Here is a 57,320-nt window from a genome sequence, read left to right on the forward strand (position 1 = left end):
GGCCGCCGTCACCGACGACCCCGCAACACTCGTTACCAGGCGGGCGCTACCCCTTACCTGGGCCGGACTTCCACCGGCCGGATCGCGCCAGCTTTCCTGACGCACCGCTCAGCGCGCCAACGCGGCCAAAATCACTTTTGGAAGAACAACTCGCGCGCGTTCACCCGATTGTCCCGCAACCCTCTTGCTGTGACCGGATTTTATTGAAACCGCTTCGCATCTTCGGTGATAAAGTCGCGCTTTATCGATCGACGATATGTGGAGAAGCCTCACCATGGGAGATATCCGGATCAAGGCCGGCCCCTACAGTTTCATCGCCAGCTTCGAAAGCGAGGCGGCACCCAAGACCGTGGCGAAATTCAAGAGCATGCTGCCCTACCGCGAACGGATCATCCATGTCCGCTGGAGCGGCCAGGGGTGCTGGATTCCGCTGGGCGACCTCGATCTGGGCCTCGGTTTCGAAAACGCCACCAGCTATCCGGCGCCCGGACAGATCATCCTCTATCCCGGTGGTGTCAGCGAGACCGAGATCCTGTTGGCTTACGGCAGCGTTTGCTTCGCCAGCCGGGCCGGACAGTTGGCCGGCAACCACTTCCTGTCGATTACCGAGGGGCTGGAAAATCTGATGGCCCTTGGCCAGTTGACCCTTTGGCACGGGGCTCAGGACATTTCCTTCGAATTGCTCTGAACCGCAATACCGGCGAGCCGCTGAAGTGGCTCGCCGGCTTTCATCCTTTCGCCGCCAGCCATCCCCGCCATCCGCCATGCCGGCTGATGTCCGGCGCGTACGTGGCCGCCGACGCCTCGCACAGGAAGCCCATGACCGAACGGCCGTCGGCCAATTGGATATGGCCGATGGAAAGCGGCGAGGGGACTTCGGCGACGAACCCTCCGAAGGCGATTTCGGGGATTTCCCACAATTCCACGGAAATGGCGGAGCCTCCCGACGTCTGGCGGACCAGTCCGGGGCGATGCGGCTCCATGTCGTCGAGCAGGTGCAGTCGATAGAGGGGGGCGGTCCGGGCTTCGCCGAGCAGGCGGCCCCGGCGGCTGACGATCTGGCCGTTGAGCGGCAGGCCGGCCATGTGGGCGCCGACCATCGCGCAGGTGACGAATCCCGGACGATTTTCCGGAAATTTCCCGCTATCCGGGGCTTGTCCGGGGGCGGGGAGGGCATGCCCGGTGGCCCCCATGGGAAGGGCCGCCGCCCGATGCAGGGCGTCCCCGATGGCCAGAAGCTCCGCATCGCTTCCCGCGGGCGCGGACAGAGTAACGCCGAAGGGCAGCCCGTCGCGGCCGAAGCCGGCGGGGACGGCGATGCCCGCCAAATCGAGTAAATTCATGAAGTTGGTGTAAAGGCCCAACTTGCTGTTCAGCGCGATGGGATCGGCCTCGACCGCGTCCACCGTGAAGGTGCCTCCGGCCGTCGGCGTCAGCAGGACGTCGGCGTCGTTCCAGATTTCCGCGCCGGCGCGCCGCAAGCCTTCCAGCCGGTACATGGCCTGGAAGGCGGCATGGGCCGGGATGTCCCGGCCGCCTTCGATGATCCGGCGGACGGTGGGATGACCGGCTTGCGGATGCGCTTCCAGGAACGCGCCGACCGCGGCGTAGCGTTCGGCGACCCAGGGTCCGTCATAGAGCAGCCGCGCCGTTTCGATGAAGGGTGAGAAGTCGATTTCGACGGGATCGCCACCCAGGGCGATCAGCCGTTCGACCGTTTTGGCAAACAGCTCCGGCCAGTCGCCGCCGTCGAAAAACTCCAGCTGCCCGGCCCTGGGAACGGCGAAGCGAAGGCGGCCATGAAACGGCTTCAGGATGGGCGGGGGCAAGGGCAGGGTGTCTCGCGAATAGGCGTCGAGAGGGTCGAAGCCGCCGGCAACCGCCAGGACTTGTGCCGCATCGCCGGCGGTCAGCGCGAAAATGGAGGGGCAGTCCAGCGAGCGGCAGGCCGGAACGACGCCCGCGGCGCTGAGCAGGCCCCGGCTGGGCTTCATGCCAATCAGATTGTTGAAGGCGGCCGGGACCCGTCCCGATCCCGCCGTGTCGGTTCCCAACGCGAACGAAACCAGGGAGGACGCGACGGCCACCGCCGATCCGGAACTCGATCCGCCGGAGATGTAACGGGCATCGAAGGCGCTGCGCGGGGCGCCATAGGGAGAACGGACTCCGACCAGTCCGGTGGCGAATTGATCGAGATTGGTTTTGCCGATCAATAGCGCGCCGGCGTCCTGGAGGCGTCGCACCGCCGTCGCCGTGCGGTCGGCCACATAGGCGAATTCCGGACAGGCGGCGGTGGTCGTCATCCCCGCCACATCGATGTTGTCCTTGACCGCGAAGGGAATGCCGAACAGGGGCAGTTCCTCCGGTTTTCGCCGGTCCAGCGCTTCCGCCTCCGCTTGGAGTTCTCCCGGATCTCGCAAGCTGATCCAAACAGCTTTGTCCGCTCCGGCCTCGATCCTGGCGCGGATCAGTTCGGCCATCTCTCCCGCCTTGAGGCGCCCGTTTCCGTAGGCGGCCCGCAGGGAGGCGATGTCGAGGCTTGTCTTCGGATCCATCATCATCCGCGTTTCCTTATTCGTTTTTCATCTGCGTTTGGCCCGAGGTCTGATGGCCGACATATTCGGCCGAGGCGGCGCTGACCGTCATCACATGTCCGCGCATGGCCAGGGCGGCCGCGTCGGCGTCGCCACGCAGGATCGCCTGGACCACCTGGTCGTGTTCGCCGTGCGAGGAGGTCAGCCGGCCCAGCAAGTTGAACTGCGCGCGCCGGAACGGATTGAGCCTTTTGCGCGTGGCGACCAGCAATTCCTCCAGATAGCTGTTGTGGCTGCCGGCATAGAGCGTGGAATGGAATTCGGAATTATGCTGGGCGTAGGCCTCGCGATCGCCGCGCCGGACCAAGTCCCGCGATGCCAGATGCAGGAGCTCAAGCCCGCGTCGCTCGGCCGGGGTCATCTGCAACGCGGCCAGCCGTGCCGCCGACGCCTCCAACTCGGCCATCACCACGAACATGTCGGCGAGCCGGTCGGCGGCGATGCGGCTGACCACCACGCCCCGGTAGGCCACGCGTTCGGCCAGTCCCATGGCGCATAACTGGCCCAGGGCTTCGCGCACCGGCGTGCGGGAGGTCCCGAAGCGCCGGGCCACCTCGACCTCGTCGAGCTTGACGCCCGGACTGAGGCGGCCGTGGATGATGTCGTCGGCGATCTGACGGGTCACTTCCTCGCCACGGGTCACGCGCCGTTCTTCCTTGGCGGGCGCCTTTGCCGGTCTGTCTTGTTCCGTGACCAAATCCATCCTCTGTCCTCTGCCCTGCTATGGAACGATTGTATGCAATATTACCGGCGGCGCCAGCTTTTCCATGTCTTACAAAAATCGGGCCAAAAACAATAAGTTCGCTATTTTTAAGAGCTTTTATGAGCGTCGTCTGAGAGATGATTCGGTTGGCTGCTCATTCATTATGCATAAAATTTCAACAAAGATTAAAATATATGCATATGTGTCAGGTGTGAATTTTTGAGGAACCCTCGTTCATGCCATAAAATCGTTTTTTAACATAAACTTAATTAATATTTTCGTGATTTGGCACGCGCCTTGCCAGTGTATACATGGCAATGCCATGGGGCATGTTTCCTCCGATCTCCGAACGAGGGGCGGGGAGGGTCGATAGAGGCGGAAGGCAGAATCGCGATGAGCCACGATTTCCAATTATCCCGACGTTCGTTGTTGATGGGCATGGTGGCCGGATCGGCCGGAATGCTGGCCCAGTCGGTACCGTTCGGCCGGGCTTTGGCCGCGTCCGGTCTGACGGTCGGTTTCATCTATGTGGGGCCGCGCGACGATTACGGCTACAACCAGGCCCACGCCCAGGGGGCCGCGGCCCTCAAGTCGCTGCCGGGCATCAAGGTGACCGAGGAAGAGAACGTCGCCGAGACCATTGCCGTCGAAAAGACCATGGAAAGCATGATCAATCTCGATGGGGCGAAACTGATCTTTCCGACCTCCTTCGGCTATTTCGATCCTTTCGTGCTGAAGATGGCCCGGAAATATCCGGATGTGACCTTCATGCATTGTGGTGGCCTCTGGAAGCCGGGGTTGCCGGCCAACGCCCACAGTTATTTCGGTTACATCGACGAGGCTGAATATCTCTCGGGCATCGTCGCCGCCCATGTGTCGAAGAAAAAGAAGCTGGGTTTCGTTGCCGCCAAGCCGATTCCCCAGGTGTTGCGCAATATCAACTCCTTCACCCTGGGGGCACGGTCCGTCGATCCCGCCATCACCACCCAGGTGATCTTTACCGGCGACTGGTCGCTGCCGGTCAAGGAGGCCGAGGCGACCAACAGCCTCGCCGATCAGGGGGTCGATGTCTTCACCTGCCATGTCGACAGCCCGAAGGTGGTGATCGAGACGGCCGAACATCGAGGAGCCTTCACCTGCGGATATCACGCGAGCCAGGCCACGCTGGCGCCGAAGGGTTACCTGACCGGGGCCGAATGGAACTGGGAAAAGGTCTATGCGGGGTTCATCGCCGATATCCTGGCCGGTAAGACCCTGCCCGGCCTGATCCGGGGCGGTCTCAAGGAAGGTACGGTGCGCACCTCGCCCTACGGCGCGGCGGTGCCCGCCGCCGCCCGGTCGCAGGCCGACGCCGTCAAGGCCAAGTTCGAACCGGGCGACTTCGTCATCTACAAGGGGCCGATCAAGGACAACAAGGGGCAGACCGTCATTGCCGGCGGAGTGTCCCAGGGACAGACCGATATCGCGCTCGAAAGCATGAACTATCTGGTCGAAGGCGTCGTCGGCAGCGTGGCTTGAACAGCAAGGCCTCAATGTTGTTCCGTCATTGCCGGGCTTGACCCGGCAATCCATTGGCCCCGGATCGGCTCCGGGGGTGACGGAGGATGGTGGAAGCGTTCGAGTTGGAGGACAGATCGATGGTCGAGGCGGGCGGACGGCGGTTCGAGGCGATGATCGAGGCTTTCCTGCCGCCGGTCTTCGCCGTTTTTTTCAGCATGGCGTTGTTCGGCGCCTTCGTCGCCCTGGCCGGGGTGGACCCGATCGAGGTCTATCGTCTGATGGCCACCGGTGCCTTCGGGTCGTGGTTTTCGGTGCAGAACACCTTGCAGCGGGCGGCGCCATTGCTGCTCACCGCGTTATGCACGGCTCTGCCGGCCCAGATGGGAATGGTGGTGATCGGCGGCGAGGGGGCCCTGGTGGCGGGCGGGCTGGCCGCGGTGGCCTCAGGTCTGGCGCTTTCCGGCCTCGGCCTGCCGGTCCTTCTCGTCCAATTCGCCATGGCCCTGGCCGCCATGGCGGCCGGTGGCGCGGTGATCTGTTTCGCCGGCATGTTGCGCCAGATGAGGGGCGTCAACGAAACCATTTCCAGCCTGCTGCTGACCTATATCGTCATCGCCGTCTTCAAGCAGATCGTCGAAGGCGTCATGCGTGATCCGGCCAGCCTGAACAAACCGGCGACGCGGGCGCTTCCCGACAGCCTGATGCTGGGCATGCTGCCCGGAACCGACGTGCATGTCGGCCTGTTGTTCGGCCTGCTGTTCTGCCTGTTCGGTTATGTGCTGATCTATCACACCACCTTCGGATTCGCCGCCCGCGTCGTCGGGGGCAATCCCCGCGCGGCGCGTCTGGCCGGCCTGCCCGTCGGCCGGCTGGTGCTGATCGTCACCGCCCTGGGGGGCGCGGCCGGAGGCCTGGCCGGAATGGTCGAGGTCGCGGCAATCCAGGGACGGGCCAGCGCCGCCCTGATCGCCGGTTACGGGTTCTCAGGGATTCTGGTCGCGTTCCTGGCCCGGCAGAACCCGTTGGCGGTGATCCCGGTGGCCTTCCTGCTGGGTGGCATCGCGGCCAGCGGAGGGCTTTTGCAGCGCCGGCTCGGCTTGCCCGACGCGACCGTTCTGGTGTTGCAGGGCATCCTGTTCGTCACCCTGCTGGCCAGCGAGACGCTCACCGGGCGCTTCCACCTGCGCCGGCCCACGGCCGAAGTGAAGGAGGCCTGAGATCATGGAAAGCGACGCCCTGGGCTGGTGGGGAGTGCCGCTGGCGGTCATCGCCGGAGCCATTCGCGTCTCCACGCCCTTCTTCTTCGTCAGTCTCGGTGAATGCGTCACTGAACGTAGCGGCCGCATCAACCTCGGATTGGAAGGCACGCTGGTGATGGGGGCGATGAGCGGTTACGGCACCGCCTGCCTCAGCGGCTCGCCATGGCTGGGCATCCTGGCCGCCGGCTGTGCCGGGGGCCTCTTCGGCATCCTTCACGCGTTGTTGTGCAGTCTGCCCCGGGTCAACGACATTGCGCTCGGCATAGCCTTGATGCTGTTCGGCACCGGCCTCGCCTTTTTTCTGGGCAAACCCTTCATCCAGCCGAAGGCGCCCGGCCTTCCCTCCATCGATCTCGGCTGGTGGTCCTCCTTGCCGCAGGTGCGCAGCGCGCTCGAAGTCAATGTGCTGTTTCTCGCAGGCATCGCGGCGGCGCCGCTGCTCGCCTGGGGGTTCCGGAACAGCCGCTGGGGGATGATCGTCCGCATGGTCGGCGATTCCTCCGACGCGGCGCGGGCCATGGGCTATTCGCCAGACCGGGTGCGGCTGCTGGCCACGGCCTTCGGCGGTTTCATGGCCGGCGTCGGCGGCTCGTTCCTGTCGCTTTATTATCCGGGGGCCTGGAGCGAGAGCCTGTCGTCCGGGCAGGGCATTACCGCCGTCGCCCTGGTCATTTTCGCCCGCTGGAATCCCTTGGGGTGCTTCTGGGCCTCGCTCCTGTTCGGCGGTGCCGGCGCCCTGGGGCCGGCGCTGCAGTCGGTGGGCGTCACCGAGGGCTACTATCTGTTCAATGCCGCCCCCTACATGCTGACCCTGCTCATCCTGATCCTGTCCTCGTCGTCCCGCCGCCGTCTGGCCGGCGCGCCGGCCGAACTCAGCGTGACGCGATGAGGCGGCGGGGCCTGCGAATTTCCGAGATCCGAGCTTGCGGGAGACCTTGCCGATGACCGAACATTTCATTGCCGCCGATCCCTACCCCTGGCCGTTCGACGGCGCCTTGCGGCCGGACAACACGACCCTCGTCGTGATCGACATGCAGACCGATTTCTGCGGTGTCGGCGGTTACGTCGACAAGATGGGCTATGACCTTTCCCTGACGCGGGCTCCCATCGGGCCGATCAAGTCCGTCCTCGCCGCCATGCGGGCCAAGGGCTACCACATCATCCATACCCGCGAGGGACATCGTCCGGATCTGTCCGATCTGCCGGCGAACAAGCGCTGGCGCTCGCGGCGCATCGGAGCGGGAATCGGCGATCCCGGTCCCTGCGGACGCATCCTGGTCCGCGGCGAACCGGGATGGGAAATCATCGAGGAGTTGGCCCCCCTTCCCGGCGAGCCGATCATCGACAAGCCCGGCAAGGGATCCTTCTGCGCGACCGACCTCGAACTGATCCTGCGGTGCCGGGGAATCCGCAATATCGTTCTCGCCGGCATCACCACCGACGTCTGCGTGCACACCACCATGCGCGAGGCCAACGATCGCGGCTTTGAATGCCTGCTGCTGGCCGATTGCTGCGGCGCCACCGATCCCGCCAATCACGAACACGCCCTCAAGATGATCAAGATGCAGGGCGGCGTTTTTGGCGCGGTCGCCGGTTCTCGGGCCTTTATCGAGGACTTGCCATGAAAGCCGAACCGGAACCGGCCCCCGCCGTAGCCATGGTCAGCCGGCCCGGCGCGCCCGCGTCCGACTTGGAGGTCGTTGGCCTGACCAAGCGTTTCGGCGCCTTTACCGCCCTCGATTCGGTCGATCTCAGAGTCAGGGCCGGGACGGTGCATGCCCTGCTGGGGGAAAACGGCGCCGGAAAATCCACCCTGGTCAAATGCGTCATGGGCTTTTACCGGGCCGACGAGGGGGCCGTGCTGATCGGTGGCCGCGAGCGGACGATCGACAATCCGCGCGCGGCTCATGCCTTGGGTATCGGCATGGTCTATCAGCATTTCACCCTGGTCCCCTCGATGACCGTTCTGGAAAATCTGGTCATGGGCCGCGCCCACGTTCCGCCGGTCATCGACTGGCAGGCCGAGCGCCGTGCCGTTTCGGCCTTCATGGCCGGGATGCCCTTCACCCTGCCGCTCGATGTGCCGACCGCCTCGCTGGCCGCCGGCGAGAAGCAGAAAGCGGAAATCATCAAGCAGCTCTACCTATCCTGCCGTTTCCTGATTCTCGACGAGCCGACGTCGGTCCTCACCCCGGAGGAGGCCGACGAAATTCTGGGGCTTTTGCGCCGGATGGTGGAGGCGGGGCAACTCAGCGTGCTGATCATCACGCATAAGTTCCGCGAGGTGCTGGCCTTCGCCGACTCCGTCACCGTGCTGCGCCGGGGCCGCGCGGTGGGTGGGGGACGGGTTGCGGATCTGTCCGTCGACGATATGGCCCGTCTGATGATCGGTGATCGCGAGATCGCCGCGCCGGCCGCGCGCAAGGCTCAGGCGCCGGGAGAGGCGCGATTGGAAATCGACGCGCTGACCGCCGATGACGATCATGGCGAACCGGCGGTCAGGGGTGTCTCGCTGCGTGTGGCCTCCGGCGAGATTCTCGGCATCGCCGGCGTGTCGGGGAATGGCCAGAGCGTCTTGGTCGAGGTGCTGGCCGGCCAACGGCGGCCGACAGGGGGGAGCATGCGTCTCGGCGGCGAGGATTATCAGGCCCGGCGGAGCCAGATGCTGCGGCACGGCCTGTCGCTGTTGCCCGAGGAGCCGCTGCGCAATGCTTGCGTCGGGCGGATGAGCGTCGCCGAGAACATGGCTTTCCGGGCCTTCGATCGGCCGCCCATGGCCCGCGCCGGCTGGTGGCTCCGTCAGGCCGGAATCCGGCGGGCGGCGCGCGATCTGATCGCCCGCTATCGGGTGAAAACCTCTTCGCCGGACGCGCCGATCGCCACCTTGTCGGGCGGCAATGTGCAGCGGGCGGTGCTGGCGCGGGAATTGTCGGGTCGGGTCGATGTGCTGGTGGCGGCCAATCCGGTCTTCGGGCTCGATTTCGCCGCCGTCGCCGATATTCATGCCCAGATCGTCGAAGCCCGAAACCGTGGCTGCGCCGTTCTTCTGGTCAGCGAGGACCTGGACGAGCTTCTGGAACTGGCCGATCGCATCCTGGTGATGTTCGACGGCCGCGTCGTCCTCGAAACGCCAGCCTCCCGGGCCGACCGCACCACCATCGGCCGCGCCATGGCGGGGCATCAGGCTCCCGTGATTTGAGAAGGCTTCAGGACATGCCGATCATCGCCGCCCGTCCCTATGATTTCACCTTTCCCGCCCATGGCCTCGGCTTGATCGTCATCGATATGCAGCGCGACTTCCTGGAACCCGGCGGCTTCGGCGAGGCCCTGGGCAATGATGTCGGCCATCTGGCCGCCGCCATCGGCCCGACCGCCCGCCTGCTCGCCGCCTTCCGGGCACGTGGGTTGCCGGTGATCCATACCCGCGAGGCCCATTCGCCCGACCTGTCCGATTGTCCGCCGGCCAAGCTCCGTCGCGGCAGGGGCGCGCTCCATATCGGCGATCCGGGGCCGATGGGACGGATCCTGATCGATGGCGAGGAGGGCAGCGCCATCGTCTCCGAACTGGCTCCGCTGCCGGGCGAAAAGGTCGTCCGCAAACCGGGGAAGGGTGCCTTTCACGCCACCGCCTTGGGCCAGCTTCTGCCGCAATTGGGCATCAGCCATCTGATATTTGCCGGCGTCACCACCGAGGTCTGCGTGCAGACCACCATGCGCGAGGCCAACGACCGGGGTTATGAGTGTCTGCTGGCCGAAGACGCCACCGCCAGCTATTTCCCCGCCTTCAAGCGGGCGACCATCGACATGCTGGTGGCGCAGGATGGCATCGTCGGCTGGGCCGCGTCCGTCCAAGCCATCGAAACCGCTTTGGGAGAACTGTGATGTCACCGCAGCCGATCGTGCTGGCCCAACTCTTCGACAATCCCGCCGCGTGGGAGGGACTGGACTGGACACCCTTCCGCGAGGGGATCGAAGCCGCCTGGCTGCATCGAAGCGAGGACGGCGGTCCGGCGTCGGCCCTGCTGCGCTATCGGCCGGGGGCCGCCGCGCCGCGCCATCGGCATGTCGGCTGGGAACATATCATCATCCTTTCCGGCAGCCAGGGCGATCACCGGGGCACCTACGGGGTGGGGAGCCTCATCGCCAATCCACCGGGAAGCGAACACGACGTCCACAGCCGGGACGGCTGCATCGCCCTGCTGATCTGGGAGAAAACGCCGCAATTCCTGTGATGGGGGGCGCCTTAAGGTTTCTCCCGTTGCCTCTGGTTCCCCAATGGCATGAAAGGATCCCCCTGATATTTTGAACCACCAAGACACCAAGTCACCAAGGCGTCTTTCGGATCCGTTGGCGGCAGCCAATCTGCGCCGCAGGCATTCGCCCGACAAGCCGATGGCAGGACGGGAAAAGGCCAGTGGCACACTCCGCCCCCTTGGTGCCTTGGTGTCTTGGTGGTTCATCAAAAGCCGGAGCGTACCGGAACGATCAAGAGGACGAACGACATCCGGCCAATCGCCAATTGTCCACCGGCCCCAGCATAAGCCCTCGCCCCTTGCGGGAGAGGGCTTATGCTGGGGCCGGTGCCACTTTTCATTCATTCTCAAGTCCCGGCGCGCTCTCCGGGGACGACATCGAAGACGCGAATCCGCCCGGCTCTCAGCGCCTCGACGGCGAGGTTTCTGCCGATGCGTTCGCCGTCGAGCAGACGGATCAGGTCGTCGGCCGCGGCGACGCGCCGGCCGTCCAGGGCGACGATGATATCGCCGGCCAGCAGGCCGCCTTCGGCGGCCGGACTGCCGGTCTCGATGCTGCCCACCATCACGCCGCTCGCCTGTTCGATGCCGGCGGCCAACTGGATCCGCCGGGGGATGGACGCCTGCTGGGCGGCGATGCCGATCGAGGCTCGCCGGACGCGGCCGTGCTGAATGAGCTGCCCCATCACATAGCTGGCAGTGTTCGACGCCACGGCGAAGCAGATGCCCTGGGCGCCCAGGATCATCGCCGTATTGATGCCGATGACTTCTCCGGCCGAGGAAACCAGCGCGCCACCGGAATTGCCGGGATTGAGGGCGGCGTCGGTCTGGATCACATCGTCGATCAGCCGTCCGCTCCTGGCGCGCAGCGAGCGTCCGAGGGCGGAAACCACGCCGGCGGTGACGGTGGTTTCGAAACCCAGCGGATTGCCGATGGCGATGGCGATCTGTCCGCGCCGCAATGTGGCGCTGTCGCCCAGGCGGGCCGCCGGCAGCGTGACCGATTCCTCGACATGGACCAGGGCGAGATCGGTATCGGGGTCGTCGCCGATCAGGCGCGCGGTGACATGCTGGCCGTCCGCCGTCTGCACGGCGAGGCGGGGCGTGCCCTGGGCCACGTGGCTGTTGGTCAGGATCAGTCCGTCCGGCGACAGGATGACGCCGGAACCGGAGCCGGCCGCCCGCCCATCCTTGCGGACGTCGATCTTGACCACCGAGGCGCCGACATGTTCGGCGACGTCGCTGACCACCATCGAATAGGCGTCGAGCAGGCGGGTGTCATTCGGCGCGGCCGGAGCGCCCGCCCGGGAAGAGGGTGAAAATTTCTCGTCCAGAAGAAAGGAAAGGGTGGTGTCGAGCATCGAGCCGCCTCCATAGGCCAAGGAGCAGGACTAAAAAATAGGTCGAAGCGGGGCCGGCGAAAAGGGGGGCTCCAAGGGCCTGGGACGGAATTACCGAACCAGGCCCTTGGAGCCCGAGCGGCGCCTCTCGCCCGCCGACAGCGGAGCGGAGGCGTCAGATCAAACCTTAGGGCGTGGTGCGATTATTTCGCGCCACGCCCTAAGGATGGGGCGCCAGCGCCTCGATGATGCGGCATTCGGCGATGGTGCCGCAGCCGCACTGGCCGATGATCGACGACAACTCGCGACGCAGCGCGGTCAGATCGGCGATCTTCCGGTCGATGTCGGCCAAATGGCCCCGCGCGATGGCATCCACCGCCTCGCAAGAGCGATCCCTCTGGTCCGCCAGCCCGAGGAGATCGCGCACCTGTTCCAGCGAGAATCCGAGGTTGCGGGCCCGTCTGATGAAGCTCAGGCGGCCCAGATGCCAATCATCGTAGCTTCGGTAATTGCCGGCGGTTCGTGCCGGTATCGGCAGAAGACCGATGCGTTCGTAGTAGCGGATGGTTTCCACTTTCGTCTCGGTCGCCCGGCCGAGATCGCCGATCGTCAACTGTCCCAACATGCGCTTGACCCTATAGTGACTACAGGGTGCATATAAGCCGACAACGACCCGATCGCCAGCAGGAAAGGAACATGCCGATGGCCGGTTGTTGCCAACATTGCGCCGGACCGGACGAAAGCGGTGGCCGGGTTTGGCGCCGTGTCCTGTGGATCGCGCTCGTCGTCAACGCTGGCATGTTCGCAGCCGAGATCGTCGCCGGCGTCGCGGCCGGATCGGCGGCCCTGCAGGCCGACGCGCTCGATTTCCTGGGCGATTCCCTGAACTACGCCATCAGTCTGGCGGTGGCCGGTCTTGGACTGACATGGCGGGCTCGCGCGGCGCTGGTCAAGGGGTGGGGGCTGTTGCTGCTGGGCGGTTGGGTCATTCTTTCGACCGTGTGGCATGCCGTCACGGGCTCTTTGCCCGAGGCCGAGGTCATGGGGATCGTCGGCATGCTGGCCTTGGTTGCCAACGGAGCCGTCGCGGTGCTCCTGTTCCGCTTCCGGAGCGGCGACGCGAACATGCGGTCTGTGTGGATTTGCTCGCGTAACGACGCCATCGGCAATATTGCCGTCATGGCCGCCGCCGCCGGCGTGTTCGGTACCGGAACCGGATGGCCGGATGTCGTCGTGGCGGCGATCATGGCGGGCCTGGGCGTCAGTGGCGGCTTTCAGATCGTCCGTCAGGCCCGGGAAGAACTTCGCCGGACGCGAAATGGGGCGATGGAGCCCGTTCTCGCCGAATAGGAGCCTATTCGGACAGCGTCGCGCTCGATATTTCGCCGGCGCTGACCTGCCCGTCGTTGTTGGTGTCCAGACGACCGCTGGCCACGGCGACCAGGGGTGAAACAGCGGCGATCTCGGATTTCGACAGGGTGCCGTTGTGGTTGCTGTCCAAGGCATGGACGGTGTCCAAGGCCAGGATATCGGCGGCGGCGATCTGGTTGGCCGATGGCGCGGATGCACCGGAAGTTACAGAGCCCGTGCTATCGGCCGTCTGATTGGCGATCAGGGTGCTTTGGACCGACGATGAAAGCAGGGGGGCGACAACGCTGCCCGGTTTCGCATCCTGCGCGGAGCCCGTCGCGGCATCTTGCGCCTCGGCCGGGCTTTGATCGGGCCCGTCCGTTTTCTGCGTCCTGGTCAGAATCCGGCTCGAAAGTGATCCGCTCGTGTCGTATCCACGAATGGTTGTCATCAGCCGCTCCCGCGCTTTGATCCTTATCGACATTATACGTCGGCGAGAAAAAATCCGGGCGGTGATTGACCGGGAACGGGCAAGGCGCTTTCCGCCGTACGGGGCCCTTAAGTCACCTGATCGTAAATGTCGTAAAGTTCCGTTTCTTCGCGTTCGAGGCGATGATGGAGCGCCGTCAAGATGGCGTTGGTTTCCTCGATAAATTGTTTGGGCTGGAGCGAAATGGCCGTGGAGCCGGCCCAGCGCATCCTGAAATCGTCAAACGAGGTTTTGAGGCTTCCCATCTCCTGTTTGAACCGCATCGCGGTACTGCGAATCCGGATGTCGCTCAGCGCGATGAGGCGAGGATAGAGAGCGCTATCCTCGATGGCCAAATGAACAGAAATTTTTCCGCCCAATTCTCGCATGATCGTCGCCACCGGTTCGGCATCGGCCTCGATGCGGGATACCATCAACATCTGTTCAATTTTTTTCAGAATCTCGCCAATTTCCTTATGTTGCTTCCTGTAATTTTCGGTCTTGGCAGCCATCGTCACATCTCCATTTCATGGGAGAGGATATCTAGGCCAAAAGTCGTTGTTAGACTTTGACGTTCATCAACTATCGCACTCCCGGCGGAAGGCCATCGGCGCCGCCAGTGCTCGCCTCGGCCACGAAGCAGGCAGGGTTTGCCGAGGGGGTAAATCCTGCTTGAGTGGGGGGCGGAATTGCCGCTCCTACAGTCCTCCCGATCTTGCCGCCGTCATTTATCCAACCCATTGGGACGCAAGGGATTATCCCGTATTTCCCTCGGATAGACCCTTTGCTTTGCAGGTTAAAATGGCAGTGGAATGAATTTTGCTCGGAAAAGACGATTTTCGCGCCGGCGCTTTTGGGCAAAGCGGTATCGCGGAATGTGAATGCAGATAGGCAGGTGGGCAATGTCGATTGCAGGAATGTCCGGGCTGGTCCCGGGCCTGAGCCATGCGGGGGTGACTGGGGCGCAGTCTTCCTCTTCGGGCCGGAATTCATCCGTGGGCGACGTCTTTTCATCCTTTATGAGTGGTCAAACCACCGCCGGCAGCGATTCCCCGTCGGCCGTGGAGTCAACCTCGGCGGTCAGTCCGGCATCTTCCGTGCTTGCCATGGATCCCGGATTCATTGTCGTCACCCCGGAGGACCGGCAGAAATTCGCCGGCGACGTGACACGAGCTCTTCAGGCGGCGGGTGTCGATACCCGCGAGCCGATATCCCTCACCGTCGATAGCGCGGGGGCCGTCAAGGCCGAGGCCGGGACGCCGCAAGCCGAAAAGATCGATGCCGTCTTCGCGCAGAATCCCGCTCTCGGGAACACCTACCAGAAGATCTGCAATTATGATCTGTCCTGCGCCATAGCGCGGTGTTCGATCGCCGAAGGCGAAGCCATGGAGAGGGCCGGCAGTCCCTCGGCGAAAGCATCGGTGTGGAGTCGTTTCAGCGGCGTCGTCAGTGTTCTGAAAGGGGAGGGGGAACAAGAGACGCTGGCCGACGGGCAACTGACGTCGAGCGCCCTTTCCTCCGTCGACGGCCTGCTTGCCTCGGTGGAAGCCGCCGTTCAGCCCAGCGGTTCCCCGTCCAGCGAGATCAGCCGGTGGTGATCGGCATCGACCAGGCCGTGGTCGGTGATCTTCAGATGCGGGATCATCGATAGCGGCAGGAAGGCCAATTGGACGAAAGGCTCTTCGAGCATGCAGCCCATGGAGCGCAGGACGTCGCGCAAGGCGCGCAGGCGCTGTTCGACCTCCTCCGCCGGGCGGTCGCTCATCAGGCCGGCGATCGGCAGGGCCAATTCCTCCAGAACCTCGCCGTCGCGCGCCGCGACGAAACCGCCTTGCAGTTCGATCAGCCGGTTGACCGCCACCGCCATGTCGGCGTCGTTGCTGCCCACCGTGATGATGTTGTGGGCGTCGTGGCCGATGGAGGAGGCGATGGCGCCGTGCCGGATGCCGAAGCCCTTGACGAAACCCCGGCCGACGTTGCCGTTGCGGCCATGACGCTCCAGCACCGCCAGCTTCAGGACGTCGGCGGCCGGATCCGCGTGGCGCAGGCCCTCGCCGTAGGGCAGGTCGAGGGTCAGGTGCTCGGTGATGATCTGATGTTCGATCAGGCCGATTACCGGTCCGCGCGGGCCCTTGCAGGGCGTGCGAAACAGATCCGCGTCGACCGGGGCGCGCTTGATCGAATGGAATCCGACGGGGGGGATGAGCTGGCGCCTGGCGAAGGTTTCGGTATCGACCTGCCGGCCCAGGCGGATGACGCTGTCCACCCGGCAATGCTCAAGATCCGTCAGGAGCACGATGTCGGCCAGGTAGCCGGGCGCCAGCAGGCCACGGTCGGTGAAGCCGAAGCCGCGGGCGGCCGACCATGTGGCGGCGCGGTAGACCGCCTCCAGGGGCGCGCTCTTGGCGATGGCGGTGCGGATCAGGTGGTCGATGTGACCATCCTCGGCGATATGCAAGGGCGTCCGGTCATCGGTGCAGAAGGCCAGGAACGGCGCCCGCGTCATGTCGATCAAACCGGCCAGGGCCTCGACGTCGCGGGTCACGCTGCCGTCGCGGATCAGCACCTGCATGCCCTTGCGGACCTTTTCCAGGGCTTCGTCCGGATGGGTGGCCTCATGGCAGTTGCGCACGCCGCAGGACAGGTAGGCGTTCAGCGGCTTGCCGCCGAGAAGCGGCGAATGGCCGTCGATATGCCAGCCGTCGAAAGCGGCCAGTTTGTCGAGAACGGCATCGTCCTTGGCCAAAACGCCGGGGAAATTCATGAATTCGGCGAGGCCGATGACTTTCGGATGATCGCGGAGCGCCACCAGATCGTCGGCCTCCAGCCGCGCGCCGCTGGTCTCCAGCGCGCCAGCCGGCACGCAGGACGAGAGATTGATCCGCAAATCCATGGCCAGGTGCGGCGCCTGGTCGAGAAAATAACGCAAGCCGGCGACGCCCAGCACATTGGTGATCTCATGGGGGTCGGCGATGGCGGTGGTGGTGCCGCGCGACAGCGCCAGACGGTCGAATTCGTAGGGCTGAACCAGGGTCGATTCGGGATGGACGTGGGTATCGATGAAACCGGGAACGGCATAAAGGTCACTGCCGTCGATCTCCTGGCGTCCCCGGTAATCGAGGTCGTAGGTGCCGACGATCCGGTCGTCGCAGATGGCGATGTCGGTGCGGACGACTTCTCCCGTCGCGATATTCAGCATTCGGACGTTCTTGATCACCAGATCGGCCTCGGCGCGGCCCAACGCCTGATCGATCCGCCGGCCCAATCCCGCCTTGATGTCGGTTCTGCTTTTCGTCACGACGTCTGTTCCACTCTCTGATGCTGGCATTTGCCTTGTATATAGGTTGCCCGCACCGCGCGGTCGTCTCCCATCGTCATCAATATGAACAGTTCCTCCTCCAGATCGCCGTTGCAGGCCTCGTGACGGTGGCGCATGGCCGGGGTGGCCTTGACGTCGAGAATGGTCAGATCGGCCGTGCGGCCCACCTCCAGACTGCCGATTTCGCCTTCCATTCCAAGAGCTTCCGCATTGCCGCGGGTCGCCTGGTGAAAGGCTGTGAGGGCCGGCAGCGACTGGCATTGAAGCTGCAAGACCTTGTAGGCCTCTCCCATGGTGCGCAGCAACGAATAGCTGGTGCCGCCTCCGACGTCGGTGGCCAGCGAAAGGCGGACGGGGCGGCGCGGATCGGCGAGCTTGGCCCAATCGAACAGCCCGCTGCCGATAAAAAGGTTCGATGTCGGGCAGAAAGCCGCGACCGAGCCGCTTTCGGACAGCCGTTGAATCTCGCCTTCGTTCAGATGAAGGCAATGTCCGAACAGCGAGCGCGGGCCCAGCAGTCCGAAACGGTCGTAGACGTCGGTATAGGAGCGGCTTCCCGGAAACAGGCGGCGAACTTCGGCGATCTCGGCGAGGTTTTCCGACAAATGGGTCTGTAAGTAAACATCGGGATAGTCGTTCAGCAGGCTGCCGGCGGCTTGCAGCTGGGCCTCGCTCGAGGTGATGGCGAAGCGCGGCGTGACGGCGTAGCGCTGGCGGCTTTTGCCATGCCAGCGCTCGATCAGCGCCTTGCTGTCCCGGTAACTGCTGTTCGCCGTGTCGCGCAGGGCGACGGGCGCGTTGCGGTCCATCATGGCCTTGCCGGCGATCATCGCCGTGCCCCGGCGCGCCGATTCGGCGAAAATCGCTTCCACCGACTGGGGATGCACCGAGCCGTAGATCATTGCGGTCGTCGTTCCGTTGCGCAGCAGCTCATCGAAAAAGAAGCGCGCATTGATTTCCGCCAGTCCCGCATCGGCATATTTCTGCTCGGCGACGAAAGTGTATTTCTCAAGCCAGTCGAGAAGTTGCGCACCGTAGGAGGCGATGACCTGGGTCTGCGGAAAGTGGATATGGGTATCGATGAATCCGGGCAGGATCAAACCGTCCGGATAATGTTCGACGGTGGTGTCGGGCGGCAGGCGCGGCATCACCTCATCGGCGGGACCGACGGCGGCGATGCGGCCGTCGCGGATCAGCAGCAACCCGTCGTCCAGGTAACGATAACTGTCCCGGTCGCCGAGCCCGGCGGGGGTCTTGGTGAAGGTGAGCAGTCGGCCCCGGATGGCGGTGACGGACGGGGCTGTGAAGAAATTGGCCATCGGGACCTTGACTCTCCTGGCTGGGAGCGAAGACAGCGGCGCCGGCCTTCGTGCCGGCGCCGCTCAAGCAGATATGGTGGTAAAGGGGCGGCGTCGGAACGCCGCCCCGTTCGTCGGACTCAGCTCTCGACGCCCTGGACGTACCAGTTCATCTTCAGCATGTCTTCATCGCTGGCCTTCTTGCCATCGGCGTAGACCACCTCGCCCTTCTGGTTCTTGATCGGACCGGTGAAGGGATGGACCGCGCCGCTGGTGATGTCGGCCTTCAGCTTGTCGGCGGAGGCCTTCACGTCGGCCGGCATGGCGGCGTTGTAGGGGGCCAGCCCGACCAGGCCTTCCTTGAAGCCCCACCAGATGTCGGTGGAGGTCCATTTGCCGTCCAAGGCCTTCTGCACGCGGTCGATGTAATAGCCTTCCCACTGGTCGACCACGGCGGTCAGATGGGCCTTCGGCGCATAGGCCGACATGTCCTGCGCCTGTCCGAAGGCGTAGACGCCGCGGCTTTCGGCGACCTGCAGCGGGGCTGCGCTGTCGGTGTGCTGGCAGAGAATGTCGGCGCCCTTGTCGATCAGGGCCTTGGCCGCGTCGCTCTCCTTGCCGGGATCGTACCAGGTGTTGGCCCAGATGACCTTGGTCTTGAAGTTCGGGTTGTGCTTCTGGGCGGCCAGGGTGAAGGCGTTGATGCCCATGACCACTTCCGGGATCGGGAAGGAGGCGACATAACCGGCGACGCCGGCCTTGCTCATCCGGCCGGCGATATCGCCCAGCACGGCGCGGCCCTCGTAGAAGCGGGCGTTGTAGATGGCCAGGTTGTCGGCCCGCTTGAAGCCGGTCGCATGTTCGAACTTGAGCTTGGGGAACTGCTTGGCGACCTTGAGCGTCGCTTCCATGAAGCCGAAGGAGGTCGAGAAGATCAACTGATTGCCCGACGTCGCCAACTGGCGGATGACGCGCTCACAGTCCGGGCCTTCGGGAACGTTTTCGACGAAGGTCACCTTGACCTTGTCGCCGAAATGGGCCTCCACCGCGCGGCGGCCGACGTCATGGGCGAAGGTGTAGCCGTGATCGCCGATCGGGCCGGTATAGACGAAGGCGACGGCCAGCGGATCGGCGGCCAGGGCGCGGCCCGGGCGGCCCAGAACGGCCGTTCCGGCGGCGGCGGCGGAACCGGCCAGGAATGTGCGGCGGGTAACGGTAATCGTCATGAAGATCCCCTTTTATCAGTCAGTGAAGGTCGAAGCGCTCTTGGTGTCACACAGACGGGCGGAATGGTTTTCCGAGATCCGCCGGTGCGTTGAAACGGCCCCGCCAGGGCCCCGCCGAGATGATGGTCAAAACGGCGATGGTCGCGAGATAGGGGGCCATGGAAAAGACTTGCGCCGGTAAATGGAAGGCGCCTTGGGCGTGCAATTGCAGGATGGTCACGCCGCCGAACAGATAGGCGCCGGCGAGAACCCGCCACGGACGCCAGGATCCGAAGACGACCAGGGCGAGCGCGATCCAGCCGCGCCCCGAGGTCATCCCCTCCATCCACATGGGCGTGTAGGACAGCGACAGGAAGGCGCCGCCCAGGCCGGCGGCGGCTCCGCCGAACAAAGTGGCCAGATAGCGAACACGGATCACCGGCAGGCCCAGGGAATGGGCCGACGCCGCCGATTCGCCGATGGCGCGCAGCATCATGCCGGGGCGGGTGCGCTTGAGAAACCAGGCGACGCCCCCCGTCAGGATCACCGACAGATAGACCAGGGCATCCTGGCCGAACAGCACCGGCCCGATGACCGGCAGTTCGGAAAGACCGGCCAGGTGAAGCTTGGGCAGGGCGGGAACCGGCTGTCCGACGAAGCCCGATCCCAAAAGGGCCGACAGGCCGATGCCGAAAATGGTGAGGGCCAGTCCCGTGGCCACCTGATTGGCCATCAGGGTCAGGGTGAGAACGGCGAAGGCCAGCGCCATGACAGCGCCAGCCGCCGCCGCCGCGACAATGCCGAGGATCGGACTGCCGGTGGTCAGGGTGACGGCGAAGCCGGCCACCGCTCCCATCAGCATCATGCCTTCGACCCCCAGGTTGAGCACACCCGAGCGTTCGACCACCAGCTCGCCGGCCGCGACGAACAGCAGGGGGGTCGACGCGCTGATGACGGCGGCGGAAATATTGACGATGGACTCGGCGATCATGACGGGCTCGCCTCCCGGCGGGTCGCGGCCAGGCGGATACGATAGCGTGACAGGAAGTCGCAAGCCAATAGGTAGAACAATAACATTCCCTGGAAAACTCCGGTTGCCGCCTGCGGCAGGCGATCCTCGACCTGGGCGATTTCTCCTCCGTTGTAGGAGATCGCCATCAGGAAACCCGACGCGATGATGCCCAGGGGATGCAGCCGGCCCAGAAAGGCGACGATGATGGCGGTGAACCCATAGCCGGGGGTGAGATGCGGCACCAACTGACCGATCGGTCCGGCTATTTCGAAAGTGCCGGCCAGGCCGGCCAGGCCGCCGCTCAGGAGCAGCGAGAACCACACGGTGCGGTTTCGGCTGAATCCGGCGAAGCGGGCGGCGGCCGGGGCCAGCCCGACGACCTTGATCTGGAAGCCGATCACCGTGCGGGCCATCATCATCCAGGCGGCGACGGCGACGGCCAGGGTGACCAGGATGCCCAGATGCATGCGGGTCCCGTCCAGGATCAGCGGCAACAGGGCCGAATCGGAGAACATGCGGGTTTGCGGAAAATTGAAACCCATCGGATCGCGCCAGGGACCGTAGACCAGAATGCCCAGGGCCAGCGTCGCCACATAGGTCAGCATCAGGCTGGTCAGGATCTCGCTGACTTCGTAGCGGGTTTTGAGGAAGGCGGGAATGGCGGCGTAAAGCATGCCGCCCAGAATGCCGGCCAGACACATCAGCGGCAGGATCCACAGGCCGCTTTCACCCCAGAAGGCGAGCGCGACGCCACCGGCGCCGACGGCGCCCAGGGTCAACTGTCCTTCGGCGCCGATGTTCCAGACGTTGGCCCTGAAACCGATGGCCAAGCCGCTGGCGATGAGGACCAGCGGTCCGGCTTTGACGCAGAGTTCCGACCAGCCATAGAAGGTCAGCGTCGGCGAGATCAGGAAATGGTAAAGCGTCTTGGCCGGTGCCAGGCCGAGAAAAAGAAACAGGAAATAGCCGCTCAGCACCGTGAGGCCGACGGCCAGGACCGGTGTCGCGTAGATGACCCTGCGCGATGCTTCCTGGCGCGGTTCCACCTTAACCCACATGTTTTGAACTCCCGCGGTCGGCGGCTTCGCCTTCCATGCCGTGCAGGCCCCCCATCAGAAGGCCGATCTGTTCGACCGAGGCCTCGGCCGTGGCGATGGACGGCGACAGGGTCCCCAGGTTGATCACCGCCAGACGGTCGGTGACCACCAGCAATTCGTCGAGATCCTGCGAAACGACGACGATCGCCGTGCCGTTTTGCGCCAGCTTGAACAGCGCCTGGTGAATGGTCGCGGCGGCGCCGGCATCGACGCCCCAGGTCGGCTGGGCGATGATCAGAACCTCGGGGCTTTGCAGGACTTCGCGGCCGACGATGAACTTCTGCAGATTGCCGCCCGACAGGGTCGCTGCATTGGCCGACGGTCCCGCCGCCTTCACCGCGAATTCGTCGATGACGCGCTGGGCGTAGTCTTGGGCCTCCGTGGGCTGGATGAAGCCCTGGCGGGCCAGGCCCAGGCGGTTGCGGGCCGTCAGAAGGGTATTGGCGGCCAGGCTCATCTCGGGCACGGAAGCGTGCCCGCTTCGTTCCTCGGGGACCGAGCACAGGCCGTGCATGCGACGTTGTTCGGCACCTAGATGGCCGATGGCCTTGCCGTCGAGACGGATCGTCGACGGGCGGTGCAGGGTCGTTTCGCCGGCCAGCGCCTGGGTCAGTTCGTTCTGCCCGTTGCCGGCGACCCCGGCGATGCCGAAGATCTCGCCGGCCCCGACCTCGAAGGAGATCCCCTTGAGGTCGATCCCGAAGGCAAGGGTGCTGGGCACGGTAAGGTTTTCCACGATCAATCGTGGCTCGGCGCTGACGGATCCGGCCCGGCGGACCAGTTGCTTCAGCTCGGATCCGATCATCAACTGCGCCATGCCGCGCGCCGTTTCCACCGCCGGATCGCATTCGCCGACCACCCGGCCGCCCCGCAGGACCGTGGCGTGGTGACAGAGGTCTTTGATCTCCTGGAGCTTGTGCGAAATATAGAGGATCGAGCAGCCCTCGTCGGATAACTGGCGAAGCGTGACGAACAGCCGTTCGACCTCCTGCGGGGTCAACACCGACGTCGGTTCGTCCATGATCAGCAGCTTGGGATTTTGCAGCAGGCAGCGGACGATTTCGACGCGCTGGCGTTCACCCACCGAAAGCGTGTGAATCTCGCGGGACGGATCGAGCGGCAGGCCGTATTTGCGCGACACCGTGACGATGCGGTCGGCCAGTTCCTTGAGGTCGGGGGCGTTGTCGATGCCAAGCGCGATGTTTTCCAGCACCGTCATCGCCTCGAACAGCGAGAAATGCTGAAAGACCATCCCGATGCCCTGGCCGCGCGCCTGATGGGGGCTGTCGATGGTCACCGGGCGGCCGTCCCAGAGGATCTGGCCTTCGTCGGCCTGCAGCACGCCATAGATGATCTTGACCAGCGTGCTCTTGCCGGCGCCGTTTTCTCCCAGCAGGGCATGAACCTGCCCGGGAGCCACCGAAAAACTGATGTGGTCGTTGGCGACCACGCTTTGAAACCGCTTGCTGATGTCCCGAAGCGCGAGGCGAGGTGCCCGCTGTTCTTCATCCACGATGACCGCTCCTCAACAATTCCCCGCCTCTTTATTAATCTTCCGGCCGTATCGGGACCGTTTCCCAGGGGCGGCGGCTCTTCCGGACGATCGTCCGGCGGGGCCGCCGTCGCCCAAACGCGGTCGAAACGCCTGCGAATTTCATGCCAGAAACGACGCCGCGAACCGGGCCAGTCGCGCGGAGCCCAAAATTAGGCGATCAGTGACGGGCTCTGCCAGCAGAAAAAATAGGGAAATGTCGCCTTCGGCCATCGCCCGCCGAAGTTGGCCCCTCATAAGGCCCGTGCCAGGCGGGCGGCGTTGCGGCGGTGGCGTTCGAGCAGTTCCGCCAGATCGAGACCGGGAATCCGGCCCCCGGTCACGATCCAGCGTCCGGCGGCCATGACATGGTCGGCACGATGGGCACCGCAGAGCACCAGGGCGGCCAGAGGATCGCCACGGCCGGCGAAGCGCAGCTCGTCCAATTTGAAGAGGGCGATGTCGGCGGCTTTTCCGACGGCGAGGGTGCCGAGGTCGGGGCGCCCGATGCAGGCCGCCGATCCGGCCGTCGCGTAGCGCAGCGCGTCCTTGTGGCTGATGCGCTCGGCCCCGTTCGCCAGGCGTTGCAGCAGAAAAGCGGCGCGCACCTCCTGGATCAGGTTGGAGCTGTCGGCCGAGGCCGAGCCATCGACGCCGAGGCCGACCGGCGAGCCGGCCCGTTCCAGGGCGGGCGCCGGGCAGATGCCGGAAGCCAGGACCTGATTGCTGCTGGGACAATGGCAGATGCCGGTCCCCGCCTTGCCGAGGCGGGTGATTTCCGCCTCGGTGAAATGGATGCCATGGGCCAGCCAGACCTTGTCCGACAGCCAGCCGCAATCCTCCAGATAATCGAGAGGGCGACAGCCGAACGAGGCCAGGCAGAAGGCGTTCTCGTCCTCGGTCTCGGCCAGGTGGGTATGAAGGCGGACGCCGTGCTTTTCCGCCAGAATGGCGGTTTCCTTCATCAGCCGACCGGTCACCGAAAAGGGGGAGCAGGGGGCTAAGGCGATCTGGATCATGGCGCCGTCACCTGTTTGGTGATGGCGGCCGATCAGCCGTTCGCTGTCGGCCAGGATGGTGTCCTCGTCCTGTACGACGCTGTCGGGCGGCAGCCCGCCGTCCTTGACCGAGAGATTCATCGATCCCCGGGTGAATACGGCCCGCAGACCCAGTTTTTTCGCTTCCTCGACTTCGATATCGATGGCGTGGTCGAGGCCCTTCGGGAAGACGTAATGGTGATCGGCGGCCGTGGTGCATCCCGAAAGCATCAGTTCGGCCATCGCCACCTGCACGGCGGAGCGCAGGGCGGCCTCGTCCAGTCCCGCCCACACCGGATAGAGGGCTTCCAGCCAGGGAAACAGCTTCTTGTCCAGTGCTGCCGGGAAGGACCGGGTCAGGGTTTGGTAGAAATGATGATGGGTATTGATCAGGCCCGGCAGAACGACATGGCGATCGGCCGGGAAGACCTGGTCGATAACGCCTTCCGGCTCTTTTCCCGCGGCGACGAGGGCGCTGATCCGGCCATCCTCGATCACCAGACCACGTTCCGCGCCGTCCGCCAGGACCGCCAGCGGATCCTTGATCCAAAGTTTCATCCGTGCTCGTCCCGTCGTTTGTGTTTGGTCGCCTGGATTTATGACCTGTTGCGGAGGAAAGGTGAACCACCAAGACACCAAGGCGTTTCGGGAAATGTCGGGAGACTGTTTGCTTGTAAGCGCCGCGGGCATTCGCCTCCATGCCCATCACCGAAGCGATGCCGGAAAGGTCTAATGCCTGCGGCGCTCTCGTCCCCTTGGTGCCTTGGTGTCTTGGTGGTTCAAAATATCCAAGGGGGCCAAGCCCGGCAAACGGGACCGGGATTCAAATTTTTATGGGCGACGGTGCGCCGGTCACGTGATAATGGACCCGAAAATTTCGAAAGATGGAAGTTATGAACGCCAACGAACGCTACCCCAATCTGCATGTCCTGGGCCATCCGTTGATTCTGCACAAGCTCACCCACATGCGCGATCTGAACACCTCGACCAAGACTTTCCGCCAGCTTCTGCGGGAAATCTCGCTGCTCATGGGTTATGAGATCACCCGCAATCTGCCGCTGATCTATCAGCCGGTGCAGACGCCGTTGACCACGTTCGACGCGCCGGTGATTTCCGGCAAGAAGCTCGCCGTGGTGCCGATCCTGAGGGCCGGTGTCGGGATGGCCGAAGGTCTGCTCGAACTGCTGCCGTCGGCGCGGGTCGGTCATATCGGCGTCTATCGTGACCACGATACCCATCGTCCCGTCGAATATCTTGTGAAGTTGCCCGAACCCGAGGGACGCCTGTTCATTCTCACCGATCCCATGCTGGCCACCGGCTACAGCGCCGTTCACGCCGTCGATGTCCTGCTGCGGGCCGGCGTCACGGCCAACAATATCCATTTCCTCGCCCTGGTCGCCGCGCCCGAGGGTATCGATGTGTTCTTCCAGCATCATCCCGACGTTCCGGTCTATGTGGCGGCGGTCGATGATCATCTGAACGAGAACGCCTACATCGTTCCCGGCCTCGGCGACGCCGGCGATCGGCTGTTCGGCACGAAGTGAATTTGCTCAAGATTTGAGCATCTCTATTTGATGGTATTTATTAAAAAACAATAGGTTGCCGTGATTCCCCCCGGTTCCTGGCGTTGGGCCGGGGAGGTTGCCTTGCGAATGGGCATGATGCCGCCGCAAAAGTCGGCAATTTGGTCAAAAATTGTCCGATGAGTCAGCTTTTGACTTTTTGGACAATTTTTGAGTCAAGGCTTTCCGGCTCTGGCATGACCCTTGATAGACATTCTCTACGACTGCCCGTGATTTTTGGCTTCTTGTCGAGAAGGGTTTGCCGATGACAGCCGCCGCCCACAACGGCCCGCAAGGGCTGGACGACGATCTGGTGCCACCGTTGAACGCCTTGCAGGCGATGGCGGAAAGCAGCCGTTGCCTCTATTGTTACGACCCCGCCTGCGTCAATGCCTGTCCCACCGGGATCGATATCCCCGGCTTCATCCACCGTATCAATGACGGCAATGTCGTTGGCGCTGCCAAGACCATCCTGTCGGCCAACATCATGGGCGGAACCTGCGCGCGGGTCTGTCCCACCGAAATTCTTTGCGAACAGGCTTGCGTGCGCAATGCTGGCGAACAGCGCCCGGTATCCATCGGGCGCCTGCAGCGTTTCGCCACCGACGCGCTGATGGCGCGGGGGGGCGGGCATCCCTTCGCCCGCGCTCCGGGAAGCGGTAAGCGGGTGGCGGTGGTCGGCGCCGGTCCGTCGGGACTGGCCTGCGCGCATCGCCTGAGCATGCTGGGCCATGCCGTCAATATTTTCGAGGCCAAGGCCAAGCCCGGCGGGCTCAATGAGTATGGTCTCGCCGCCTACAAGATGACAGGCGACTTCGCCCAGCGCGAAGTCGCCTTTATTTTGGGTATCGGCGGGATCGACATCCATTACGGCAAACGTCTCGGCGACGACTTGCAACTCGGCGCGCTGTCTGGCGATTACGACGCCGTCTTTCTGGCGATCGGCCTTGCTGCTGGCCGGCCGTTGGGGGTCGAGGGAAGCGATCTCGCCGGTGTGATGGAGGCGCTGAGCTTCATCGAGGCTTTGCGTCAGGGAAGGGCGCCGGCGGTGGCCGGCCGGGTCGTGGTGATCGGTGGTGGCAACACCGCCGTCGATGCCGCCATCCAGTCCCACTGCCTTGGCGCGGAAGATGTGGTCATGGCCTATCGGCGCGGCATCGCCCAGATGGGCGCCACCACCTGGGAACAGCAATTGGCGCGGATCAGCGGCGTGGCTATCAAACCCTGGCTGGCGCCGAAACGCATTCTGGGGTCCGGCGGCAAGGTGACCGGCGTGGTCTTCGAGCGCACCCGCCTGGTCGACGGTCGCTTGCAGGGCACTGGAACGGACGTCGAGTTGTCGGCCGATCTGGTGCTGAGCGCCGTCGGGCAGGAACTGCGGGAAGGCGAACTGGCCGGGATTCCCGTGACGGAGGGGCGGATCGGCATCGATGCCGATTATCAGACCGCGCGTCCGGGCGTCTTCGCCGGTGGTGACTGCGTGAAAAGCGGGCTGGATCTGACCGTGCAGGCCGTCGAGGACGGCAAGCGGGCGGCTCTGGCCATCGACCGTTTCATCCGGAAGGGGGTAAGCCATGGCCGATCTGCGTAGCCGCATCGCGGGAATTTCCTCGCCGAACCCCTTCTGGCTGGCTTCGGCGCCGCCGACAGACAAGGCCTATAACGTCGTCCGCGCCTTCCAGGCCGGTTGGGGCGGCGTGGTCTGGAAGACCCTGGGGGAGGATCCTCCAGTCATCAACGTCAGTTCGCGCTACGGCGCGCTGTTGGACGGCAACCGCGAACTGCTGGGCTTCAACAATATCGAACTGATCACCGATCGTCCCCTGGCGCTCAATCTGCAAGAGATCACCCAGGTCAAGAAGGATTGGCCGGACCGTGCCCTGGTGGTCTCGCTGATGGCCAGGATGGAGGAGAGCGCCTGGGTCGGGCTGGTGAAGCGGATCGAGGAGACGGGGGCGGACGGTCTCGAACTCAATCTCGGCTGTCCGCATGGCATGTGCGAACGCGGCATGGGCTCGGCGATCGGGCAGGTGCCCGAGATGGTCGAGCAGGTGACCCGCTGGGTTCGCGCCTCCACCCGGATGCCCCTGATCGTCAAGTTGACCCCCAACGTCACCAATATCCTGTGGCCGGCCGAGGCCGCCCGGCGGGGCGGGGCCGACGCCGTGTCGCTGATCAATACCGTCAATTCCATCGCCAGCGTCGATCTCGACCTGATGGCGCCGACGCCCACCGTCGACGGCAAGGGCACGCACGGCGGCTATTGCGGTCCGGCGGTCAAGCCGATCGCGCTCAACATGGTGGCCGAGATCGGGCGCAACCATGTCACCGCCGATCTGCCGATTTCCGGCATCGGGGGAATCGGCAGCTGGCGCGATGCCGCCGAGTTCCTGGCCTTGGGCGCGGCCAATGTGCAGGTGTGCACCGCCGCGATGGTGCATGGATTCCGCATCGTTGGGCCGATGATCGACGGTCTGTCCCAATGGATGGACGACAAGGGCTACGGTCGCATCGACGATTTCGCCGGGGCGGCGCTGGGCAACGTGGTCGACTGGAATTCGCTCAACATGAATTTCTCGACCAAGGCGGTGATCGATCCGGACCTGTGCATCGACTGCGGACGCTGCCACATCGTCTGCGAGGACACCTCGCACCAGGCCATCCGTATCGAAGCCAACGGCGGAAAACGGGTCTTCCGGGTGGTGGACGAGGACTGCGTCGGCTGCAACCTCTGTTCCCACGTCTGCCCGGTCCCGCAGTGCATCACCATGCGGCCGGAGGCCAACGGCAAGCCCTATATGAACTGGACGCAGGATCCCCGGAATCCTTTGCGGGCGGCTCAGGGGTAGGAGGTTTTTGGAGCACAGATGAACACAGATGGACACAGATAAGCGAGATGAGATCTTCAATCGCGGCAATGAAATTGTTCATGCCAGAGTATTGGGGTATTTTCCTCATAATTTGATATTCTGTATATTTTTATAATTATATATCTGCGCCTATCTGTGTTCATCTGTGCTAAATATTTATTTTAACTTGTTGCTCATGTCCGGTGACGGCGAGAACTACTCTTTATCTGAAAAGGAGAGCCTTCGATGACGGTTCAGGCGAATAAAAGGGTCAACGGTCAGCGCCTGTGGGACAGTCTGATGCAGATGGCCAAGCACGGCGAAACGCCGAAGGGCGGTGTCTGCCGGTTGGCCCTGACCGATGTCGACAAGGCCGGCCGCGACCTGTTCGTCGCCTGGTGCGAACAGGCGGGCCTGAGCATCACCATCGACAAGATCGGCAACATCTTCGCCCGCCGGCCGGGCAAGAACAACGATCTGGCGCCGGTGATCATGGGCAGTCATCTGGACAGCCAGCCGACGGGCGGCAAGTTCGACGGCGTTTATGGCGTATTGGCCGGGCTCGAGGTGATCCGCAGTCTGAACGACATGAACTATCAGACCGAGGCTCCGGTCGAGGTCGCCGTCTGGACCAACGAGGAGGGGTCCCGCTTCGCTCCGGCCATGGTCGCCTCGGGCGTCTTCGCCGGGGTCTTCGATCTCGACTACGGCCTGTCGCGGGCCGATCTCGACGGCAAGACCATGGGCGAGGAATTGGCCCGCATCGGTTACGCGGGAACGGCCGACGTCGGCAAGCGCAAGGTGGGCGCCTATTTCGAGGCCCACATCGAACAGGGGCCGATCCTGGAGGCCGAGAACAAGACCGTCGGCGTGGTCACCGACGCGCAGGGCCAGCGCTGGTACGAAATCACCTTCACCGGGCAGGAGGCCCATGCCGGCCCGACGCCGATGCCGCGCCGCAAGGACGCCTTGCTGGGGGCCGCCCGCGTGGTGGCGGAAGTCAATCGAATCGGCTTGAAATACCAGCCTTACGCCTGCGCGACCGTCGGTTTGATGCAGATCCATCCCAATTCACGCAACGTCATCCCGGGGCGCGTCTTCTTCACCGTCGATTTCCGCCATCCCGACGACGCCATCCTGGCCGCCATGGATGCCGAATTGCGCGAGGCGACGGCGAAGATCGCCGCCGAGATCGGCCTTGAGAACGACTTCACGCAGATCTGGTATTACGCCCCGATCAAGTTCGACGAGACCTGTGTTGCCGCCGTACGCAAGGGGGTTGAGGATCTTGGCTACTCCCATCGCGATATGGTGGCGGGCGCCGGGCACGACGCCTGTTATCTGTCGCAAGTGGCGCCGACCTCGATGGTTTTCATTCCCTGCATCGACGGGATCAGCCATAACGAAATCGAGATGGCGACGCCCGAATGGGTCGAAGCCGGATGCAACGTGTTGTTGCAGGCGGTGGTCGCCAAGGCCAACACGATTACGGTCAAGGCGACCGACTGAGTTGGAAGGTCGCCGGACCATGGGAGATGTTGTGCGCAAATTGCATGTGGTCCCGAACGACGGTGGTGGTGCCGGTCGCGTCCGGCGCGCCAATCTGGCTCAAATCCTCAAGGCTGCGGAACAGGTTTTCGCCGAAACCGGCTTCACCGGCGCCACCATGGCCGAGATCGCCGACAAGGCGGACCTGCCCAAAGCCAATCTGCATTACTACTTCGGCACCAAGGAAGAGCTGTACCGGGCGGTGCTCGATAACATCCTCGTTATCTGGCAGAACACGGTTTCCTCGATCCTGCCCGAGGCCGATCCCGCCCAGGCGATTGCCGATTACGTGCGTTCGAAGATGGAGGTCGCAAGGACGCGTCCTTATGCCTCCAAGGTCTTCGCCAATGAAATCATCCGGGGGGCGGGCTTGATCGAAGGCTTCCTTTCGAATGACCTCAAGAATCAAGTCGAAGAAAAATCCGCCATTTTAGAACGCTGGATGGCGGAAGGGCGGATGGCTCGCCTCGACCCGAAGAACCTTTTCTTCATGATCTGGGCGATGACTCAGCATTACGCCGATTTCGACGCTCAGATCCGGCTGGTTCTTGGTAAGCGGCAATTGAGCCGCAAGGACTTTTCGCATTTCACCGAGGAGGTGGTTCGGGCGGTGCTGCGCATCGCCGGACTGGAGCCGCCTGAAGATTAGCTTGAAGACCAAGGAGGATCCTGCCATGGGAGTGCTGGTTCGCGGTGGTCGTGTGGTCAATGCCGACCGCACGTTTCGCGCCGACGTCTACTGTGACGACGGATTGATTCAGGCGGTCGGCGAGGGGCTGGAGGTGCCGCAAGGCACCGAGGTCGTCGATGCCGGCGGCGCCTTCGTCATGCCGGGAGGCATCGACCCGCACACCCATATGGAACTGCCCTTCATGGGGACGGTGGCCACCGAGGATTTCTACAGCGGCACCGCCGCCGGATTTGCCGGCGGAACGACGATGATCATCGACTTCGTCATTCCCAATCCACAGCAGCGTCTGCTCGACGCCTATCGCCAATGGCGCGGCTGGGCGGAAAAGGCCGCCGGCGACTATTCCTTCCACGTTGCCGTGACCTGGTGGGATGACAGCGTTCATGCCGACATGGGCACGCTGGTCACCCAATGCGGGGTGAACAGCTTCAAGCATTTCATGGCCTATAAGAACGCCATCATGGCCGACGACGAAGTGCTGGTGAACAGCTTCAGCCGAGCCCTGGAACTGGGGGCCATTCCCACCGTGCATGCGGAGAACGGCGAACTGGTCTTCCAGTTGCAAAAGAAGCTGTTGGCCAAGGGCATCGCCGGCCCCGAAGGCCATCCCCTGTCGCGGCCGGCGGCGGTCGAGGGCGAGGCGGCGAACCGCGCCATCCAGATCGCCAACGTCCTGGGCGTGCCCGTCTATATCGTCCATGTCTCGTGCAAGGACTCGCTGGACGCCATCACGCGGGCCCGCAATGCCGGTCAGCGCGTCTATGGTGAAGTCCTGGCCGGTCATCTGGTGGTCGACGACAGCGTCTATCGCCATCCCGATTTCGATTTCGCCGCCGCCCATGTGATGAGCCCGCCCTTCCGCCCGAAGGAGCATCAAGAGGCCCTGTGGCACGGATTGCAGTCGGGCAATCTGCAGACCACGGCCACCGACCATTGCTGTTTCTGTACCGAGCAGAAAGCCATGGGGAAGGGCGATTTTTCGAAGATTCCCAACGGAACCGGCGGGGTCGAGGACCGCATGACGGTGCTCTGGCATCATGGGGTCAACAGCGGGCGCCTGACCATGAACGAGTTCGTCGCCGCCACCTCGGCCAACGCGGCGAAGATCTTCAATCTCTATCCGCGCAAGGGGCTGGTCGCCGTCGGCTCCGATGCCGATCTGGTGGTGTGGGATCCCAAGGCCTCCAAGACCATTTCGGCCAAGACCCAGCATCAGAAGGTCGATCTCAACATCTTCGAAGGCATGGCTGTCGAGGGTCTGGCGGTCACGACCATCAGTCAGGGCCGGATCGTCTACGACAAGGGGGATTTGCGCGCCGTCAAGGGGGCGGGGCGTTACATCGACCGCCCTGCCTTCCCGACGGTCTATGAGGCGGTGAGGAAGACCGCCGAACGGACCGCGCCGAAGGCGGTGGAACGGTAGGGCTTATACCAACACGCGGTGATCGGAACCGATCACCGAGCCCTCAATTGCCGGGCGGGTTTCTCCGAAACCGTTGCTTGGCCATGCTCGGCCTTCAGCCCGCCAGCGGCGTCGTTTTGCTAAGGCTTCGCGCCAACGATGGCGCTGGCCCTCAACGGGCACTAAGCCGAGCGGCGTTTCTCGCCCGCCGTAGCGGAGCGCAGGCGTCATCTGGAATCTTAGGGTTTGGACGATAGTTTCGCGACAAGCTCTTAAGGGGTCAGTCGGGCGCGCGAGGCGAGCCTATGAACTGAGACAGGGCGAGGTCATCGAAACCACGACTTGTCCCGCTGGACGGCGGAGGGCTTCTCATCCGGCCGATCCCGGGGTTGTCTCACCCAACAATCGTCAAGCCCGTGCCTGATGTGAGTCATTCGCACGCAAGGGTGTCTTTGAGTTTCCGTGTATCAACTAAAAGTTATATTTGGTGAATACAGGCGAAACGAGTCTGTGAAAGAATTAGTATCAATTTGTATTAAAAATTTAAATATATTTACAATTAATTTTATTATTAATGTTGACGATTTTTCATCATGATTCTATATCAATTATCGTTGACTGATAGAATTCGCGGGTTCCGAGGGGATGTGGTCGGATAGTCTTTCTATCTTGCGCATTACACGATGCGTGAGCTTGAGCGGATTGTTCCCGCTTGGCCGGCCTCGAAGCCCGAGGATTTCTTCGCTCCGATATGTCTCATGGTCCGGGGAATAGCCGTCAATCCGCGGAAAATTCGTATTTCGAATCGAAAGGGCATCGGCCTTTCGCGCGGTTCGCTTGTCTTTGACGTGATTTTATTGGGAGGGTGACGGGTGTTTTCCAAGGGAATCGATATCGTATTAAAAAAATATGGAATGGAATTTCTGAGGCCGCTTTCCGTCTTCGCGGCCTGTTTTTTTGTGTTCGGTCAAGCGGTGGCCCACGTGAATACCGGCGACCAGGATCTGCCATTGCGGGCACTTGGTTATGAGGATGGTGTAATCCTCAGTCCGAAAAATAAAAGCATTACTCTATTTTTTCCGGTGGAAAATTGGCGCTCGAAGCCTCGGCGCGTCGACATCCGGCTTGATGTCGAATTTTCATCGCTTTTGGATAACTATTCCTCGCTCACGGTCCTCGCCGGGAACGTTCCCGTCGCGACCATCGCCAAATCCAATGGGACAAGTCAGCGCGTATCCGTTCCCCTTCCGGCCAATATCATCACCGGCCCCTATCTCAGGGTGACGCTGGCCGGGGACGCCGCTTTGTCCAGGGTCAATTGCTTTGACAGTTTTCGTGAAAGCGCCTGGATTGTCGTTCATCCCGGCAGTTCCCTCCACCTGACGGACTATGCGCTCTCCATTTCACCCCTGCCATGGGATGTCTGGAACTCGTTGACCGGGACCGTCCGTCTGGGGTTGCCGGCGAGGCCGTCTTCCGATGAATACGCGGCCGGACTGCGTGTCGCCGCCGACATGGTGCGCCGAGGGCGGCAAATCGCCATCGTCGACGCGGCGTCGGACGATGCCGACATTGTCATCGATGGATCTGACCCAGCTCAACCCCGCCTTCGCCAATCACCGAAAAGGCCCGATTCCCAGTTGGTCATCGCCAGCGAGGCGCAGGCGCGCGCTCTTACTGTTTCCAGTGAATTTTTCGCGGGCTCGGAACCCCCGCCCATCTTCACCGTTACCCAGTCCCCGCCACTGGATGGAGACCGGATTTCATTGGAAAGACTGGGATTGACGACCGAGACGCGGACATTCTCGAGCAGTACCCGTATCGATATTCCGTTGGATATGATGGTCATGCCGCGAGGCAAGATCCCCACCGAGCTGGTGCTGTTCGGGCAGGGATCCGTCCTGCCCAAGAACGAACTGATCATCCTTGACTATCTTGTCAATGATACATTGGTCAAAAGCGAGGAGATGTCCGACGCGATTCTTCTTAACGGGCTGACTCTGCCCATTCCCCGGGAAATGCTGCACCGAAACAACCGGATCAGTCTCGAAGTCCGCCGGTTGTCGTCGAAATCCGCGTGTCAAAGCGAGGAGCCCGGCCTTTTCCAGATCCGGAAAGGCAGTTACTTCGCCATTTCGAAGCAGGATTGGCAAGGGAACGACATCGTCGATTGGGTGGTCAATCGCGATTCCTCGCTCAATGTCGTGCTTTCCGGATCCCCGACCGTTGACCGGGCCAGCGTACCCCTTGTCGCGCGCTTGATCGCCGACGGCGTGTCTCCCTCGTCGGCGATTCAGGTGGCATTCGCCGATCAGGCGCGACCCTTGGGCGAAAAGTTCATTTATGTCGGCGACAAGGTGCCGCCAGGGGCGCTTCGTTTCCCGGTCAGCCTTGACCGGGGCAGGGTCGCATTCACCCTTGGGCTGACGGGAGAAGCGATTTCCTTTACGCCTGGTGGTCGCCTTACCCTCGTCCAGCGTGGGAAAAAGCAGGCTTACGACGGCCTGTGGGTCTATCCAGGGAGTTCCGAAAGCATGTCCGGCACGCAGGCTTTGGGAGGGGCCGGTGACATCGGCCTATACTCCGGTATCGCCTCGCCGCGTGCCCTGCAATCCAGCCAGCGCGAGTTTTCCATCGAGTACGCCCAGGCGGAAGACCTCGCCGCCTTTTTGAATCGATATCGGGTCATCCTCCTGATTGGCGCATGGCTCACGCTCACCGTTATCATCCTCTATTTGGTGCTGCGGTCGCGCCGGTCCGGCGCGGCGAGAAAGTCATGATTCGGACTTCGGCGGTTTGCTCATCGCTGCTGATCGTGTCCGCCGGGACCGCCTGGGCCAACCCTTGGACTTTGGAAGAAGGTCATGGTCAGGCGATCGTCACCACGGCCGCCTATTTTTCGGACTTCGGCTATAAGGGGGGCGGGGGGCGGACGTCGTCTGATTTCTACCGCAAGGTGGGGGTGGAGCCGTTCGTCGAGTATGGATTGGCCGATGCCTACACCCTCGGAGCCAAAGCCTCCATTCAAACGGTCACCGTTCAGCGGACCGGCGGGGGAACTGGCCAAAGTGATGGCGTTTCCGACCTTGAGCTGTGGGCGCGGTCCCGGCTTTGGCGGGATGATCGGCAGGTCTGGTCATTCCAGTTTTGGACGGGGCTTCCCACTGGCGATAGCCACTTGGCGTCCGCATCCCTGGGGCATGACCGGTTGAGCATGGAACCGCGCATCCTCTACGGCCAGTCCATACCTTCGGCGGACAATGCGTTGGGGACGCCGCTTCTGCTGACGGCGGAAGCGGCTTACCGCACCCAGACGACGAGCCTGTCCGACGAGATCCGCCTCGATTTTGGAAGCGGTATCGGCCTGACCGATGATGTAAGTATCTATCTGCAAAATTTCAGTATTATTGGGCTGCATAATAACGGTGTTGGTGGATTCACCTACGATTTGCATAAAATTCAGCCATCCATCGTTTTTACAGCCTTTCCAAAAACGACTCTTCAGCTTGGTGCAAATTACGAGTATGCCGGCCGGAATACCGGTGCTGGAGAGTCTGTTTTCATTTCAATTTGGTATAATTTTTAGGCGATGCGATCTCCATGGAAGATGCAGTTTCGTGTGTGTCCTCGCATGATCAATTGGAACTGGCGACGTTAGGCCGGCTGACCCGCCAAGGGATCATCACTGACGAGGACTTTCGAAATGTCCGTGAACGGGGGTGGCGCTGGGGTTCGTCGCTGATCGATGTCACCATCGGACTTGGGCTCGCGCGTGCCTGGGACGTTTACGGCGCATATGCCGCCGAGGCCGAGGTTCCTTTCGTTGATCTCCACCAATCGCCGGCGGAGCGGATGATCATCGAGGTGGATCAGCGGGAGAACTATATCCGTCTCGAGTTGCTGCCCTGGCGGCGGGAGAGGGGCGGGAGGATCGTTCTGGCGACAACGCGGCTCGCGCCGCCGCAACGGGAATGGGCGGAAAAACGCTATGGGGCCGATGGCTATTCGATGGTCGTCACATCGAAATTCGACGTCCTTTGGGAAATCCAGCGTGTGTTCCTGGAGATTGACGATGAGGAGGCCCGGGAAGGCCTTTTCCTCCGCAATCCCCGGAAGTCCGCAAAATCCCATGTCTCGCGTTGGCAGTTGCTGGGATTTTATCTGGGGACCAGCGCCTTGCTGCTCGGTTGGGCCTTCGCCCCGAAATGGACCACCATCCTGGTTTTCTGGATACTGGGCATCGTTTATTTGAGCTCCTTCCTGTTTCGTTTCGTGCTGACCTGGATTGGCGCCAAGCGAAGCGTGGACATCCAGGTCAGCGACGACGAGGTGGCGGCGCTTGATGAGCGGGATTTGCCGGTTTTTACCGTTCTCGTTCCCATGTTCCGGGAGGCCGGGGTCCTGCCTTTGCTGATGGCGTCCCTTCGGCGCCTCGACTATCCGGCATCCAAGCTGGACATAAAACTGGTTCTCGAAGAAGGCGACGACGAGACCATCGAGGCGGCCAAGAGGTTGGGCGCGGCCAGCACGGTGGAAATCATTCGCGTGCCCAAGGGGCATCCGCAAACGAAGCCCAAGGCATGCAATTACGCGCTGCGTTTCGCCCGTGGAGATATCCTGGCTATTTACGACGCCGAGGATCAGCCGGAGGCCGATCAACTGAAAAAGGTGGTCGCTTGTTTCCGCAAGTCGCCGCCGTCGGTCGGCTGCATACAGGCGAGGCTCAATTATTTTAATTTCACGGATAATTTTCTGACGAGGATGTTTACTCTGGAATATTCCCAGTGGTTCGACTTCCTTTTGCCGGGGCTGCATTTCCTTCGCGTGCCCATTCCCCTGGGCGGGACAAGCAATCACTTTCGCACCAGTATTCTGCGCGACCTTGGGGCCTGGGATCCCTACAACGTGACCGAGGACGCCGACCTTGGAGTTCGCCTGACCCAGGCCGGTTACACCGTGGGTATCGTCAACTCGACGACCTTCGAGGAGGCGAACGGACATCTTTTTAGTTGGATCAAGCAACGCTCGCGGTGGATCAAGGGATATATGCAGACCTGGCTGGTGCATATGCGTGATCCCGTGGCCCTTTACCGCTCCCTCGGCCACGTCGGATTTTGGGGGTTCCAGCTCTTCATCGGGGCGCCGCCTCTGATGCTGCTGATCAATCCCATCCTTTGGCTGACCACTGTGTGGTTGGCCGTGCAGCCGGTCGATCCGCTAAAGGATTTGCTGCCGCCCGTGGTGCAATATATTTCGTTGTTCGATTTGATGATCGGTAATCTGATGCTGGTCTATTTCGGCATCGTCTCGGCCTTCAAGCGGCGCTATCACGAATTGACGATTTTCGGTCTCCTCAATCCCCTCTACTGGGTTCTTCATTCGATCGCGTCCTACAAGGCTCTCTGGCAACTCATGCTGTCTCCCCATTTCTGGGAAAAGACGGAGCATGGGAAAAGCGCGGCCACCAAGAAAGCCCTGGCGGCCGTGGCGCGGGAGGGGGGGCGGGCATGACCATTTCCCTCATTCCCTATTCGCCCACCGCTCCGGGGGAGAGTTCGCGGACCGCCCATGACTATATCCAGGAACCGGACAGGTTGCGCCGCCCCACCGACCTGGTCGTGTCCGGGGTGGTCGGCGTTTCGGTCAGCGTTTTCCTGGCGATCATCCTCAACCTCAACTATTTCGACGGCTTCCAACCCCAGCTGCTGATGAAGATGTGGAATGGCGACGAGAGTCTGATCGGCGACGCGTTCGGCGAATGGGGACCAGCCGTCGTGGTAGCGGCGATCAAGCTGATACCGGGAAGCCAGAGCGTCTGGATGGGGCTGCTGTCGAGCTCGCTCACCATGGCCCTGATCGTGATATTTCTGCGCTATCTCCTGGCCTTCGGCTGGACCTACTGGGAATCCTGTCTTTTCACGTTGGTGCTGGCCTGCCATCCCCTGGTGGTGGCCGCCTCGGTCAGCGGGTCGGCGAGTATTCTGTCCGCTTTCACCTTCATGGCGCTGATCCTCAGCGTCGACCGGCTGGAAAGTGTCGGCGACGTGCAGTCCCAGATGCAGGTCGGTCTTCTTCTCGCGCTCCTGATCCTGGTGGATGCCGACGCCATTCACTACGCCATGGCCCTGTTTCTGCTCGTTCCGATTTGCTATCGCGATATCGATCACTGGCGATCCTATGTTTCCGCCGTAATGGTCGTGATTTTTCCGCCCCTGATCGGACTTGCCACCGTCGCCTATATTTACACCGTCTTCACCGACCAGTCCTGGGAGATGCTGTTACGCCGCTGGGCGTCGCCAATGCACGGCGCGACGGAAATGTTGCCGCTGGCCGACTGGCTCCATCTGACCGGCGGATCGTTCATAAAAAGCTTTATCCTCATTACCGGCCTGACGGCGGTCATGATGCCGGCTTGGGCGGCCATATTATGGCGTCTGGCCCGTTCGAGGTTCGAGCGGCAGGTCCCCGGGACGGCGCTGGCCGCGCTCCTCGTGCCCACCATCGGGGGGGCCTCGGCGACATTCTTCTGGCATGCGAGCGGTTGCGCTCCCGCCCTGATCAAGGCCATCGCCGGCATGGCCGTATGGGTCGGCACGTCGCGCTTTCCGACCAGGGTCCGCCGATCACTGCTGGTTCTTTGCGCCATCGGCACCCTGGTGTCCTGGCTGCTTTTTCCTTTGATCGGAGATCGGGAAATGGTTGCGTGGTGGGAAAGTCTTTTCCATCCTGTGGGTCCGGTTGAACATTGGACCCCATCGCCTTTGATGACATATGGCCGATTTTGAGCATCCCAGGACGGCCGCGTGCTCGAGGCGACGGCTTCTCGAGGGACTGGGGGGCGCGGCGGCGGCCGGCCTTCTGAGGCCCGTGCCGGCGTCATGTCTGCCGGCAGGACGCCTCGGCGTCAATTTCAAGCGGACGCCGTCGGAGCCGCTTGACGGTCAAGCCGCGCGGCGTTCATTGCGCCGCCTCGCCTCCGACGGCGCCGGATGCGTCGCCTTCATCCCATTCCTCTGGCAGGCCGCTCCGACCGCGTCGCGACTGGTGCGCGGCAACGACCTTTCCGACGGGGAGTTGTTGGCCGGCGTGACGGCGGCGCGGCGGGAGGGATTGGATGTCATCATCAAGCCGCATGTCTGGATACCCAGCGCCTGGGCGGGGATGATCGAACCGGATGATCGGACGGAATGGCTATCCTGTTACGAGCGCGAGATGCTCGCGCTGGCGGCGCTGGCGGAAAAGGCTCAAGCGCGCGCGTTGGTCGTCGCCACGGAGATCAGGACGCTCGATCATTCCGCCTGGTTGGCGGGGCTGGCCCAGGACATCCGTCGGATTTACAGCGGCCCCCTTGTCTATTGCCTGCATTCCATCGAGGACGCGGAAACCTTCCCCCATTGGCGGGCCTTTGACGTCATTGGGATCAATCTCTACCCGGAATTGGGGCCGTCCGCCGAGGATCAGGCCATGGTCGAGCGCATGGACAAGGTCGTCGCGCGGCTGGATGCGGTGATCGCCAAAATGGCAAGGACAGTGTGGATCACCGAACTGGGCCTGATGTCGGCCCGGGGCGCGCAGGCCAAGCCATGGCTCAGCCCCGAGGAATTGCCCGCGCCGCCCGATCCGGCCATCCAGCAACGGGTTCTGTCGCTCTGGCTGGACAGGTTGCTTCCTCGTCCCATCGAACGCGTTCTTTTCTGGTGCTGGTATTCGGATCCCGATGCCGGCGGGCCGAATGACCGCGATTTTACGATCCAAAACAAGCCGGCCGAGCGGCTGTTGGCTCGCGGATGACGGTCATTTCCGCCACCGCCCGAAGGGCACCACCTTGTTGTCGATGTCGTGGCCGATATCGGCCCGTCCCAGGTAGGGAATGCCCGAGACGGCGCACCAATGCCGCACGACCTCTTCCTCGGTTTGGCCGAAGTCCGGTTCGTTGGGAGGAATATCGCTGCAACGGCCCAGTTTGATACCGGCGACGCGGCGGATCGAAGGCGTGCTGGTCAGGTGGAAAAGCGCCCGATCGATGCGATACATATGCTCGGAGACTTCTTCGAGCATGAGGATATGTCCGGACAGGTCGGGTTCCAGCGGCGTGCCGATCAGATGACTGAGGATGGTGATATTGAAGGCCGCCACCGGGGCTTGTTCCAGGACGGTCGGCTCCAGCGCGTCCGCCGCCCCGTTGACCAGAAAGGCGAGCGCCCGCGCCACCGCCGCCTCGCCGCCCGGACGGCGGATGTCGGCGGGCATGGGCCCGTGCGCGACGCGGCGACATCCCCGGCGATAAAGCCCGCCCAGCAGGGAGCCGGCGTCGCTGTAGCCCAGATAGATCTTTTCCCGCGCCGCCTCGCCGAGGGCCGGCAGGATGCGTTCGCCCAGGCGGCAGGAACCGTAGCCGCCCCGCCCGAACCACAGGGCGTCGAACGTCTTGTCGTTCGCCACCTCAAGGAAGGCGCGCGCGCGCGCCTCGTCGTCTCCGGCGAAATGTCCGCAAGACAGGGTGCATTGAGGATGAAAGACGATCTCGGGGGAATGGCCGGGATAGATCCGGCGGACCAAGTTCAGGACTTTCCTCGTGGTCGCGTGGTCGATGCGCGAAGCGGGCGCCACGACGCCGATCCTGACGATGTCTTCGCGCATGGAGCCCTGATACTTCCTTAAGTCCTTGTCACGTCCGGAGGCTGATTGTAGCTTCCGCCCATGGAGCGAGACAGCCTTTATTTCTTTTGCGGAATTGGCGGCAGCGGCATGCTGCCGCTTGCCTTGATCGTACAGTCCGAAGGGGTTGGCGTGGCCGGTTCCGACCGGGCCCTCGACCAGGGACGGACGGCGGCGAAGTTCGACTTTCTTCGCGCCCGGGGAATTCCGCTGTTTCCCCAGGATGGCAGCGGCGTGGCGAGGGCCGGCCTTGTGCTGGTCACGTCGGCGGCCGTCGAGGAGACGGTTCCCGACGTGCAAGCGGCCCGGAGGCTCGGCGCCAAGCTGATCACCCGGGCCGAACTCCTGGCGGAGCTGTTCAACGGCGCGGCCTGTGGCATCGGGGTCGCCGGGACCAGCGGCAAGTCGACGACGACGGGAATGATCGGCTGGATCCTGCATCGGCTCGGCCGTGAACCAACCGTCATGAACGGCGCGGTCATGAAGAATTTCATCACGCCCGAAGCGCCGTTCGCCAGCGCCCTGATCGGTGGCGGCGGTCCCTTCGTCAGCGAAGTCGATGAAAGCGACGGTTCCATCGCGCTTTATCGTCCCCGGGTGGCGGTTCTCAACAACATAGCCCTGGACCATAAATCGCTGGAGGAACTGCGCGGCCTGTTCGGCGATTTCGTCGACAAGGCGGATCTCGCCGTCCTCAATCTCGACAATCCGGAAACGGCGCGGCTGGCGGCCGCCATGCCGGCCGGAAAATGCGTCACCTACAGCCTGTCCGAGCTTGGGGCGAACCTTGCGGCGGAGGGGATCGCGCCGGCGGCGGACGGCGTGTCCTTCCTGGTCGTCGATGGCGCTCGGCGCATCCCCGTGCGGCTTCGCGTTCCGGGTCGCCATAATGTTTCCAACGCCTTGGCTGCGCTGGGCGCCGTCCGCGCCCTGGGCGTGCCATTGGCCGATGCCGCCGAGGCCCTGGCCGGGTTCGAAGGGATCCGCCGCCGGCTGGAGGTGGTGGGGACGGCCGCAGGCGTTACCGTCATCGATGATTTCGCCCACAATCCGGACAAGATCGCCGCGACCCTGGAGACGCTGCACAACTTTCCCGGACGGCTGCTCATCATGTTTCAACCCCATGGCTTCGGTCCGTTGCGAATGATGAAGGACGCCTTCATCGCGGAATTCGTCCGCGACATGACCGAGGGCGATGTGCTCGTCATGCCCGATCCGGTCTATTTCGGCGGCACCGTGGATCGCAGCGTGACCAGTGCCGATATCGTTTCGGGCATCGCGGCCCGGGGGCGCCATGCCTTCGCCTTGAGCGAGCGGGCCGCCTGTGGCGACAAGTTGCTGGAACTCGCGCGTCCCGGCGACCGTATCCTGGTGATGGGGGCCCGTGACGACACTCTTTCGCAGTTCGCCGGGGACCTGCTGGCGAGTTTTTCTCGATAGATCGGAGAATTCTCATGACGAAGCATCAGTTGGGCCGTTCGGAGCTTTCAGTGCCGCCGTTGATCTTCGGCGGCAATGTCTTTGGCTGGACGGCCGACGAGGCGATGTCCTTCCGCCTGCTCGACGCCTTGATGGACGCCGGCTTCAACGCCATCGATACGGCCGACGTCTATTCGGCCTGGGTGCCTGGCCATCAGGGCGGGGAGTCCGAGACGATCATCGGTCGCTGGCTGAAGCGGACGGGCGGGCGCGACAAGGTGACGATCGCCACCAAGGTCGGCAAGCGCATGGGGTCGGGTGACGAGGGGCTGTCCCGCGCCTGGATCGTCCGCGAGGTCGAGGCGTCGCTGACGCGGCTGCAGACCGATTACATCGATCTTTATTATTCCCATGCCGACGATCCGTCCGTGCCGCTTGAGGAAACATTGCAGACGTTCGCCGATCTCGTCCGGCAGGGAAAGGTGCGCGTCCTCGGCGCTTCGAATTATGGGGCGGCCCGTCTCAAGCTGGCGCTCGACACCAGCGTCCGTCTGGGCCTGCCTCGCTATGAATGTCTGCAGCCCGGTTACAATCTGATGGACAGGACGGGGTTCGAGGCCGAGCTGGCGCCTCTGTGCCGGGCGGAAGGGTTGGGGGTCGCCCCCTATTACGCCCTGGCCGCCGGTTTTCTGAGCGGCAAATACCGCAGCACCGCCGATCTGGCCGATCGCGCCCGTGGCGCCAAGGTGAAGGAATACCTCACCGATCGGGGGTTGCGCGTATTGGCGGCATTGGAGGCGGCGGCGAAACGCCACAAGGCCAGCATGAGCCAGATCGCGCTCGCCTGGCTGCTCGCCAAGCCGGCGGTCACGGCGCCGATCGTCAGCGCGACGGATCTAGGTCAACTTGCCGAATTGCTGAAAGCGCCGGCAATTGTCCTCGACAGTGAAACCGTGGCCGAGCTCGATCGCGCCAGCGCCTGAAATATTCATCGCGCCCTGGACTGCCTCCATTTTCCACCGAGGCAATCCAGGCTTCGCGTTCTCTTTCAAAAACGTCGCTTCCGAAAAAAACCGAGCCCGTCCGGCATGTCGGACTCTTGACCACGTCCGATGACGCCTGTCGATTGTCGTTGATTGGTGACTTGGCGGGTTGTTTTGGTAATAGTATGCAATTTTTGGTAGATTTTCGTCAGGATTGATATGTTTTTGATATGTCTTCCGCCCCTATTTTTCCACTGATCGGACGAGATATCTCTATTACATAAAGTATACATAAGGTCTATTTTGTAAATGGATATTCAAAACATACACTGATTCAAATCTAAATACGTAAATTTTACAACAATTTTACCTAACTTATCTTGAGAGGGTGTTCCCGTCCGCATATTATGACTCCGAGGAGTTGAATAGGCTGGTTGGGTGTCGCTCAGGACGTTTTGTTCCGCGCCGCTTCCATGGTTTTCGATTATGGCGAAAACCCTGCAAAAGCTTGTCAACGGTTCACAGCTTTAGAGTGCGGCGAGACCTTCGCAGATGCCGACGGAAATAAAGAAGCTGCGGCGGCTTGGTTGGCTGGCCGCCGTGTTGCTGACCTTGCGCCTGGTCGATCTCGCCATCGTCGTCGTCAGTGGAATAGTCGCTTACTGGCTGCGCAACGGTTTGGAATCGCCGCCGCAACCGGAACTGTTCGCCATTATCTTCGCCGCGGCGTTGTCTCTGGTCGTGATGAATCTTGGTCAGGCTTATCTGACCACCAACGCGGAAAATTTCTGGGCATTGACCCTCCGGGTGGTCGGGCATTGGTTGCTGGTTTTCCTGTTATTGTTGGCCGCCGCCTTCGCCTTCAAGGTGACGGGCGATTTTTCCCGGTTATGGGCCGGCGCGTGGCTGTGTCTGGCCGCTGTCGGTTTCGTCGCGGCCCGGATTTTAATGACCATCGTGGTGCGACGGGCGCAAAAAGCGGGGCGACTTTCGGTAAGGGTCGCCATTATCGGCGCCGACGAGGGTGGTCTTCAGCTTTACCATCACCTGCGAAGCCACGGTGACCATGTCGAAGTCGTCGGTGTGTTCGACGACAGGATCGTCCGCCTGCAAAAGAACGCGAACGAGCGGGGTGTGACCATTCTCGGGCGAGTCTCGGATCTGTTGATTTGGGCCCGTTCGACACCGGTCGATTGCGTGGTCATCACGCTGCCATGGTCAAGCGAGCGGCGCCTGCGGGAATTGATCGAGATGCTGCAGGTTCTCGACGTCGAAGTCCAGATTTGCCCGGAAGGTCTGGGCTTCGTGGTTCGCAGCTTTCCCCTGTTTCGCAATTCCATCGCCACGACCCTTGGCGGACTGCCGATGTTCACTGTCGTCCGCAGGCCGTTCGATGGTTTGGATTGGCTGGTCAAAGGGATTGAGGATGGCGTGCTGCTCGCCTTGATGCTGCCCGTGGTGTTGCCTGTTTGCCTGCTGATCGCGCTGGCGATCAAATTGGACAGTCCCGGCCCTGCGTTGTTCCGGCAGTTGCGAAGTGGCTTTAACGGCCGGAATTTTTGGGTTTACAAATTCCGCACCATGGACTCATCCAGTTCCGAGCCGGACGGCGTCACCAACGCGGCCCGGCGGAACGATCCCCGCGTCACCCGGGTCGGCCGGTTTCTCCGGCGCACCAGCCTTGATGAATTGCCGCAACTTCTCAATGTGTTGAAAGGGGAAATGTCGATCATCGGCCCGCGTCCCCACGCGGTTTACCATGATCGGCAATTCGCACGTCAGGTAAGCCAGTACTACTCCCGGCACCGGGTGCGGCCAGGCATTACGGGCTGGGCTCAGGTCAACGGGCTGCGCGGCAGCGTCGAGGACGAGAAGCATATCCGCCAACGCGTCGATTGCGATCTTTGGTACATCGAAAATTGGTCGATACTCTTCGACATCCGAATTTTGCTGATGACCCCGTTCGTCGGATTGATCAACCGCAACGCCTATTGAAAGATCGGTTGCGGGTCCTTATCGCGAAGCCCGGCGCAAATCCTCGGCCACGGCCAGCAGAAAACCCAGTGTCGAATGGAGATAGCGGCGGCTCATTCGTCTGGGTTCCAGCAGGATGCGCCAGAACCATTCGAGGTTGAGCCTTTTCGCCGCCGAAGGCGGGGGGGGAGTGAGGCCCAGGGCCATTTTTACCGCCTGTCCGACGCAAAGCGCCCAGCACGGTGGAAGATGCGCGCGATGCCGATGAACAAAAATCTCGCTTTTCGGGGCGCCGATCCCCATGAACAGCAGGGTCGTACCATGCGCGGCGATCGTCGCGGCAAGGGTCCGGCAGGCGTCGACGTCTTTCTCGAATCCGAAGGGGGGAACATAGGTTGCGGCATCGAGGGCCCCCGCGGCGGCCCAGGTGGTGATGGCGCGCGCGGTGTCGTCCTGATCGACGACGAAGAACAGGCGCTGTCCGGCCAGCGTGCATGGATCGGCCATCAGGGTGGCGACGATGTCGCATCCCGTCACCCGTCCCGGCGAGGGGCAATGACGCAGACGCGCATAATGATGTACCGGAAAGCCGTCGCAGGTCACGATCTCGGCAGCCGCATAGGCTTCCCGGAAGGCCTTGTCGCCTCGCAAAAGCGCGACATGCTGGATGTTGGGGGTAACCACCAGTCCGACATCGGCGTTGCGCGGCGTGGTGAGAATATGGGCGACCACCTGGGCGGCGGTCATCGGGCTGACGGAAAAACCAAAGATGGTCGGCCCGGTCATTGGGGCGGTTCCTGGTTTCGTTCGCACATGTTTTTCAGGGTTTCGCAGATGCTGGGAGCCCCGTGCGGACCGCAAATGCCGTCGGCGCGCGTCGCCGAGACATTGAGGCGGCCGTAATCCTTGCCGGAGGTATCGAGTAGGATCGGCGGATCGGCGGCGAAGGGATCGCAGGCGGAATAACGACCGTGCGGGGCGCGATAGACGGCGAAGTGGCTGGCGCCGGCGTAGCCGTTGTCCCAGCCGTACGGGCCATAGCCATTCCACACCGAATTGACGTCATAACGATCGCAATTGAGGCAGCCTAGATATTCCCGGTGCAGCGGTCCGGCATAAATCTGCATGCGCGGCTGGGTGAGGGTGCCTTGGGCCGCCGCGCCGGACGGTATGAGCGGCAGTGCGGCAAGCGCCAAGAGCGCGAGGAATGCCGCCGCAGATCGGGGTCCTTGATGACGTCTTCTCACGCGTCAGCTCCGGCGGCTTCGGCGCAAGGTCTGGAGCAACCTCCGGGCGACGGCGGAGTAGAGCTCCAATCCCTTGAGAAGCAGGCTTTCGTGACGATCGTAGGGTTGCAGCGCGATCGGAAAATAGGGACGCAACTTTTCCACGACGCGAGCCGGTGGGATGAAGGTGTTGCTTTGCACCACCGCGAACAGGCCGTCGCTCTCCGGCGCGAAATGGTGGTCGGCCTGCCATTCGTCCAGATTGCGGCCTTTCTTGCCGGCATACCAGACGCTTTCCGAGGCATGCATCGATCGTCGCCCGGGCCCGGCGGTCACATGGTAACGCTCCAGCAATCCCTCGCGTTCGGCGTTCAGCCAATAGAGCGTGTATTCCGTCCAGTCGATCATGTAGTTGGAGAGAAGGGTGCGGATCCAATCCCCGGGGTAAAGCTCCTCCAGCCTGCGGTGCAGTCGCTCGACCAGCGTCTTGGATAAAATCGCCGGTGTCCACCAGATGCCGTCACGGTCGAGATGCGGATCCTGTTGCAGAAGTTCGGCCGAGGGGCGCCACAGATGCGGCTCGCGCATGCGCGGCTGGCAATAGGTGAGGGCCCGGCCGTCGACGATCAAGTCCTCGATGCCGAACGAGTGGATGGCGAAGACGTCGGGATCGAACACCATGAAATATTCGGTGTCGATGAGAGCCGGAGTATAGAGCTTGATGATCTGCTGACGGTGCCAGGGGCGGATCTGGTGGCGTTGATTGAACTCGGCGAAGGCGGTCATATGAACCGACTCGTCGATGACTTCGATGGGAAAGTCCCGCCAGGCCACGGCGTAGCGCCGGGCGTCCTCGAATTCGTCATGCGGCACGATGACGAGGAATTTGTCGAAGATATCGGGGCTGGAAAAATGGCGCAGCGACGAGAATAGAACGTCGCAGCGGGCGATATTGTCGGCGTAATGCCGCCCGCGTGTCTTGATGGGGAGGACGGCGCTGATTTTCGTTTCGGGAAGGATCATGGGGCGGCGCCGTCAGAGGAAGCGATAAACGAAATCTGGGATATAGCTGTGGCGGTTGGTCATGGCGATGCCGGCGATCAGTCCGCCGGCATCCTGTACCTGCGTTTTGAGCATCAACGCCACCGGTTTCCTCGTCGCTTCCGCCCGGATGGCCAGGATGGTGGCGTCGGCCAGCAGCGATGTCTCGATGCCGATGAAGGAGTGGCTGGCCGCCGGGGCGTGAATCACCACGTAATCATGGTTTTGCCGCAGGGCGTCAAACAGTTCGGTGGCTTGGCGTCCGATCGGCATGACGACATTGGGCCGGCGTCGTCCGACGACGATGCGGCGCCTTGCAACCGGGGTGAATTCAAAGATGGCATCGGTGGCGCCGTTTACGATCGGCCTCTCCTCCGTCCCGCTTGCGTTCGGCCTATGGGCTTCTGAGCCGGCGATATCCCGGGGCGTCTCGCCCGCGGCGAGTTCGAGCAACAGCACCGAGCGGGTCGAGCGCCTTTCCAACTCCTCGACTAGGTCCTCGACGATGGCGGGCAGCCCGTCGTCATCGCGGAAGGAAAGCAGCAGAACCAGTTTGGAGGGCGTCGCCGAACTGTTGTTGATGGCCATGATCATCCGGCCATAGTCGTCCTTGCGCGGGCCGTCTCCGTGACGGCCGGGAGGCATCTCCGCTCTTCCCCGGGCTCGCAGCAGCGGCCCGATTCTGCTTTCTTTCAACTTGCTGATGATCGTCGGCGCCGGTTCTGAGCTCAAGGGCGCGCTCAGCACCGGCAAGCCGAGCGAGCGTTCGATTTCCTCCGGGCTCAGGAAGGTTTCCCGCAAACTGGACAGGACGATGACCGAGAGGCCGGCCACCAGGATGCCGGCGACCAGTCCGGCCGCCACGAAGAGGAGCGGTGGATTGCTGCGATGGGTCGGCGGGAAGGGCGCCTGGATGATGCGCACATTCGTGCTGGACGAGGTGTCCATCTGATTTTGCTCGATACGCGCGTCCTCGACCTGGCGTGAGAAGGTCTTGAAGCTTTCGACCAGGAGGTCCCGGTCGATCTCCATGCGGCGAAGCTGATTGGCGGTGCTGATGAGCCGCTGGACGGTTTCGGCGATTTCCTTGTTCTGCTGTTCGAGCGTCGTTTTGCGGGCTGTTTCGCCGGCGACGTCGGAATTGAGGCGAACGACGCGATCCTGCACGGTGTCATAATAGGAATTGTGACCGGTACGCACCGCGCTGATCAGACGGGAGTTCTGTTCGCCGATCGCACCATCGACATCGGAGATCTGCTGGTCGACTTGTTGAACGAACGGCGATTCCGCCATGTAGCGTGCCGCCAGATCGGCGCGGCGGCTTTTGAGCTGCAACAGGGAGAGTTGCATGGTATCGAGCGCATGGGCCGCTTCCGTGTTGTCGCGGAAGAGCTCGATGCTGGCCGGAACCTTTTTTGCCTCCTTGGCCAGGGCTTCAAGCGTGCGGCTATCCTGGATCAGGGTGTTGTCGTTCTCCAGTTTGCGCTGAAGCAAAAGACCCTGCAGCGCGACGGTGGAGTTGATCTGGGCGTCGATATTGACCACGCCATGGCTGCGCTGAAAGGCGATCAGTTGCGCATTGGCGGCATCGAGCTGTTCGCGCACCTTGTCGCGTTGGGCGATCAGGAAAGACACCCGTCCTTGCATGAAAACACCGGAACGCTGGCGAAAATATTGCGAAATGAGCTGTTCGAGCACAAGTGCCGCATGGTTGGGGTCGGAATCGGCATAGCTGATTTCGATGAGATTGGCCGCATCGACCTTTTCCAGGTGGAAGCGTCGGTCGAAGCGCTGCAATGCCTGATCGAGCGTCTCGGTATCCGCCTGTCCGTCCATTTCCTCCTTGACGATGGCCCGATGCAGTTCAGGGCTGGACAGAATCTGGGCCTCGACATTGACCACCTGGGTCGGGTCGAAGGCCGGTGCCGCGCGCCCCGCCGACCGATTGAGTTGCATATCATAATAACCGGCATAAAGCGTAAGAAGCCGGGCCTCCGCCCGATAGACCGGGGGCATGGCGAACGCGATGACAATACTTGTGAATAGAAATATTAAAATAATAGATAAGGCTGTTCCGCGATAGTAAAATATCACGTTGAACAAATCTCTCGTAGAGATTTGCGGTGCTGTAGTATGATTCTGTTTTCGTGTGTTTTTATTGTTGTTTTGTGTTGTCATTGATCATTGCACGTTTTGAGTGTGTCGATTTGATGATAAGGAATTTGGTTGTTTTGCTTCCGGTATGTTAAGGCAACTCCAGGAAACCGGAACAGATATTAGCTGGTCGGAGTGTGGCTTAAGACGGGCGTTTACGCAATCTGCGATCATTGTTGTCACTGCAATTAATCCTCCGCGTTACGGCGTCCTGTCGAAACGAGGTTGACCGGGGGCGGTGCTTTGGACCAAGTAATATCGGCGACCGTTGACCTGACGTGTTCGCCGGTATGGCCGCCCATGAAGTGGCGGTCCAGCCGATGGATATCGGCGCTAAGGCCAAGGGACTCATAGAGGCGAGCCACGTCAGGGGATCGTCTGTATAATGATGACCTTTCCTGGTCGCCAGGTTCGGTCGGACGAGAGGGATTGCGTGACTGATTTTTGGTGGTGGATTACCGATTTCGGAGATAGCGCGGTCACCCTGCCGCTTGCCTTCCTCGTCATCGTCTATCTCGTTTTCATCTTGCATCGCCGACGCGCCGGCGTGGCCCTGGCCCTGGCTACCGGTGGCACGGCTTTCGTCCTTCTGCTGTTGAAGCTCTCTTTTCGGGCCTGCACCTCGGGTGGCGGCTTGATCACCAGTCCGAGCGGACATGTGGCGATGAGCGCCGTCGTCTATGGCTGTCTGGCCATCCTGATGGCGAGGGGGACCGCCTGGAGGCTGCCCATTCTGGCGGGGACGGCCCTGTTCGTTCTCGCTGTCGCCGTTTCGCGGCTGGCCATCGGCGCCCACAATTTGCCGGAAGTGCTGACCGGTATGGGGGTGGGGACGGGCTTCTCGGTGGCTTTCGGTCTGTCGCTCGGCCATGAGCCGCCGATGATGCACCGGCGCCGTCAATTGCTGGTGATCGCCGCATTGGCGATCCTGGTAACCTTTGGATTGAATCCGCCGATAGAGGAGGCTATCGCCGCGATCGCCTCCGATCTGCAGGGCCGCATTCCCGGCTGTGAATGAGGCCTGCTTTCCCGCGCCGCCGGTTTGAATTTCGGTATACCCGGCGTCCCATGACAGTTACATTCCTCCAACTAGAGGGATATGAACGACGTAGAAATGGAAATGAAAAAGTTCGTCTGTGCCGCCGTGATCTTGACCGCTCTGGCGGGGTGCGCTCCGAGCGTCGAGCCCCGGCATCAGCAGGCCGCCCATTTTTCTCCGCTGGCCGGGATGGCCCCCGAATACCGCGTCGGCCCCGGGGACGATCTTTCCGTCGTGCTGCCTTACAATCCCGAACTGAATTATGAAGGTCCGGTCGGACCGGATGGGCGTTTCACCATGCCCGTCGTCGGCACGGTCTTCGTCGGTGGACAAACCGTCTCCGGCGTGGAGGCCGGTATCGATAAAGCTCTGATCGAGCGCAAGGTGGTGAAGGAGGCTCATGCCTCCGTCAGCATCCGCCACTACGCCCAGGTGGTCTATGTCGGGGGAGAGGTGAAACTGCCGGGCGCCGTTCCGCTTCGCAACCAGATGGATCCGTTGCAGGCCATCACCGTGGCCGGGGGGCTTTTGGATACCGCGCGCAGCGAGCAGGTCGTGCTGATCCGGCCCGGCGTCGATGGCAAGCCGGTCCTGCGGGTCGTCGACCTCGAGGCCCTGATCCACACCGGCGATCCGGCCCAGGCGGTCGCATTGCAGCCGCAGGACACCATCTTCGTTCCGAAGTCGTCGATCGCCGAGGTCGATCTGTGGATCGACCAGTACATCAACCGGACCCTGCCTTTCAATCGGAGCCTGAGCTACACGATCAACGACAATGCCGGCACCGCCGCGACGACACCGTGACGGCGATGACGGACGGATCGGCTGCCGGGGGCGGTCATGGCGCCTGAGAATTCGTTGCCCGGCACCGGCGAGCCGCTTCGGCCCGCCGTCATGGCCGTTCTTCTTCTGATTCTGCCCTTCTTCGGGCAAAGCTTCCATTATATGAAGGATCTGCTGCCGTTCTGGGCGCTTTCAAAAGCCTTTCCCATCCTGTCGCTGCCGCTCGCCCTCGTGCTGTTCCGCTATCCGCGCCTGCCCATCCTACGGCAAATCCTGCTGACCTCCGTCTGGCTCATCCTGGTGCCCAGTTTCTCGGCGATCTATTATTTCAGTCAGGATTTTTTCACCGGCGTTACCGCCCAGGTGAAACTGCTGCCGCTCCTGAACTTCTTTAGCTTCCTCGGGTTGCTGATCTATCTGCGGCCCAGTTTGCGCGAGCTGACGGTGGCCTTCGTCATCTGGGGCGTCGTGACCTATGTCGCGTTGATCCTGCTGTGGGCTTTGGTCCCGCAAGCCTGGTACAGCGCGGTTTATGCTTTCGGGTCGTCGCCGCTTTTTTCCATCGATAGCCGTGGCAACCGTATCCGCATGCCAATGTATTTCGGCATGATCACCCTGTTTTATTGCTATCGCCGTTTCCTCGACGACCACCGCCTGCGCTGGCTGGCCGGGGCGTTCGTGGGATTCGCCCTGACCTTGTGGGTGGTGAAGACCCGCGCCATGGTGGTCGGCATCGCCGGTGTGGTGGTGATCAACAGCTTCCTGGCCGTCGGTCCGCTGAAGCGCCTGGTTCTCATGCTGGCCGCGCCCCTGGCTCTGGCCGGGTTGTTCTCCTTCGGTTATCTGAGCTCGATGTTCAGTACCGATTCCAGTACGGGCTTCGATGTGCGTTGGGAAACGGCCTCCAAGGCGGTCAATTTCCTGGGCGTCGATCCGGTCCGCTGGCTTTTCGGTGTCGGGACCATCAGTCCGACGAGTTCGGACAGCCTTTTCTCCTTCTTCAATCATTTCTTTTTTCTGGCCGACATCACCTGGCTCGGCATTCTTTTCGAATACGGCCTGATCGGAGCGGGCTTGATCCTGCTTTACGAAGTACGCGGCGTCCTGTTTTTTCATCGCCTGAAGCAGCGGGTCGACAGCCATTTTCTGGGCGGCCTCTACGACTACGTCGTCTATGTCATTCTCATTTCGAATCTGTACCCGCCGACCCTGACGCCCGGCGAAACGGCCATCATCCTGTCGATCTTCGTCTATGTCTGGCATCGCCTCGAAACGGAGGAGGCGATGGCCGAGACTAGCTCCGCGTTGGATTCCATGCGCGCCCAGGAACAAGAATGAGAAGAGCGGGAGGCTTAAGGTTTGTCGTCAGTTGCCGGGATATCGTGCTGATGGCCCCAAAAACCGTCATGGCCGTGTTCGACACGGCCATCCACGTGGTGGGAGCGAACGACGGAGACTTGTTCGGGGGCGTGGATGCCCGGCTCAAGGCCGGGCATGACGTCTTTTGATTGAATCGCGAAACCAAAATACCAGAAGAGCGGTAAATGACGACAAACCCTAAGGGGTCGAGATGTTCGATAAAACGCTTCGTTCCGCGCTGATCGCCCTATCCGCGCTGCTTTCGCCGGGCATGGCGGCACCGGCCGCGGCCACCGATGTGGAGATCGACGCCTCCGCCGGTCATCGGGCGATCAACCCGCTGATCTATGGGGTTTCCTATGCCACGCAAGCTCAACTGATCGACCTGAACGTCCCGCTGAACCGCTCGGGCGGGAACAGTGCGACCCGGTACAACTGGCGGCTCGACGCGCGGAACGCCGGCAAGGATTGGTTTTTCGAAAGTCTGGCCTGCGGTACCGATATCTTCGACCAGCATGGAGATGGTTTCGTGGCCCTCAGCAAGGCGGCGGGCGCGGACTCCATGCTGACCGTTCCGATGATCGGCTGGGTCGCCAAGCTCGACGAGGGGCGCAAGCCGTTGGCCGGCTTTTCCATCGGCAAATACGGTTTGCAGCAGAAAAGCGACCTCGAAGGATTTGTCGACGCCGGAAACGGACTGCGTCTCGACGGGACACCGATTACCGGCAACGATCCCAACGACGCCTCCATGCCCGATGGTCCGGAAGACGAACGGAAATGGGTGGAGCATCTGCTCGCCAAATGGGGGGGCGCCGGCAAAGGCGGCGTTTCCTATTATGCCATGGATAACGAACCGAGCTTCTGGCACGACATCCATCGTGACGTTCACCCCGTCGGCGCGCATGCGCGCGAGGTCGCCGACAAGGTCGAGGCCTATGCCAGGATGGTCAAGGCGATCGATCCCGGCGCGCGCGTGGTGGCGCCCGAGGAATGGGGCTGGACGGCCTATCGCTACAGCGGTTTCGACCAGCAATATGCCGTCGAGCATGGCTTCGATAAAGCGCCCGACCGGACCACTCAGACGAACGGGATGGATTATCTGCCCTGGCTTCTGACCCGGTGGAAGGCGGCCGGCCATCCCGTCGATGTGGTCAGCGTGCATTTCTACCCGCAAGGTGGCGTCTACAGTGAGAACGGCGGCGATCTTTCGCCGGCGGGCCAGCTCTTGCGCAACCGTTCGACCCGCGATCTGTGGGATCCGGACTATCTCGATCCGACCTGGATCCGCGACAGGATCTCGCTGATTCCCAGACTCCGGCAGTGGGTGGACCGCTACTACCATCCGGGCACGCCGATCGCCATCACCGAGTATAACTGGGGCGCCGAGACGACGATGAACGGCGCCACCGCCCAGGCCGACGTGCTGGGTATTTTCGGGCGGGAGGGGCTCGACATGGCGGCGCGGTGGGCGACGCCCCCCACCGGCAGTCCGACCTATCTGGCGATGAAGCTTTACCGTAATTACGACGGCCGGAAATCCGCTTTCGGCGAGACCGGCATCAGCGCCCGCGTCGCCGATCCCGACCATCTTTCGGCCTTTGCGGCGCTGCGCGCCGCCGACGGCGCGATGACCGTCATGGTCATCGACAAGGATCTTTCGGGATCCGCTCAGGTCGCCCTCAAGATCCGGAATTTCGCCGGCCGTGGCGGGGTGGAGGCTTATCAATTGGCCGAGGGGCGCCTGGAAGCGTTGCCGCCGGCAAATTTCGCGGACGGAGCCTTCACCACCACCGTGCCCGGACCCAGCGTGACGCTTTTCGTGTTCAAGGGCGCCCGGCCATGAGCCCTGGAATCCGTTTCGGCAAGGCGGCCCGCCAACGGGGCATGATCCGGGGCTCGCTGATCGGCGTGGCCGCGCGTTTTCTCGATCTGCCGAGTCGTTACGGCTTCCATCTTCTGGTCGCGGCGGCGCTCGGCGTCGAGCGGGCGGGGCAGTTTTATATCGTCTTCAGCGTGATGGCCGCATTGAGCGGTCTCGGCCGGCTCGGGGTCGATCGGGCACTGACCCGGCATCTGGCGATCGTCACGGCCGAGGGACGTCCGGGGCTGGCGGTGCCGGCCGTCCGCCGGGCCCTGGTTCTGGTTTTCGCCGCCTCCGGCCTGGTGTCGCTGCTGCTCTTTGCCGCCGCCCAGCCCTTCGCCGAACTGGTTTTGCGCAAACCGGCCCTGGCCGGGCCGCTGGCCCTCGGCGCTCTTGCCATCATCCCTCAGAATCTGGGGACGGTGATGGCCGGCGGGCTGGCCGGGCTGCAGCGCATCGGTTTTTCCCAGATGATCTATTCCTGGCTGTGGCCGGCCCTTTTTTGTCTGGTCGCCTTGGGCACCGGCATCAATCTGGAGGGCGCGCTGCTGCTCATCGCCCTGTCCTTCGCGGTCACCGCTCTGGTCGGCGGCGGTCTGCTGCGGGAGTTTCTGCCCAAGCCGGCGGCGGCGGGAACGGGAGGGGCGCCGGCTCTGCTCCGCCAGGGGCTGTCGTTGTTCAGCCTCGAACTGACGCAACTGGCGATCTCCTCGGCGCCGGTGCTGATCCTCGGGATCCTCGCCTCCAGCCGCGAGGTCGGTCTTTTCGCCCTGGCCTGGCGGATCGCGCTGCTCGTCAATATCGTGGTCGGCGGCGTGGCGGCCATGGCGTCCCCGCGCTATGCCGCCCTGCATGCCGGGGGCGATCTTTCCGCCCTGGATCGCGCCGCCTCCCAGGCGATCGGGCTTTGTCTCGTCCTGGTGGTGCTGCCCGTGGCCGTCATGCTGGTTTCTCCCGCGTCATTGCTGGGTTTGTTCGGCCCCGGTTACGCCGATGGGGCGTCGGTGCTGCGGGTTCTGGCGCTCGGGCAATTGGCGGCGGCGGCCTCGGCGGCGATGCCGGAACTGCTCGGCATGACCGGTCATCTGGCCGATTTGCGGCGTCTCAACGCCATGTCGCTTCTGGTCCTGCTGATCGGAACTCTCGGTCTTACGCCGTCTTTCGGGGCGGCCGGAACAGCCTGGGCGGTTTCCGGTTCCCTGGCCGTGAACGGGTTCGGCGCCGTCACTCTGGCCCGGCGTCGGCTGGGGCTGCGTCCCTGGACGCATCTGTTCGGCGTTTTTCGGGGAAAGGGTGTGAAATGAGAGGGCCGTTGGTTCTGGGGGCGCTGCTGTTGGCGACGGTCTGTTCGTCCGCCATCGCCGATGAGCGCCCCTCCCGCTATGACATGGATGCGCATTGCAGCCGGCTGGCTAATACCAATGACGGATTTTCGCCCGAGGTGATGCAGAAATGCCTTCTCACCCAGAGCGACGCTCTCGACCAGATCAAGCGCGTCTGGCCGGACACGGCCGAATATATCCAGCGCGATTGCGATCTCCGGGCCCGCGCCGGCGGAGACGAGGACTATGCCCTTTTGCAGAAATGCATCCGCGATCAGACCCGCCAGGCGACGCCCGACGTGGTGCTGCCCACGGTCCGCTGAACCGCCTATCCATACCAGGCGGCGGTTTCCGCCAGACCCTCGGCCAGCGGTTTCCACCGCATGGCGAGCGTCTCTTCCGCTCTGCTCGAATCGAGCCGGATCTCCTGGCGCCAAAGACGGGCCAGCGAAGGCGGAATGGGCGGAGGCAAACGATCCGCCGCCAGGCCGAGGCGGTGGCTTGCGATCTCCGCGATTTTCAGCGGCGCGGCGATGAAGCGGGTCTCGAAGGCGATGCGGCGTTCGGAAATCCGGGCGATCGGGACGGCCCCTAAGGCCTTGGCGAACTGAAGGAAGTAGTCGTTCCAGGTGGGGGCGCCGGTCATCGCCAGATTGAACGCCCGGCCCTCGGCCCGCTCATTTTGCAAGGCGGCGAGCACGGCCCGCGCGACATCTTCGACATGGACCAGATTGGCGATGCCGTCCCCCCCGGCGCCGAGGTCGCCGATTCGCCGCGCCTTCAAGAGACGGGCGATGCGTCCGCTCCACTGCTCTCCGCCGGGGCCATAAACGCAACCGGGGCGCAGCACGATGGATCGGCGATAGTCCGCCGCCAGCCGCTCGCCGGCCAGCTTGGCGACCGCATATGGGCCCTGGCCGTCATCGAGACCGGCATCCTCGCCGATCAGGCCGGTGGCGTTGCCATAGACCGCCATCGAGCTGAGATGCACGATGACCGGTCGCCCGGCCTTCTCCGCCGCTCGAAAAAGGGTTTCGTAGCCGCATTGCACGGCGGGCGGCGGTCCGGCCATGCAATTCACCACGCCGTCGACGCCCGCCAGGATCCGTTCGAGCGCGGCTTCGTCGGTGATGTCGAGACGCAGGCTCGTTCCCTTCTCGGTCCGGCCGGCCGGCAGATGCCGTCCGGTGGCGATCGGTCGCGCCCAGTCGGAGGCGGCGAGGCACGCCGTCACATGACGACCGATGAAACCGCCGGCCCCCAATACAAGGATGGAGCGGCTCATGACATGGTTCCTGCCAGGCTTCGCGCGCGGAGAGGCCGGGTGGCCTGGTCCTTGAGATGGCGTGCCAGACGCAGGCCCATGGCGATGACGGTCAAGGTGGGGTTGGCCTGGCTGGAGGTGGGAAAAACCGATGCCGCGGCGATATGCAGGTTGGCCACGCCATGGACGGTGCAATCGGCGTCGACGACACCGTCACG

General features: G+C 62.7%; 50 protein-coding genes (1 of these 50 running past the window's edge). 30 read left to right on the top strand and 20 right to left on the bottom strand.

Annotated features, from left to right (window positions below):
* Positions 1-274 precede the first annotated feature (274 nt).
* Positions 275-688, top strand: coding sequence for a DUF3830 family protein (locus CWS72_RS11095; protein WP_101250678.1), 414 nt, complete (start codon positions 275-277; stop codon positions 686-688).
* A 40-nt stretch (positions 689-728) separates the two neighbouring features.
* On the opposite strand, the gene atzF is transcribed toward CWS72_RS11095, so the two are convergent.
* Both atzF and CWS72_RS11105 read right to left on the bottom strand, forming a co-directional pair.
* The gene (atzF, locus tag CWS72_RS11100; RefSeq protein ID WP_241911684.1) at positions 729-2,561 is read right to left on the bottom strand and encodes an allophanate hydrolase; all 1,833 of its coding nucleotides are present in this window, start codon (positions 2,559-2,561) and stop codon (positions 729-731) included.
* Between the two features lie 10 nt (positions 2,562-2,571).
* Complete coding sequence (locus CWS72_RS11105) at positions 2,572-3,297, bottom strand: GntR family transcriptional regulator (RefSeq protein WP_101250679.1); 726 nt, start codon at positions 3,295-3,297, stop codon at positions 2,572-2,574.
* A gap of 393 nt (positions 3,298-3,690) precedes the next feature.
* Here CWS72_RS11105 and CWS72_RS11110 point away from each other — a divergent pair, with 393 nt between their 5' ends.
* The 7 genes from CWS72_RS11110 to CWS72_RS11140 all read left to right on the top strand — a co-directional run bounded on the left by CWS72_RS11110 (position 3,691) and on the right by CWS72_RS11140 (position 10,288).
* Positions 3,691-4,815, top strand: coding sequence for a BMP family ABC transporter substrate-binding protein (locus tag CWS72_RS11110; RefSeq protein ID WP_101250680.1), 1,125 nt, complete (start codon positions 3,691-3,693; stop codon positions 4,813-4,815).
* Between the two features lie 86 nt (positions 4,816-4,901).
* Entirely contained in the window at positions 4,902-6,014 is a 1,113-nt protein-coding gene (locus CWS72_RS11115; RefSeq protein ID WP_101250681.1) for an ABC transporter permease, read from the top strand.
* Positions 6,015-6,018: 4 nt separating this feature from the next.
* Complete coding sequence (locus CWS72_RS11120; RefSeq protein WP_101250682.1) at positions 6,019-6,945, top strand: ABC transporter permease; 927 nt, start codon at positions 6,019-6,021, stop codon at positions 6,943-6,945.
* Between the two features lie 52 nt (positions 6,946-6,997).
* A complete protein-coding gene (gene biuH / locus CWS72_RS11125) occupies positions 6,998-7,681 on the top strand; it encodes a biuret amidohydrolase (RefSeq protein WP_101250683.1) in 684 nt (227 codons plus the stop codon).
* A complete protein-coding gene (locus tag CWS72_RS11130) occupies positions 7,678-9,255 on the top strand; it encodes an ABC transporter ATP-binding protein (RefSeq protein WP_101250684.1) in 1,578 nt (525 codons plus the stop codon). The genes biuH and CWS72_RS11130 overlap by 4 nt, the downstream gene beginning before the upstream one ends.
* Positions 9,256-9,269: 14 nt before the next feature.
* Positions 9,270-9,938, top strand: coding sequence for a cysteine hydrolase family protein (locus CWS72_RS11135; protein WP_101250685.1), 669 nt, complete (start codon positions 9,270-9,272; stop codon positions 9,936-9,938).
* Positions 9,938-10,288, top strand: coding sequence for a cupin domain-containing protein (locus CWS72_RS11140; RefSeq protein WP_101250686.1), 351 nt, complete (start codon positions 9,938-9,940; stop codon positions 10,286-10,288). The genes CWS72_RS11135 and CWS72_RS11140 overlap by 1 nt, the downstream gene beginning before the upstream one ends.
* Positions 10,289-10,656: 368 nt before the next feature.
* On the opposite strand, the gene CWS72_RS11145 is transcribed toward CWS72_RS11140, so the two are convergent.
* Positions 10,657-11,670 carry a S1C family serine protease gene (locus CWS72_RS11145; RefSeq protein WP_101250687.1) on the bottom strand — a complete coding sequence of 338 codons (1,014 nt, stop codon included), beginning with the start codon at positions 11,668-11,670 and terminating at the stop codon, positions 10,657-10,659.
* Between the two features lie 199 nt (positions 11,671-11,869).
* Positions 11,870-12,274 carry a MerR family transcriptional regulator gene (locus tag CWS72_RS11150; RefSeq protein WP_101250688.1) on the bottom strand — a complete coding sequence of 135 codons (405 nt, stop codon included), beginning with the start codon at positions 12,272-12,274 and terminating at the stop codon, positions 11,870-11,872.
* A gap of 77 nt (positions 12,275-12,351) precedes the next feature.
* Between CWS72_RS11150 and CWS72_RS11155 the strand changes: the two genes are divergently transcribed.
* Entirely contained in the window at positions 12,352-12,999 is a 648-nt protein-coding gene (locus CWS72_RS11155; protein WP_101250787.1) for a cation efflux transmembrane domain-containing protein, read from the top strand.
* Between the two features lie 4 nt (positions 13,000-13,003).
* On the opposite strand, the gene CWS72_RS11160 is transcribed toward CWS72_RS11155, so the two are convergent.
* Positions 13,004-13,450 carry an EF-hand domain-containing protein gene (locus CWS72_RS11160; RefSeq protein WP_146002708.1) on the bottom strand — a complete coding sequence of 149 codons (447 nt, stop codon included), beginning with the start codon at positions 13,448-13,450 and terminating at the stop codon, positions 13,004-13,006.
* A 107-nt stretch (positions 13,451-13,557) separates the two neighbouring features.
* The gene (locus CWS72_RS11165) at positions 13,558-13,980 is read right to left on the bottom strand and encodes a hemerythrin domain-containing protein (protein WP_101250690.1); all 423 of its coding nucleotides are present in this window, start codon (positions 13,978-13,980) and stop codon (positions 13,558-13,560) included.
* Positions 13,981-14,487: 507 nt separating this feature from the next.
* Between CWS72_RS11165 and CWS72_RS11170 the strand changes: the two genes are divergently transcribed.
* Positions 14,488-15,066: a hypothetical protein gene (locus tag CWS72_RS11170; protein ID WP_101250691.1), complete on the top strand. Its 579-nt coding sequence runs from the start codon at positions 14,488-14,490 to the stop codon at positions 15,064-15,066.
* Here the strand turns inward: CWS72_RS11170 and ade are convergent.
* From ade to CWS72_RS11205, 7 genes are all read right to left on the bottom strand, one after another.
* Complete coding sequence (ade, locus tag CWS72_RS11175; protein WP_241911685.1) at positions 15,024-16,766, bottom strand: adenine deaminase; 1,743 nt, start codon at positions 16,764-16,766, stop codon at positions 15,024-15,026. The genes CWS72_RS11170 and ade overlap by 43 nt on opposite strands.
* Positions 16,763-18,106, bottom strand: coding sequence for a guanine deaminase (guaD, locus tag CWS72_RS11180; protein ID WP_101250692.1), 1,344 nt, complete (start codon positions 18,104-18,106; stop codon positions 16,763-16,765). Before guaD ends, ade begins: the two co-directional genes overlap by 4 nt.
* A 119-nt stretch (positions 18,107-18,225) precedes the next feature.
* Entirely contained in the window at positions 18,226-19,311 is a 1,086-nt protein-coding gene (locus CWS72_RS11185) for a BMP family ABC transporter substrate-binding protein (RefSeq protein ID WP_101250693.1), read from the bottom strand.
* Positions 19,312-19,357: 46 nt separating this feature from the next.
* Positions 19,358-20,281: an ABC transporter permease gene (locus CWS72_RS11190; RefSeq protein WP_101250694.1), complete on the bottom strand. Its 924-nt coding sequence runs from the start codon at positions 20,279-20,281 to the stop codon at positions 19,358-19,360.
* A complete protein-coding gene (locus CWS72_RS11195; protein WP_101250695.1) occupies positions 20,278-21,360 on the bottom strand; it encodes an ABC transporter permease in 1,083 nt (360 codons plus the stop codon). Before CWS72_RS11195 ends, CWS72_RS11190 begins: the two co-directional genes overlap by 4 nt.
* Entirely contained in the window at positions 21,350-22,912 is a 1,563-nt protein-coding gene (locus tag CWS72_RS11200; protein WP_101250696.1) for an ABC transporter ATP-binding protein, read from the bottom strand. The genes CWS72_RS11195 and CWS72_RS11200 overlap by 11 nt, the downstream gene beginning before the upstream one ends.
* 272 nt (positions 22,913-23,184) lie before the next feature.
* Positions 23,185-24,525, bottom strand: a complete 1,341-nt coding sequence (locus tag CWS72_RS11205) for an 8-oxoguanine deaminase (protein WP_101250697.1) — start codon at positions 24,523-24,525, stop codon at positions 23,185-23,187.
* Between the two features lie 335 nt (positions 24,526-24,860).
* Between CWS72_RS11205 and upp the strand changes: the two genes are divergently transcribed.
* The 11 genes from upp to CWS72_RS11260 all read left to right on the top strand — a co-directional run bounded on the left by upp (position 24,861) and on the right by CWS72_RS11260 (position 39,810).
* Positions 24,861-25,511, top strand: coding sequence for a uracil phosphoribosyltransferase (gene upp, locus CWS72_RS11210; protein ID WP_101250698.1), 651 nt, complete (start codon positions 24,861-24,863; stop codon positions 25,509-25,511).
* Between the two features lie 283 nt (positions 25,512-25,794).
* Positions 25,795-27,120 (top strand): NAD(P)-dependent oxidoreductase, encoded by a 1,326-nt coding sequence (locus CWS72_RS11215; protein WP_101250699.1) that lies wholly within the window; start codon positions 25,795-25,797, stop codon positions 27,118-27,120.
* Positions 27,104-28,378, top strand: coding sequence for an NAD-dependent dihydropyrimidine dehydrogenase subunit PreA (gene preA / locus CWS72_RS11220; protein WP_101250700.1), 1,275 nt, complete (start codon positions 27,104-27,106; stop codon positions 28,376-28,378). Before CWS72_RS11215 ends, preA begins: the two co-directional genes overlap by 17 nt.
* 246 nt (positions 28,379-28,624) lie before the next feature.
* Positions 28,625-29,887, top strand: coding sequence for a Zn-dependent hydrolase (locus CWS72_RS11225; RefSeq protein ID WP_101250701.1), 1,263 nt, complete (start codon positions 28,625-28,627; stop codon positions 29,885-29,887).
* A 19-nt stretch (positions 29,888-29,906) separates the two neighbouring features.
* On the top strand, positions 29,907-30,575 hold the full coding sequence (locus tag CWS72_RS11230; RefSeq protein WP_101250789.1) for a TetR/AcrR family transcriptional regulator: 669 nt from the start codon (positions 29,907-29,909) through the stop codon (positions 30,573-30,575).
* A 25-nt stretch (positions 30,576-30,600) separates the two neighbouring features.
* A complete protein-coding gene (gene hydA, locus CWS72_RS11235; RefSeq protein WP_101250790.1) occupies positions 30,601-32,040 on the top strand; it encodes a dihydropyrimidinase in 1,440 nt (479 codons plus the stop codon).
* 962 nt (positions 32,041-33,002) lie between these two features.
* Complete coding sequence (locus tag CWS72_RS11240; RefSeq protein ID WP_158240598.1) at positions 33,003-34,799, top strand: cellulose biosynthesis cyclic di-GMP-binding regulatory protein BcsB; 1,797 nt, start codon at positions 33,003-33,005, stop codon at positions 34,797-34,799.
* Positions 34,796-35,605 carry a 3'-5' exonuclease family protein gene (locus tag CWS72_RS11245; protein WP_158240599.1) on the top strand — a complete coding sequence of 270 codons (810 nt, stop codon included), beginning with the start codon at positions 34,796-34,798 and terminating at the stop codon, positions 35,603-35,605. The genes CWS72_RS11240 and CWS72_RS11245 overlap by 4 nt, the downstream gene beginning before the upstream one ends.
* 35 nt (positions 35,606-35,640) lie before the next feature.
* Positions 35,641-37,530, top strand: a complete 1,890-nt coding sequence (locus CWS72_RS11250) for a glycosyltransferase (RefSeq protein ID WP_241911686.1) — start codon at positions 35,641-35,643, stop codon at positions 37,528-37,530.
* Positions 37,527-38,804 carry a hypothetical protein gene (locus tag CWS72_RS11255; RefSeq protein WP_101250705.1) on the top strand — a complete coding sequence of 426 codons (1,278 nt, stop codon included), beginning with the start codon at positions 37,527-37,529 and terminating at the stop codon, positions 38,802-38,804. Before CWS72_RS11250 ends, CWS72_RS11255 begins: the two co-directional genes overlap by 4 nt.
* Positions 38,791-39,810 (top strand): glycoside hydrolase family 113, encoded by a 1,020-nt coding sequence (locus CWS72_RS11260; protein WP_101250706.1) that lies wholly within the window; start codon positions 38,791-38,793, stop codon positions 39,808-39,810. Before CWS72_RS11255 ends, CWS72_RS11260 begins: the two co-directional genes overlap by 14 nt.
* A gap of 3 nt (positions 39,811-39,813) precedes the next feature.
* Here CWS72_RS11260 and CWS72_RS11265 read toward each other — a convergent pair whose 3' ends face one another.
* Positions 39,814-40,659, bottom strand: coding sequence for an LD-carboxypeptidase (locus tag CWS72_RS11265; protein ID WP_101250707.1), 846 nt, complete (start codon positions 40,657-40,659; stop codon positions 39,814-39,816).
* 60 nt (positions 40,660-40,719) lie between these two features.
* Between CWS72_RS11265 and CWS72_RS11270 the strand changes: the two genes are divergently transcribed.
* The 3 genes from CWS72_RS11270 to CWS72_RS11280 all read left to right on the top strand — a co-directional run bounded on the left by CWS72_RS11270 (position 40,720) and on the right by CWS72_RS11280 (position 45,074).
* Positions 40,720-42,117: a UDP-N-acetylmuramate--L-alanine ligase gene (locus tag CWS72_RS11270; RefSeq protein WP_101250708.1), complete on the top strand. Its 1,398-nt coding sequence runs from the start codon at positions 40,720-40,722 to the stop codon at positions 42,115-42,117.
* A 14-nt stretch (positions 42,118-42,131) separates the two neighbouring features.
* Positions 42,132-43,079 carry an aldo/keto reductase gene (locus CWS72_RS11275; RefSeq protein WP_101250709.1) on the top strand — a complete coding sequence of 316 codons (948 nt, stop codon included), beginning with the start codon at positions 42,132-42,134 and terminating at the stop codon, positions 43,077-43,079.
* A 552-nt stretch (positions 43,080-43,631) separates the two neighbouring features.
* Positions 43,632-45,074 carry an undecaprenyl-phosphate glucose phosphotransferase gene (locus tag CWS72_RS11280; RefSeq protein ID WP_101250710.1) on the top strand — a complete coding sequence of 481 codons (1,443 nt, stop codon included), beginning with the start codon at positions 43,632-43,634 and terminating at the stop codon, positions 45,072-45,074.
* Positions 45,075-45,092: 18 nt separating this feature from the next.
* Here CWS72_RS11280 and CWS72_RS11285 read toward each other — a convergent pair whose 3' ends face one another.
* From CWS72_RS11285 to CWS72_RS11300, 4 genes are read right to left on the bottom strand one after another with little or no spacing between them, the layout of a single operon-like run.
* Entirely contained in the window at positions 45,093-45,839 is a 747-nt protein-coding gene (locus CWS72_RS11285) for a WecB/TagA/CpsF family glycosyltransferase (RefSeq protein WP_101250711.1), read from the bottom strand.
* A complete protein-coding gene (locus CWS72_RS11290) occupies positions 45,836-46,300 on the bottom strand; it encodes a hypothetical protein (RefSeq protein ID WP_146002711.1) in 465 nt (154 codons plus the stop codon). Before CWS72_RS11290 ends, CWS72_RS11285 begins: the two co-directional genes overlap by 4 nt.
* A 3-nt stretch (positions 46,301-46,303) precedes the next feature.
* On the bottom strand, positions 46,304-47,302 hold the full coding sequence (locus CWS72_RS11295; protein WP_101250713.1) for a DUF6492 family protein: 999 nt from the start codon (positions 47,300-47,302) through the stop codon (positions 46,304-46,306).
* Between the two features lie 12 nt (positions 47,303-47,314).
* A complete protein-coding gene (locus CWS72_RS11300; protein WP_101250714.1) occupies positions 47,315-49,498 on the bottom strand; it encodes a GumC family protein in 2,184 nt (727 codons plus the stop codon).
* 409 nt (positions 49,499-49,907) lie between these two features.
* Between CWS72_RS11300 and CWS72_RS11305 the strand changes: the two genes are divergently transcribed.
* The 6 genes from CWS72_RS11305 to CWS72_RS11330 all read left to right on the top strand — a co-directional run bounded on the left by CWS72_RS11305 (position 49,908) and on the right by CWS72_RS11330 (position 56,161).
* Positions 49,908-50,492 carry a phosphatase PAP2 family protein gene (locus tag CWS72_RS11305; RefSeq protein WP_158240601.1) on the top strand — a complete coding sequence of 195 codons (585 nt, stop codon included), beginning with the start codon at positions 49,908-49,910 and terminating at the stop codon, positions 50,490-50,492.
* An 81-nt stretch (positions 50,493-50,573) separates the two neighbouring features.
* Positions 50,574-51,317: a polysaccharide biosynthesis/export family protein gene (locus CWS72_RS11310; RefSeq protein WP_101250716.1), complete on the top strand. Its 744-nt coding sequence runs from the start codon at positions 50,574-50,576 to the stop codon at positions 51,315-51,317.
* Positions 51,318-51,353: 36 nt separating this feature from the next.
* Positions 51,354-52,634: a hypothetical protein gene (locus CWS72_RS11315; RefSeq protein ID WP_101250717.1), complete on the top strand. Its 1,281-nt coding sequence runs from the start codon at positions 51,354-51,356 to the stop codon at positions 52,632-52,634.
* Positions 52,635-52,866: 232 nt separating this feature from the next.
* Positions 52,867-54,498, top strand: a complete 1,632-nt coding sequence (locus CWS72_RS11320) for a glycoside hydrolase family 44 protein (RefSeq protein ID WP_241911687.1) — start codon at positions 52,867-52,869, stop codon at positions 54,496-54,498.
* Positions 54,495-55,820 (top strand): lipopolysaccharide biosynthesis protein, encoded by a 1,326-nt coding sequence (locus CWS72_RS11325; RefSeq protein WP_101250718.1) that lies wholly within the window; start codon positions 54,495-54,497, stop codon positions 55,818-55,820. Before CWS72_RS11320 ends, CWS72_RS11325 begins: the two co-directional genes overlap by 4 nt.
* Positions 55,817-56,161: a hypothetical protein gene (locus CWS72_RS11330; RefSeq protein ID WP_101250719.1), complete on the top strand. Its 345-nt coding sequence runs from the start codon at positions 55,817-55,819 to the stop codon at positions 56,159-56,161. The genes CWS72_RS11325 and CWS72_RS11330 overlap by 4 nt, the downstream gene beginning before the upstream one ends.
* A gap of 5 nt (positions 56,162-56,166) precedes the next feature.
* Here CWS72_RS11330 and CWS72_RS11335 read toward each other — a convergent pair whose 3' ends face one another.
* On the bottom strand, positions 56,167-57,123 hold the full coding sequence (locus CWS72_RS11335) for an NAD-dependent epimerase/dehydratase family protein (RefSeq protein ID WP_101250720.1): 957 nt from the start codon (positions 57,121-57,123) through the stop codon (positions 56,167-56,169).
* On the bottom strand, positions 57,120-57,320 hold the end of the coding sequence (locus CWS72_RS11340; RefSeq protein WP_101250721.1) for an FAD-dependent oxidoreductase. 1,485 nt of this gene lie beyond the right edge of the window; only the last 201 of its 1,686 coding nucleotides appear in the window; its start codon lies off the right edge, out of view — the gene reads right to left on this strand; it ends in the stop codon at positions 57,120-57,122. Before CWS72_RS11340 ends, CWS72_RS11335 begins: the two co-directional genes overlap by 4 nt.

Origin of the sequence: Telmatospirillum siberiense, from assembly GCF_002845745.1 — a bacterium.
GTDB classification, from domain to species: Bacteria; Pseudomonadota; Alphaproteobacteria; order Rhodospirillales; family Magnetospirillaceae; genus Telmatospirillum; species Telmatospirillum siberiense.

Excerpts from the sequence above, each read along its gene's own strand:
- CWS72_RS11255 (WP_101250705.1), top strand. The coding sequence starts at position 37,527 with ATGACCATTTCCCTCATTCCCTATTCGCCCACCGCTCCGGGGGAGAGT.
- CWS72_RS11295 (WP_101250713.1), bottom strand. The coding sequence starts at position 47,302 with ATGATCCTTCCCGAAACGAAAATCAGCGCCGTCCTCCCCATCAAGACA.
- CWS72_RS11260 (WP_101250706.1), top strand. The coding sequence starts at position 38,791 with ATGGCCGATTTTGAGCATCCCAGGACGGCCGCGTGCTCGAGGCGACGG.
- CWS72_RS11325 (WP_101250718.1), top strand. The coding sequence starts at position 54,495 with ATGAGCCCTGGAATCCGTTTCGGCAAGGCGGCCCGCCAACGGGGCATG.
- CWS72_RS11310 (WP_101250716.1), top strand. The coding sequence starts at position 50,574 with ATGAACGACGTAGAAATGGAAATGAAAAAGTTCGTCTGTGCCGCCGTG.
- CWS72_RS11300 (WP_101250714.1), bottom strand. The coding sequence starts at position 49,498 with ATGACAACACAAAACAACAATAAAAACACACGAAAACAGAATCATACT.
- CWS72_RS11225 (WP_101250701.1), top strand. The coding sequence starts at position 28,625 with ATGACGGTTCAGGCGAATAAAAGGGTCAACGGTCAGCGCCTGTGGGAC.
- CWS72_RS11120 (WP_101250682.1), top strand. The coding sequence starts at position 6,019 with ATGGAAAGCGACGCCCTGGGCTGGTGGGGAGTGCCGCTGGCGGTCATC.
- guaD (WP_101250692.1), bottom strand. The coding sequence starts at position 18,106 with ATGGCCAATTTCTTCACAGCCCCGTCCGTCACCGCCATCCGGGGCCGA.
- CWS72_RS11330 (WP_101250719.1), top strand. The coding sequence starts at position 55,817 with ATGAGAGGGCCGTTGGTTCTGGGGGCGCTGCTGTTGGCGACGGTCTGT.
- CWS72_RS11205 (WP_101250697.1), bottom strand. The coding sequence starts at position 24,525 with ATGAAACTTTGGATCAAGGATCCGCTGGCGGTCCTGGCGGACGGCGCG.
- hydA (WP_101250790.1), top strand. The coding sequence starts at position 30,601 with ATGGGAGTGCTGGTTCGCGGTGGTCGTGTGGTCAATGCCGACCGCACG.
- CWS72_RS11315 (WP_101250717.1), top strand. The coding sequence starts at position 51,354 with ATGGCGCCTGAGAATTCGTTGCCCGGCACCGGCGAGCCGCTTCGGCCC.
- atzF (WP_241911684.1), bottom strand. The coding sequence starts at position 2,561 with ATGATGATGGATCCGAAGACAAGCCTCGACATCGCCTCCCTGCGGGCC.
- CWS72_RS11195 (WP_101250695.1), bottom strand. The coding sequence starts at position 21,360 with ATGTGGGTTAAGGTGGAACCGCGCCAGGAAGCATCGCGCAGGGTCATC.
- CWS72_RS11335 (WP_101250720.1), bottom strand. The coding sequence starts at position 57,123 with ATGAGCCGCTCCATCCTTGTATTGGGGGCCGGCGGTTTCATCGGTCGT.
- preA (WP_101250700.1), top strand. The coding sequence starts at position 27,104 with ATGGCCGATCTGCGTAGCCGCATCGCGGGAATTTCCTCGCCGAACCCC.
- CWS72_RS11190 (WP_101250694.1), bottom strand. The coding sequence starts at position 20,281 with ATGATCGCCGAGTCCATCGTCAATATTTCCGCCGCCGTCATCAGCGCG.
- CWS72_RS11145 (WP_101250687.1), bottom strand. The coding sequence starts at position 11,670 with ATGCTCGACACCACCCTTTCCTTTCTTCTGGACGAGAAATTTTCACCC.
- CWS72_RS11270 (WP_101250708.1), top strand. The coding sequence starts at position 40,720 with ATGGAGCGAGACAGCCTTTATTTCTTTTGCGGAATTGGCGGCAGCGGC.
- CWS72_RS11155 (WP_101250787.1), top strand. The coding sequence starts at position 12,352 with ATGGCCGGTTGTTGCCAACATTGCGCCGGACCGGACGAAAGCGGTGGC.
- CWS72_RS11320 (WP_241911687.1), top strand. The coding sequence starts at position 52,867 with ATGTTCGATAAAACGCTTCGTTCCGCGCTGATCGCCCTATCCGCGCTG.
- CWS72_RS11230 (WP_101250789.1), top strand. The coding sequence starts at position 29,907 with ATGGGAGATGTTGTGCGCAAATTGCATGTGGTCCCGAACGACGGTGGT.
- CWS72_RS11140 (WP_101250686.1), top strand. The coding sequence starts at position 9,938 with ATGTCACCGCAGCCGATCGTGCTGGCCCAACTCTTCGACAATCCCGCC.
- CWS72_RS11110 (WP_101250680.1), top strand. The coding sequence starts at position 3,691 with ATGAGCCACGATTTCCAATTATCCCGACGTTCGTTGTTGATGGGCATG.
- CWS72_RS11245 (WP_158240599.1), top strand. The coding sequence starts at position 34,796 with ATGATTCGGACTTCGGCGGTTTGCTCATCGCTGCTGATCGTGTCCGCC.
- CWS72_RS11165 (WP_101250690.1), bottom strand. The coding sequence starts at position 13,980 with ATGGCTGCCAAGACCGAAAATTACAGGAAGCAACATAAGGAAATTGGC.
- biuH (WP_101250683.1), top strand. The coding sequence starts at position 6,998 with ATGACCGAACATTTCATTGCCGCCGATCCCTACCCCTGGCCGTTCGAC.
- CWS72_RS11115 (WP_101250681.1), top strand. The coding sequence starts at position 4,902 with ATGGTGGAAGCGTTCGAGTTGGAGGACAGATCGATGGTCGAGGCGGGC.
- CWS72_RS11285 (WP_101250711.1), bottom strand. The coding sequence starts at position 45,839 with ATGACCGGGCCGACCATCTTTGGTTTTTCCGTCAGCCCGATGACCGCC.
- CWS72_RS11265 (WP_101250707.1), bottom strand. The coding sequence starts at position 40,659 with ATGCGCGAAGACATCGTCAGGATCGGCGTCGTGGCGCCCGCTTCGCGC.
- CWS72_RS11215 (WP_101250699.1), top strand. The coding sequence starts at position 25,795 with ATGACAGCCGCCGCCCACAACGGCCCGCAAGGGCTGGACGACGATCTG.
- CWS72_RS11160 (WP_146002708.1), bottom strand. The coding sequence starts at position 13,450 with ATGACAACCATTCGTGGATACGACACGAGCGGATCACTTTCGAGCCGG.
- upp (WP_101250698.1), top strand. The coding sequence starts at position 24,861 with ATGAACGCCAACGAACGCTACCCCAATCTGCATGTCCTGGGCCATCCG.
- CWS72_RS11185 (WP_101250693.1), bottom strand. The coding sequence starts at position 19,311 with ATGACGATTACCGTTACCCGCCGCACATTCCTGGCCGGTTCCGCCGCC.
- CWS72_RS11135 (WP_101250685.1), top strand. The coding sequence starts at position 9,270 with ATGCCGATCATCGCCGCCCGTCCCTATGATTTCACCTTTCCCGCCCAT.
- CWS72_RS11280 (WP_101250710.1), top strand. The coding sequence starts at position 43,632 with ATGCCGACGGAAATAAAGAAGCTGCGGCGGCTTGGTTGGCTGGCCGCC.
- CWS72_RS11130 (WP_101250684.1), top strand. The coding sequence starts at position 7,678 with ATGAAAGCCGAACCGGAACCGGCCCCCGCCGTAGCCATGGTCAGCCGG.
- CWS72_RS11275 (WP_101250709.1), top strand. The coding sequence starts at position 42,132 with ATGACGAAGCATCAGTTGGGCCGTTCGGAGCTTTCAGTGCCGCCGTTG.
- CWS72_RS11150 (WP_101250688.1), bottom strand. The coding sequence starts at position 12,274 with ATGTTGGGACAGTTGACGATCGGCGATCTCGGCCGGGCGACCGAGACG.
- CWS72_RS11095 (WP_101250678.1), top strand. The coding sequence starts at position 275 with ATGGGAGATATCCGGATCAAGGCCGGCCCCTACAGTTTCATCGCCAGC.
- CWS72_RS11105 (WP_101250679.1), bottom strand. The coding sequence starts at position 3,297 with ATGGATTTGGTCACGGAACAAGACAGACCGGCAAAGGCGCCCGCCAAG.
- CWS72_RS11170 (WP_101250691.1), top strand. The coding sequence starts at position 14,488 with ATGAGTGGTCAAACCACCGCCGGCAGCGATTCCCCGTCGGCCGTGGAG.